Origin of the sequence: Alkalispirochaeta americana (assembly GCF_900156105.1) — a bacterium.
GTDB classification, from domain to species: Bacteria; Spirochaetota; Spirochaetia; order DSM-27196; family Alkalispirochaetaceae; genus Alkalispirochaeta; species Alkalispirochaeta americana.
The window spans coordinates 1-57225 of sequence record NZ_FTMS01000019.1; the positions used below are offsets into that span (position 1 = coordinate 1).

The 57225-nt window shown below is 55.2% G+C and carries 52 protein-coding genes, 4 tRNA genes and 2 pseudogenes; 32 read left to right on the top strand and 26 right to left on the bottom strand.

Going from position 1 to position 57225, the window contains the following annotated elements:
- Positions 1-908 (bottom strand): cache domain-containing protein (locus BW950_RS12910; RefSeq protein ID WP_200796834.1); only part of this gene is annotated, 908 nt, incomplete at its 3' end.
- Between the two features lie 219 nt (positions 909-1127).
- Between BW950_RS12910 and BW950_RS12915 the strand changes: the two genes are divergently transcribed.
- The 6 genes from BW950_RS12915 to BW950_RS12940 all read left to right on the top strand — a co-directional run bounded on the left by BW950_RS12915 (position 1128) and on the right by BW950_RS12940 (position 7021).
- Positions 1128-1448 (top strand): hypothetical protein, encoded by a 321-nt coding sequence (locus BW950_RS12915; RefSeq protein WP_076489727.1) that lies wholly within the window; start codon positions 1128-1130, stop codon positions 1446-1448.
- Between the two features lie 108 nt (positions 1449-1556).
- Positions 1557-1629 (top strand) — tRNA-Asn (locus BW950_RS12920).
- A gap of 265 nt (positions 1630-1894) precedes the next feature.
- Positions 1895-3007, top strand: a complete 1113-nt coding sequence (locus BW950_RS12925; RefSeq protein ID WP_076489728.1) for a DUF3798 domain-containing protein — start codon at positions 1895-1897, stop codon at positions 3005-3007.
- Between the two features lie 107 nt (positions 3008-3114).
- Positions 3115-4716 carry a sugar ABC transporter ATP-binding protein gene (locus BW950_RS12930; protein ID WP_499697569.1) on the top strand — a complete coding sequence of 534 codons (1602 nt, stop codon included), beginning with the start codon at positions 3115-3117 and terminating at the stop codon, positions 4714-4716.
- Positions 4713-5756: an ABC transporter permease subunit gene (locus BW950_RS12935; RefSeq protein ID WP_076489730.1), complete on the top strand. Its 1044-nt coding sequence runs from the start codon at positions 4713-4715 to the stop codon at positions 5754-5756. Before BW950_RS12930 ends, BW950_RS12935 begins: the two co-directional genes overlap by 4 nt.
- A 5-nt stretch (positions 5757-5761) precedes the next feature.
- Positions 5762-7021, top strand: coding sequence for an ABC transporter permease subunit (locus tag BW950_RS12940; protein ID WP_076489731.1), 1260 nt, complete (start codon positions 5762-5764; stop codon positions 7019-7021).
- 97 nt (positions 7022-7118) lie between these two features.
- Here BW950_RS12940 and BW950_RS12945 read toward each other — a convergent pair whose 3' ends face one another.
- Together BW950_RS12945 and BW950_RS12950 are read right to left on the bottom strand one after the other, a co-directional pair.
- Positions 7119-8234 (bottom strand): dihydroorotate dehydrogenase, encoded by a 1116-nt coding sequence (locus tag BW950_RS12945; RefSeq protein ID WP_234969113.1) that lies wholly within the window; start codon positions 8232-8234, stop codon positions 7119-7121.
- A gap of 23 nt (positions 8235-8257) precedes the next feature.
- On the bottom strand, positions 8258-9310 hold the full coding sequence (locus tag BW950_RS12950; protein WP_076489732.1) for a LacI family DNA-binding transcriptional regulator: 1053 nt from the start codon (positions 9308-9310) through the stop codon (positions 8258-8260).
- Between the two features lie 120 nt (positions 9311-9430).
- Between BW950_RS12950 and codB the strand changes: the two genes are divergently transcribed.
- From codB to BW950_RS12970, 4 genes are all read left to right on the top strand, one after another.
- On the top strand, positions 9431-10669 hold the full coding sequence (gene codB / locus BW950_RS12955) for a cytosine permease (RefSeq protein ID WP_076489733.1): 1239 nt from the start codon (positions 9431-9433) through the stop codon (positions 10667-10669).
- 31 nt (positions 10670-10700) lie between these two features.
- The gene (gene codA / locus BW950_RS12960; RefSeq protein WP_076489734.1) at positions 10701-11939 is read left to right on the top strand and encodes a cytosine deaminase; all 1239 of its coding nucleotides are present in this window, start codon (positions 10701-10703) and stop codon (positions 11937-11939) included.
- 83 nt (positions 11940-12022) lie between these two features.
- Entirely contained in the window at positions 12023-12559 is a 537-nt protein-coding gene (locus BW950_RS12965; protein ID WP_076489735.1) for a nitroreductase family protein, read from the top strand.
- Positions 12560-12636: 77 nt separating this feature from the next.
- Positions 12637-13455, top strand: coding sequence for a 4Fe-4S binding protein (locus BW950_RS12970; protein WP_083944017.1), 819 nt, complete (start codon positions 12637-12639; stop codon positions 13453-13455).
- On the opposite strand, the gene BW950_RS12975 is transcribed toward BW950_RS12970, so the two are convergent.
- Complete coding sequence (locus BW950_RS12975) at positions 13368-14804, bottom strand: MATE family efflux transporter (protein WP_076489736.1); 1437 nt, start codon at positions 14802-14804, stop codon at positions 13368-13370. The two genes, BW950_RS12970 and BW950_RS12975, sit on opposite strands and share 88 nt — an antisense overlap.
- Before the next feature lie 103 nt (positions 14805-14907).
- Between BW950_RS12975 and BW950_RS12980 the strand changes: the two genes are divergently transcribed.
- The gene (locus tag BW950_RS12980) at positions 14908-16074 is read left to right on the top strand and encodes a PQQ-dependent sugar dehydrogenase (protein WP_076489737.1); all 1167 of its coding nucleotides are present in this window, start codon (positions 14908-14910) and stop codon (positions 16072-16074) included.
- Here the strand turns inward: BW950_RS12980 and BW950_RS12985 are convergent.
- From BW950_RS12985 to BW950_RS13000, 4 genes are all read right to left on the bottom strand, one after another.
- Complete coding sequence (locus BW950_RS12985) at positions 16025-17230, bottom strand: sensor histidine kinase (RefSeq protein ID WP_083944018.1); 1206 nt, start codon at positions 17228-17230, stop codon at positions 16025-16027. The two genes, BW950_RS12980 and BW950_RS12985, sit on opposite strands and share 50 nt — an antisense overlap.
- Positions 17194-17871: a cobalamin B12-binding domain-containing protein gene (locus tag BW950_RS12990; protein ID WP_076489739.1), complete on the bottom strand. Its 678-nt coding sequence runs from the start codon at positions 17869-17871 to the stop codon at positions 17194-17196. Before BW950_RS12990 ends, BW950_RS12985 begins: the two co-directional genes overlap by 37 nt.
- The gene (locus BW950_RS12995) at positions 17858-18949 is read right to left on the bottom strand and encodes an HD domain-containing phosphohydrolase (RefSeq protein WP_076489740.1); all 1092 of its coding nucleotides are present in this window, start codon (positions 18947-18949) and stop codon (positions 17858-17860) included. Before BW950_RS12995 ends, BW950_RS12990 begins: the two co-directional genes overlap by 14 nt.
- A gap of 257 nt (positions 18950-19206) precedes the next feature.
- Complete coding sequence (locus BW950_RS13000; RefSeq protein ID WP_234969114.1) at positions 19207-20184, bottom strand: helix-turn-helix transcriptional regulator; 978 nt, start codon at positions 20182-20184, stop codon at positions 19207-19209.
- 83 nt (positions 20185-20267) lie between these two features.
- On the opposite strand from BW950_RS13000, the gene BW950_RS13005 reads away from it, so the two are divergent.
- The 7 genes from BW950_RS13005 to BW950_RS13035 all read left to right on the top strand — a co-directional run bounded on the left by BW950_RS13005 (position 20268) and on the right by BW950_RS13035 (position 25434).
- The gene (locus BW950_RS13005) at positions 20268-21401 is read left to right on the top strand and encodes a serine hydrolase domain-containing protein (RefSeq protein WP_076489741.1); all 1134 of its coding nucleotides are present in this window, start codon (positions 20268-20270) and stop codon (positions 21399-21401) included.
- Between the two features lie 85 nt (positions 21402-21486).
- Positions 21487-21741, top strand: coding sequence for a type II toxin-antitoxin system Phd/YefM family antitoxin (locus tag BW950_RS13010; protein ID WP_076489742.1), 255 nt, complete (start codon positions 21487-21489; stop codon positions 21739-21741).
- Positions 21734-21997, top strand: coding sequence for a Txe/YoeB family addiction module toxin (locus BW950_RS13015; RefSeq protein WP_076489743.1), 264 nt, complete (start codon positions 21734-21736; stop codon positions 21995-21997). The genes BW950_RS13010 and BW950_RS13015 overlap by 8 nt, the downstream gene beginning before the upstream one ends.
- Positions 21998-22061: 64 nt before the next feature.
- On the top strand, positions 22062-22757 hold the full coding sequence (locus BW950_RS13020) for an aspartate/glutamate racemase family protein (RefSeq protein WP_076489775.1): 696 nt from the start codon (positions 22062-22064) through the stop codon (positions 22755-22757).
- 717 nt (positions 22758-23474) lie between these two features.
- Positions 23475-24350: an SIR2 family protein gene (locus tag BW950_RS13025; protein ID WP_159438804.1), complete on the top strand. Its 876-nt coding sequence runs from the start codon at positions 23475-23477 to the stop codon at positions 24348-24350.
- Between the two features lie 56 nt (positions 24351-24406).
- Positions 24407-24907 carry a hypothetical protein gene (locus BW950_RS13030; protein ID WP_076489745.1) on the top strand — a complete coding sequence of 167 codons (501 nt, stop codon included), beginning with the start codon at positions 24407-24409 and terminating at the stop codon, positions 24905-24907.
- Positions 24908-24987: 80 nt separating this feature from the next.
- Positions 24988-25434, top strand: a complete 447-nt coding sequence (locus BW950_RS13035) for a C-GCAxxG-C-C family (seleno)protein (protein WP_076489746.1) — start codon at positions 24988-24990, stop codon at positions 25432-25434.
- A 45-nt stretch (positions 25435-25479) separates the two neighbouring features.
- Here BW950_RS13035 and BW950_RS15645 read toward each other — a convergent pair.
- The 6 genes and pseudogenes from BW950_RS15645 to BW950_RS13065 all read right to left on the bottom strand — a co-directional run.
- Positions 25480-25635, bottom strand: a pseudogene (locus tag BW950_RS15645) (transposase); the annotation flags it as partial.
- A 208-nt stretch (positions 25636-25843) separates the two neighbouring features.
- Positions 25844-26257 (bottom strand): PM1101 family membrane protein, encoded by a 414-nt coding sequence (locus BW950_RS13045; RefSeq protein WP_076489747.1) that lies wholly within the window; start codon positions 26255-26257, stop codon positions 25844-25846.
- 780 nt (positions 26258-27037) lie between these two features.
- On the bottom strand, positions 27038-27859 hold the full coding sequence (locus BW950_RS13050; protein ID WP_234969115.1) for a tyrosine-type recombinase/integrase: 822 nt from the start codon (positions 27857-27859) through the stop codon (positions 27038-27040).
- Between the two features lie 453 nt (positions 27860-28312).
- A tRNA-Arg gene (locus tag BW950_RS13055) sits at positions 28313-28386 on the bottom strand.
- A 13-nt stretch (positions 28387-28399) separates the two neighbouring features.
- Positions 28400-28472: transfer RNA gene (locus tag BW950_RS13060), tRNA-Pro, on the bottom strand.
- A 38-nt stretch (positions 28473-28510) separates the two neighbouring features.
- Entirely contained in the window at positions 28511-29455 is a 945-nt protein-coding gene (locus tag BW950_RS13065) for an ankyrin repeat domain-containing protein (RefSeq protein WP_083944020.1), read from the bottom strand.
- A 164-nt stretch (positions 29456-29619) separates the two neighbouring features.
- On the opposite strand from BW950_RS13065, the gene BW950_RS13070 reads away from it, so the two are divergent.
- The 3 genes from BW950_RS13070 (at position 29620) to BW950_RS13080 (ending at position 33550) form a co-directional block, all read left to right on the top strand.
- Entirely contained in the window at positions 29620-30438 is an 819-nt protein-coding gene (locus BW950_RS13070) for a Cof-type HAD-IIB family hydrolase (RefSeq protein WP_076489749.1), read from the top strand.
- A gap of 71 nt (positions 30439-30509) precedes the next feature.
- Complete coding sequence (locus BW950_RS13075) at positions 30510-32561, top strand: sensor histidine kinase (protein ID WP_076489750.1); 2052 nt, start codon at positions 30510-30512, stop codon at positions 32559-32561.
- Between the two features lie 248 nt (positions 32562-32809).
- Positions 32810-33550, top strand: a complete 741-nt coding sequence (locus tag BW950_RS13080) for a hypothetical protein (RefSeq protein WP_076489751.1) — start codon at positions 32810-32812, stop codon at positions 33548-33550.
- Between the two features lie 56 nt (positions 33551-33606).
- Here the strand turns inward: BW950_RS13080 and BW950_RS13085 are convergent, their stop codons facing one another.
- Positions 33607-34473, bottom strand: coding sequence for a M15 family metallopeptidase (locus BW950_RS13085; protein ID WP_234969116.1), 867 nt, complete (start codon positions 34471-34473; stop codon positions 33607-33609).
- Between the two features lie 248 nt (positions 34474-34721).
- On the opposite strand from BW950_RS13085, the gene BW950_RS13090 reads away from it, so the two are divergent.
- Positions 34722-36911: a cation:proton antiporter domain-containing protein gene (locus BW950_RS13090; protein WP_234969117.1), complete on the top strand. Its 2190-nt coding sequence runs from the start codon at positions 34722-34724 to the stop codon at positions 36909-36911.
- A gap of 5 nt (positions 36912-36916) precedes the next feature.
- Here the strand turns inward: BW950_RS13090 and BW950_RS13095 are convergent, their stop codons facing one another.
- Positions 36917-37927: a LacI family DNA-binding transcriptional regulator gene (locus BW950_RS13095; protein ID WP_076489753.1), complete on the bottom strand. Its 1011-nt coding sequence runs from the start codon at positions 37925-37927 to the stop codon at positions 36917-36919.
- A gap of 156 nt (positions 37928-38083) precedes the next feature.
- Here BW950_RS13095 and BW950_RS14960 point away from each other — a divergent pair, with 156 nt between their 5' ends.
- Together BW950_RS14960 and BW950_RS13110 are read left to right on the top strand one after the other, a co-directional pair.
- Positions 38084-38680, top strand: coding sequence for an META domain-containing protein (locus BW950_RS14960; protein ID WP_143559246.1), 597 nt, complete (start codon positions 38084-38086; stop codon positions 38678-38680).
- Positions 38677-39777, top strand: coding sequence for a hypothetical protein (locus tag BW950_RS13110; RefSeq protein ID WP_076489756.1), 1101 nt, complete (start codon positions 38677-38679; stop codon positions 39775-39777). Before BW950_RS14960 ends, BW950_RS13110 begins: the two co-directional genes overlap by 4 nt.
- Here the strand turns inward: BW950_RS13110 and kbl are convergent.
- Both kbl and BW950_RS13120 read right to left on the bottom strand, forming a co-directional pair.
- Positions 39769-40974: a glycine C-acetyltransferase gene (kbl, locus tag BW950_RS13115; RefSeq protein ID WP_076489757.1), complete on the bottom strand. Its 1206-nt coding sequence runs from the start codon at positions 40972-40974 to the stop codon at positions 39769-39771. The two genes, BW950_RS13110 and kbl, sit on opposite strands and share 9 nt — an antisense overlap.
- Positions 40952-41932: an NAD-dependent epimerase/dehydratase family protein gene (locus tag BW950_RS13120; RefSeq protein WP_076489758.1), complete on the bottom strand. Its 981-nt coding sequence runs from the start codon at positions 41930-41932 to the stop codon at positions 40952-40954. The genes kbl and BW950_RS13120 overlap by 23 nt, the downstream gene beginning before the upstream one ends.
- Positions 41933-42055: 123 nt before the next feature.
- On the opposite strand from BW950_RS13120, the gene BW950_RS13125 reads away from it, so the two are divergent.
- Complete coding sequence (locus BW950_RS13125; protein WP_076489759.1) at positions 42056-42652, top strand: helix-turn-helix domain-containing protein; 597 nt, start codon at positions 42056-42058, stop codon at positions 42650-42652.
- A 111-nt stretch (positions 42653-42763) separates the two neighbouring features.
- Complete coding sequence (locus BW950_RS13130) at positions 42764-43207, top strand: PTS sugar transporter subunit IIA (RefSeq protein WP_076489760.1); 444 nt, start codon at positions 42764-42766, stop codon at positions 43205-43207.
- 28 nt (positions 43208-43235) lie between these two features.
- On the opposite strand, the gene BW950_RS13135 is transcribed toward BW950_RS13130, so the two are convergent.
- Positions 43236-44840: a putative glycoside hydrolase gene (locus BW950_RS13135; protein ID WP_083944021.1), complete on the bottom strand. Its 1605-nt coding sequence runs from the start codon at positions 44838-44840 to the stop codon at positions 43236-43238.
- A gap of 60 nt (positions 44841-44900) precedes the next feature.
- A complete protein-coding gene (locus tag BW950_RS13140) occupies positions 44901-46178 on the bottom strand; it encodes a class I SAM-dependent rRNA methyltransferase (protein ID WP_159438805.1) in 1278 nt (425 codons plus the stop codon).
- 103 nt (positions 46179-46281) lie between these two features.
- Here BW950_RS13140 and BW950_RS13145 point away from each other — a divergent pair, with 103 nt between their 5' ends.
- The gene (locus tag BW950_RS13145) at positions 46282-46806 is read left to right on the top strand and encodes a YfcE family phosphodiesterase (RefSeq protein ID WP_076489762.1); all 525 of its coding nucleotides are present in this window, start codon (positions 46282-46284) and stop codon (positions 46804-46806) included.
- Positions 46803-48359 (top strand): DUF5312 family protein, encoded by a 1557-nt coding sequence (locus BW950_RS13150; RefSeq protein WP_076489763.1) that lies wholly within the window; start codon positions 46803-46805, stop codon positions 48357-48359. Before BW950_RS13145 ends, BW950_RS13150 begins: the two co-directional genes overlap by 4 nt.
- A 37-nt stretch (positions 48360-48396) precedes the next feature.
- On the opposite strand, the gene BW950_RS13155 is transcribed toward BW950_RS13150, so the two are convergent.
- A complete protein-coding gene (locus BW950_RS13155) occupies positions 48397-49041 on the bottom strand; it encodes a metal-dependent transcriptional regulator (RefSeq protein ID WP_076489764.1) in 645 nt (214 codons plus the stop codon).
- A gap of 236 nt (positions 49042-49277) precedes the next feature.
- Here BW950_RS13155 and BW950_RS13160 point away from each other — a divergent pair, with 236 nt between their 5' ends.
- The 4 genes from BW950_RS13160 to BW950_RS13175 all read left to right on the top strand — a co-directional run bounded on the left by BW950_RS13160 (position 49278) and on the right by BW950_RS13175 (position 51413).
- Positions 49278-49550, top strand: coding sequence for a DUF3783 domain-containing protein (locus tag BW950_RS13160; protein WP_076489779.1), 273 nt, complete (start codon positions 49278-49280; stop codon positions 49548-49550).
- Between the two features lie 55 nt (positions 49551-49605).
- Positions 49606-50712 carry a histidinol-phosphate transaminase gene (gene hisC, locus BW950_RS13165; RefSeq protein ID WP_076489765.1) on the top strand — a complete coding sequence of 369 codons (1107 nt, stop codon included), beginning with the start codon at positions 49606-49608 and terminating at the stop codon, positions 50710-50712.
- A gap of 4 nt (positions 50713-50716) precedes the next feature.
- The gene (locus BW950_RS13170) at positions 50717-51322 is read left to right on the top strand and encodes a PrsW family glutamic-type intramembrane protease (RefSeq protein WP_076489766.1); all 606 of its coding nucleotides are present in this window, start codon (positions 50717-50719) and stop codon (positions 51320-51322) included.
- 18 nt (positions 51323-51340) lie between these two features.
- Positions 51341-51413 (top strand) — tRNA-Met (locus BW950_RS13175).
- A gap of 261 nt (positions 51414-51674) precedes the next feature.
- Here BW950_RS13175 and BW950_RS13180 read toward each other — a convergent pair.
- The 5 genes and pseudogenes from BW950_RS13180 to BW950_RS15160 form a co-directional block, all read right to left on the bottom strand.
- Positions 51675-53033, bottom strand: coding sequence for a tetratricopeptide repeat protein (locus BW950_RS13180; protein ID WP_143559247.1), 1359 nt, complete (start codon positions 53031-53033; stop codon positions 51675-51677).
- Positions 53030-54031 carry an NADase-type glycan-binding domain-containing protein gene (locus tag BW950_RS13185; protein ID WP_076489768.1) on the bottom strand — a complete coding sequence of 334 codons (1002 nt, stop codon included), beginning with the start codon at positions 54029-54031 and terminating at the stop codon, positions 53030-53032. Before BW950_RS13185 ends, BW950_RS13180 begins: the two co-directional genes overlap by 4 nt.
- Positions 54032-54033: 2 nt before the next feature.
- On the bottom strand, positions 54034-55941 hold the full coding sequence (locus BW950_RS13190) for a hypothetical protein (protein ID WP_143559248.1): 1908 nt from the start codon (positions 55939-55941) through the stop codon (positions 54034-54036).
- Entirely contained in the window at positions 55938-56723 is a 786-nt protein-coding gene (locus BW950_RS13195) for an eCIS core domain-containing protein (RefSeq protein WP_076489770.1), read from the bottom strand. The genes BW950_RS13190 and BW950_RS13195 overlap by 4 nt, the downstream gene beginning before the upstream one ends.
- A gap of 3 nt (positions 56724-56726) precedes the next feature.
- A pseudogene (locus BW950_RS15160) lies at positions 56727-57225 on the bottom strand (hypothetical protein); the annotation flags it as partial.

A 57225-nucleotide genomic window follows, 5' to 3' on the forward strand; every position in this document is an offset into this window, starting at 1 on the left:
AGCAGAAAGATCGTGGTGATAATCCCCGTGAGCTCCTGGACGGGAGCGTTCAGGTCGGCTATGGGAAGGATGTAGACCACGCCCCACCGGGGGGACCCGATAATGGGGGAGTAGATTCCCAGGTGACGCAGCCCCCGGAGGTTGGTGAAATACTCTGCGCCCCGCTCGCCCCGGGTTACCCCCCGGCCGATCGCCTCCATGCCGGGCCAGTCCGGGGCGTTGGTGATATCCAGACTCATCACCACCGCTCGGTTGGGATGGCCTATCACCACACCGTCACCACCGATTACCGCCCCGTAGCCGCCCTCTCCGAAACTCATATCCTGGGTAAGTTCGCTCAAAACGTCGAGAGAAACGGCGGCGCCTACAGCCCCCACCAGATCTCCCCGGTCATTTTTTACAGCGTGGGCGACAGCCATAACGGCTTGTCCTGTGGAAGCGCTTTCCAGACCATTGCTTATGGCGTAATCGGTTCCCGCCAGAACCTCCCGAATGTAGCGTCGCTCCAGGAGGTTTCCCCGAAAACCATCGCTGGAGACTGTCTGACCCCGGGTATCAACAAAATAGACGTTCTCGTGCTCCGGATGGAGTGTATCCTGGCGACCCTTCAAATAATGAGCGATCTCTTCGAGATCACCAGTGCGAAGAATGTTCAGACTGCTCCACCCCCGCATCTCCTGAAGATGCCCTTCAAGCCAGCGTTGCACCTCAGCGCTGCGGGCCTCCACGATTTGATCAGCCATGGCCATAACGGTCCCGCGCTGGACGGTAGACACTCGCCAAATCAGATAGGACCCCATAGCCATCAACAGGAGCACAGCCGCCCCCCCGAAGAGTGTCACCATACGCAGTCTCAGCGACGAGAATCCCTTCCTGCCAGAGATTCCCGAGAATTCATTTCTGTTCATCTTTTTTCCCGATACGGTCTTCACGGATAGATCCCACCTTGCCAGAACTGTCTGTGAAGACGAACCTAAATCATAAGGAAGGGAATTCTCGTCCTGATTTGTCGGCACGGCCGCCTTTGGCACTGACAGGCCAAATCCTCGGAGTAATCTTTCCGGAAAAGGGCCGCCAAGATACGATCCGGCTTTGCAGATTTGCCCGGAATATCGTAGAATCGGGGTATGACACCGCAAGCCTATTTGACCACACAGGAACTCCACGAGATCGTCCGTTCCTCCGAGGCGGAACGGTATGCCGGCCCCACTGTTCCCTACGAGGGATCTGTACGAAAGCACCCCTACGACGAGACGAAGTTTCTCCTCATTACCTCGCCAGGTGAAAGCCCGTCCCACTTCTACGAGTTTCGCATCCGCGATCTGGTGAGAACCCGCAAGGTCTATCAACTTGTTACCGAGGAGGGCGACACCCTCCAGATCGTTCAGGTAGAGGTCCGGGCAGGAAGCCACGGGATCGAGATGATCCCCTTTGAGGCGCGGCCCTGATCGTTCAACCCTACCCTTTTCGGCACGGGAGAAAAACCGGAAAACCCGACGGAATGAGGGCTTGACACAAACAGGGATGGCCGATATATTCCCACCAACATCGTTTGATCCCCTGTAGCTCAGCTGGTAGAGCGGGTGACTGTTAATCACCTTGTCGTTGGTTCGAGTCCAGCCGGGGGAGCGTTCAAACCTGTCGGTACAGTGTATCGGCAGGTTTTTTTATTCCCTTCCACCTGGCACATGAAAAAAGATGTCGCCACGGCTCATCACCCCCGCAAAGCCCCATCGCCCCGGCCCCATGCGTAACTGATGAATAAAAGATGAATAAAAGATGAATAAAAGATGAATAATTTTCAGCGTATTACTATATCACGCCTACCCAAAAACACCGCCTTACAGTAAAATAGCGAATCAGCCCGTTTAAACGGGAACAAAAGGAGACCCCCATGAAAAGAATCTTTGGTTTTATGGTCCTCGCGGCCCTAGCAACCTCGACGGTTTTCGCCGGCGGCCGGCAGGAAGCATCGGCCGACGCCTGGAAGATCGGCATCCTCACTGGTACGGTAACGCAGAACGAAGAAGAATACCGCATGGCAGAGCAGATGCAGCAGGAGTTCGGAGCCGAGCACATCGAAATCCGGACCTATCCCGACCGCTTCATGCAGGAACAGGAGACCACAATCTCCCAGATGATGGCCCTGGCATCGGATCCGGCCATGAAAGCAATTGTGATGGTCCAGGCTGTTCCTGGCACCGCAGCAGCTGTCGACCGGGTCCGGGAAGTCCGTCCCGACATCCTGATCATTCTCGGCGCACCCCAGGAAGATCCCGACCTGATTGCCCGCCGGGGAGACATCGTCTTTGACACCAACAACATCGGCCGGGGATACCAGATCGCCGAACACGCCAACAACATGGGCGCAGAAACCCTGGTCCATTACAGCTTTCCCCGCCATATGTCCATCGAGTTTCTGGCCCAGCGCCGGGATCTGATGAAAGAGCGGGCAGAACAGCTGGGAATGCGTTTTGTCGAGGTGGACGCTCCGGACCCCACAGGCGACGCCGGTGTACCGGGAACGCAGCAGTTCATCAACGAGGATGTATCCCGCCAGGTAGCTCGTCTTGGAAAAGACACCGCCTTCTTTGGAACCAACTGCTCCATGATGGAGCCCCTGATCCGGCAGACCGTCTCCAACAAGGCGATCTTCCCGGTCCAGTGCTGCCCCTCGCCCTACCATGCCATGCCCGGTGCCCTGGGAATTTCCGTACCTTCAGACAAGCAGGGGAACCTGGAGTGGATCATGGGCGAAATCGGCAACGCCGTGGCCGAAGCAGACATGCAGGGCCGCGTAGCCACCTGGCCCGCTCCCATCAACATGGCCATGATCCAGGCTGGCACCTACTACGCGGTAGACTACATCCAGGGTCGCACATCGGGTAAGGTCGACGATGCAGCAATGCGCCAGAAGTTCATCGAGATAACCGGCGGCGCTGACCTCTCTACCTATGGTGATCATTCCAACTTTTATCTCGTACTGCTCGATCACCACATTTTCTGATATACTGATACCGTTTTTCAGCAACACGCGGCCCCACGGGGCCGCGTGTTCTGGATCTATATCCTTATCCCGGTGTGCCAAGAAGCACCGACCATTGGGAGTTTGCTTTGCAACGTCAACCTATACTCGAGATGAGCGGCGTCTCCAAGTCGTTCGCCAAAAACGAGGTATTGTCAAACATTGATCTATCGCTCGTTCCGGGCGAAATCCACGCCCTGCTCGGTGAGAACGGAGCCGGAAAATCGACCCTCATGAACATCCTCTTCGGGATGCCCGTGATCCATTCGACCGGCGGCTTCACCGGGAAGATACGGTTCGACGGCCAGGACGTGGCCTTCCAGAGCCCCTTCGAGGCTATGAAGAGGGGTATCGGCATGGTTCATCAGGAATTCATGCTTATTCCCAACTTCACGGTGTCGGAGAACATAAAACTGAATCGTGAAAAAACCCGCCCCAACGTTACAAGCCGATTTCTGGGACAGACCCTGGAAGTCCTCGATTACAAGACCATGAACGGTGATTCCCGCCGTTCTCTGGATCGCTTGAACATCGACATTGATGAAAAAGGCCCCGTCTCCCGCCTGCCCGTGGGCTACAAGCAATTCGTTGAGATCGCCCGAGAGATCGACAAGGACAACATCAAGCTCCTGGTCTTTGACGAACCCACGGCGGTCCTCACCGAGGGCGAAGCCGATACCTTGCTTCAGGCCATGCAGAAACTGGCCGACTCCGGTGTGGCGATCCTCTTCATCACCCACCGCCTTGAAGAAGTCATTCGAATCGCTGACAACATCACCGTTCTGCGGGACGGGAAACTGGCGGGAGCCAGAAAAACCTCCGAGACCAACCTCTATGAACTGGCAGAACTAATGGTGGGACACCGGGTTGGAAAGCAGTTCGATAAAACGATCACCGACCATTCCAGCCGGGCCAAGGCGCTCTCGGTGCAGAACCTCCGGGTCTTCATGCCGGGCGAAGAAGTCCGAAAGGTGAATCTCGACATCTACGAGGGTGAGATTTTTGGCATCGGGGGCCTGGCAGGCCAGGGAAAAATCGGAATCGCCAACGGTATCATGGGGCTCTATCCGGCCAAGGGCTCTGTCCAGGTCTTCGGTGACGACCTTCCCCTCAACGCCCCTCGAGACGCTCTGCAGAGAGACATGTTCTTTGTCTCCGAAGACAGAAAAGGGATCGGCCTGCTTCTGGACCTCTCGATCGAGCTCAATATTGCCATGCCCTCGATCGAAAGCAAGCTACGGTTTCTCCGGGGGATTCTCGGTATCAACCAGGTTCAGTATTCCCAGGTCCGTGAAAATGCACGAAAGATGATTAAGGAGCTGGACATTCGTTGCTACGGACCAAAGCAGGCTGTTCGCAATCTCAGCGGAGGAAACCAGCAGAAGGTTTGTCTTGCCAAGGCCCTGACCTTCGGGCCGCGGATTCTCTTTGTATCGGAGCCCACTCGGGGAATCGATATTGGCGCAAAAAAGCTGGTTCTTGACACCCTCGTAAAAATGAATAAAGAGCATAAGATCACGATCATCATGACTTCCTCGGAGCTTGCCGAGTTAAAAACCATCAGTGATCGGATTGCAATTATCGACAATGGAGAGGTAGCAGGAATCTTGCGCTCCGACGACGACGACGTAAAATTCGGCCTCCTCATGGGCGGAAAGCGTATTGAAACACTGAAGGGGAGTGCATCGTGAAAGACCGGATTCTAGACGCTCTAAAATCTTTCGGCATTCCGAGAATCATCATCGTGCTATTTCTGATCGGCCTCTGGGTCACCGCGACGGCGGTGGGCATCCCCTTCTCCGATCTTCTCTACGACTGCGTGGTTCGAACCGGCATGTGGGTTATCCTTGCCCTGGCAATGCTGCCGGGAATCCGCTGTGGCATCGGCCTCAATTTCGGCCTTTCAATCGGAATTCTGGCTGGACTGGTGGGAATGCTTGTAAGTATCGAGACCGATTTCAGCGGCTTTGCGGGCTTCCTCATGTCCATCATTTTTGCCATGCCTGTGGCAGTGCTCTTTGGCTTTCTCTACGGGATGCTCCTGAACCGTGTAAAGGGTTCGGAAATGATGGTCTCCACCTACACCGGTTTCGCCATGGTCTCCCTCATGTCGATCGGGTGGCTGGTGCTTCCTTTCAACGCCCCCGAGATGGCCTGGCCCATCGGCGTGGGTGTGCGTGTAACCATCAGCATCGAGCGACGGTTCTCCCAGATCCTCAATAATTTCTGGCAGTTCAACATCGGTGATCTGACAATTCCCACGGGCCTGCTTCTCTTTATTGGATTTGTCTGCTTCATCTACTGGTTTTATTTCCGCACCAAAAGCGGTTCGGCCATGCTTGCAGCAGGCGACAACCCCCGCTTTGCCGAGTCCTGTGGCATCTCGGTGGACCGCTACCGGATCATGGGAACCATCATGTCTACCGTGGCTGGTGCCGTTGGCATTGTGGTATACGCTCAAAGTTTTGGCTTTATCCAACTCTACCAGGCGCCTCTCATGATGGGATTCCCTGCCGTAGCCTGTATTCTCATAGGGGGAGCCACCATCAAGAAAGCGTCGATCTTTAACGTCATTCTTGGAACCTTTCTGTTCCAGAGCATTCTGGTGACAGCCCAACCTGTGGCAAACGAGATCGCCGGTAGTGTATCGAACGTAGCAGAGATCACCCGCCTGATCATCCAGAACGGGATCATCCTCTACGCACTGGCTCAGACCTCAACGCAAGGGTAACAACCATGGCAAGCAAGTTTCAAATCGGATCGACAATTAAAACGTTCGTAACCAATCACATGGTTATACTGGTCTTCTCTTTCCTCTGTATCGGGGGATTTTACCTCTCCAATCTGTCGTTGCCCTTCTTCGTGAACGACCTGATCAGCCGCATAGCACGGAATATGTTTATCGTCCTGGCACTCATTATCCCTGTAGTTGCAGGGATGGGGCTGAACTTTGCCGTCGTTCTTGGGGCAATGGGCGCTCAGTTCGCTCTGATCATGGCAACCCACTGGGGGTTTGCAGGTTTCGGCGGGGTAATGGGGGCAATGGTGCTCTCTCTCCCCATGAATGTACTCTTCGGGTACCTTACGGGAAAACTGTTTAACCGGTCCAAGGGAAAGGAGATGATCTCCGGACTGATCCTGGGGTTTTTTGCTCTGGGAATCTACCAGCTCATCCTTCTGGTCTTTATTGGCACCATCATCCCCATGGACAACCCCGATATGGTCTTGAGCTCCGGAGTGGGCCTGCGGGTCTCCATCGACGTGATGGGCCTGAAATACGGCCTTGATCATCTATGGCAAATGAAGCTCTCCCATTTCACAGTGCTCTGTGCGGCCGGGGTGATCGCCCTGAACCTCTTCCGGTATCTCCGCCGGGAACGGCTACAGAAGCACCTGGTCGTATCGGGAATCGCGGCTCTCTTTTTCCTCTGGGGCCTGACAGAAGTACTGAGCCCGACCATGACCGGAAACCAGAGAATTCCCATGGTGACCTTTGGCATGATCGGTCTTCTCTGCCTCTTTACGGCCTTTGTTCTGCGCACCAAACTTGGACAAGACTTCAAGGCTGTCGGCCAGGACCAGCACATCGCTCTTGTCTCGGGCATCAAGGTAGACCAGGTTCGCCTGATCGCGATCATTCTGTCCACAGTTTTTGCCGGGTTCGGGCAGATCATGTTCATTCAGAATATGGGCGTTTTCAGCACCTACGGCGCCCACGAGCAGACCGGTTTGTTCGCCGTTGCCTCGATTCTCATCGGGGGCGCCACGGTGGTAAAGGCAAATATCGGCCACGCTGTGCTGGGCACGATCCTCTTTCACTCGCTCTTTATCATTTCACCTCTGGCGGCGCAGACCCTCTTTGGCAACGCCCAGGTAGGTGAATACTTCCGGGTCTTTCTTGCCTACGGCGTCATCGGGGCAGCCCTGGCCATGTACGCCTGGAAGAAACTGATGGCAGAACGGGCCGCTTTCGAGGCAGCCGACTCAGCTTCCTGATTCACAACCGTCTGATCCTGCCAGAGGTACTCACCCCTGGCAGGTATCGCCGGAGACACACTGCAGAACGGGGAATATCTTCCTGCCCCCCGCCCCTTTACTCCCAGCACAGCTTGAGTTTGTTCAGGGGACAGCGCGCCACACACCACCCGCAGCCAGTACAAACCGACGGAACTATCCGGATATCCCCTCGCTCGTCCCGATTAATGGCATGATAGATGCACCCCCGGAGGCATACGTCACAGGACTCCCTGCACTCCTCAGTCAGCCGTGCCGTGAGAGGCGCCGGGCTGATATCCTCGAAGGGGCTCAGACTTGCCAGGGCCGATCCTCTCATCTCGGCATAATCGTCGATCCCTTGGGATGCAAGCCATCCTTCCAAATCACGAAGCACCTGCCCTATTACGTCGTATCCTTCGAGCTGAATAACCGAGGCGAGCTGGACAGCCTGAGCCCCCAGCATGAGAAACTCCAGAATATGTTCGTAGTTGACAATCCCCCCGACGCTGCAAATCTGGAACGAAGTATATTGCTTCAACGTTGCCGTGGTCGCAAGCGCAACGGGCCGAATCTGCCCACCGGTGTACCCTCCGTAGGTGGGCATCTCTGCTTTTCTGTCTGCGATTCTGACGCCCATCAGCCCCTTCAATGCGTCGATTGCGCTCACAGCTGTTACTCCAGCATCGGCAATAGAGCGGGTGAAGTCTGGTGAAATTGCCGCTTCGTAGGAAAGCTTCACCATAACCGGGATATCAACCACGTCAACCACGGCCTTTATACAGTCCTGTGTATAGGGTGAATGATTGTGAATTGCCTGGTTCCGCGTTCCTATCGGAGCGGAAATGCTGATCTCGATTGCATCGGCACCAAGGCACTCCACCTTTTTTGCCAGATAGGAGAGCTCCGACGCCGATGCCCCCCAGATGCTGAAAATTAGTTTCCCGTCTTTTTTGGACACTTTCTCCACCTCATCCTCCCACTGCTCCAAGTGAAGATGAGAATAGAGTTTTGTGTTGAATGTTCGGCCATCCTTGAAATATAACCGGGGACAAATGTTGTTATTTGCCTCAAGAGTGACCGTTTCGGTTATAACCGCACTGGCTCCTGCGTCAAGACACCGCTGAATCGACACGCCATCCCGTGCCCAGGGCCCTGCAGCAACGAGAATCGGGTTCTTGAGCTGAAGTCCCATGATCTCTACAGGCTTTGGCATACGCTATACGTCCCCTCGTTCATTTAATCGTGAATCTCATAAATATGTTTTGTGTTCCCACAGGATGCTCTAATCTTTAGAGTTGACTGCAAAATTACTTTTTGAGGGACATCGAGAGCAAACTCTTCGTTTTCGATCCTGTCGAAGAGCATTCTGGCTGCGACCATACCAAGACGCAAAGCCGGTTGTTCCAGGGATGTGAGGCCCGGCGAGACAATGGAACACATATCAGAATTGGTCATAGCCGAGAGAGCCAGTTTTCCGGGTATGGAGATGTCCAGATCGTGCGCTGCCTTGATGACGCCAAAGGCCTGGTCATGGCTTGCCGTGATCAGGGCGTCGGGCAATTCACCACGGGTCAGTATTTTTCGGGCAGCGATGTATCCGCCCTGGATAGTATTTTCTGCTTCATGGACCACTCCGGTGAAACCATATTTATCCCGGGCCTCGTGGAACCCCTCCTCCATGGAATCGGTCTCATAATTTCTGACGGTGTCACGCAAGAGATCGATCGAATGGTGCCCCAACCCTGTGAGATGATCCGCAAGACGCCCTACCCCTTCCTCATAATCCAGGTAGCAGATCGTCTCTCTCCCCCGGACAGGATATTTTCCGACGTACACTGATGGCACGGAGGGATCGGAAAGCATCTGTTCTGCCTCGGCCTTCAGCAAAGGGGTCACCAGTATAATCCCGTCAACCCGGCGGGATAGCATCATCTTCAGGTAGGAACACAGTGCCTCGGGATCGTTCCGGGTATTACAGAGAAAAACCGTACTCTGTTTGTTGTACGCCACCGTTTCGATCCCGGAGATGATCTTTTGGCAGGTGCTGTTCTCTATGTTGGGAACAACCAGAGCGATCGTATGAGTCCTGGCACGATTGAGGCCCCGAGCGAACCAGTTGGGGGTATAGTCCTGTTCCCGCATGATCTCAAGGACCCGTTGACGGGTCTCGGGAAGAACCTTTTCCGGGTGGTTCAGAACGCGTGATATTGTCGCCACGGAGACACCCGCCATTTCCGCGATGCCTTTGATATTCACACCCATATCGCCCTTGCCATATGCCTCAAGCATACCATCTCTAGCCGAAAAAGAAAGATCCCAGAAATACGTTGACAACAGGGACATTCACTTGTATATGTAAAAGAAGGGATGTAACTAGTTACATCCCAAATTCCTGAGGAGGTTCCGATCATGGACAATACCAGGCCGCAGCACGTAGATACCGATTATTCCCTCGAAATGGTTCCGACTACAGCCCGCAAGGGTTTTTGGCCAATGTTTGTAATCATGCTTGGCTTCACCTATTTCTCGGCAAGCATGAGTGTCGGTGCCAACCTCGGAAACGGCCTGGATCTCACGGGCTTTCTCTGGGCCATTCTTATCGGAGGGGTAATCCTTGGCGCGTACACCGGTATCCTGGCCTACATCGGAAGCACCACAGGGTTGAGTCTCGACCTGCTTGCACAGCGGTCGTTCGGGTCTCTTGGATCCTACCTGCCATCGGCACTCATCAGTTTTACCCAGATTGGCTGGTTTGGTGTGGGGGTGGCCATGTTTGCGCTCCCTGTGGCAGAACTTTCGGGAATCAGCCCCGTTCTCTTGCTGATCCTGGCAGGAATTCTCATGACCGCATCGGCCTACTTCGGGATCAAGGGGCTCGAGGTAGTCAGTTTCATTTCTGTCCCTCTCATCACCGTCCTTGGAATATACTCCATGGTGACGGCCACCGTGCACGGAGGTGGGCTGACGGCAATTTTTGCCCGCTCGGCGGGTGATCTTACCATCTTTGCTGCTGTCGGCATGGTTATCGGGTCCTTTGTAAGCGGGGGAACAGCCACTCCCAACTTTGTCCGTTTTGCCCGAACCCACAAGATTGCAGTCATTACGACGGTTATTGCCTTCTTTATCGGGAACACCCTGATGTTTGCCTTCGGAGCTGTTGGGGGAGCCTTCACCGGAATGGATGATATTTTCTACGTGATGATTGCCCAGGGTCTTGCCATACCGGCAATCCTGGTACTGGGAGCAAATATCTGGACCACCAACGATAACGCTCTCTATACATCAGGTTTGGGGCTCTCGAATATCACAAAGATCCGCAAACGACCGATGGTGCTGATCGCAGGCGCAATCGGTACGGCAACAGCAATGTGGCTCTATTTCAACTTCATCGGATGGCTCAGCTTTCTCAACGCAACACTCCCCCCTGTGGGAGCTATTATTTCCCTGGACTTCTTTATGCATCGCGATAAATACACTCAAGACACATCGCCTGACCAGACAGTCAACTGGGGAGCTATTATCGGAGTCATTGCAGGAGCCCTGGCGGGAAACTTTGTGAGTGCAGGGATCGCTGCTGTGAACGCCATGGCGGTTGCCCTTATCTGCTATTTCATTGCCGATACGTTTATCTATGGGAAGAAGGCCTGACTCCCCCTGCCGGCACTGAAAGGGAACGACGATGCTGATACGAAACCTGTATATTGAGAACGCAACGGAGCCGATGGACATACGAACCAGGGACGGTATCTTTGAGACGATTGCCCCCGACCTCACTCCGTTGCCCGGAGAAGAAGCAATTGATTGCGGAGGAAAGCTTGCCCTCCCTCCCTATGTGGAAGCACACATCCATCTGGATACCTGCCTCACGGCGGGAGACCCCGTGTGGAACCGTTCCGGGACCCTCTTTGAAGGAATCGAATGCTGGAGCAAGCGAAAAGAGAAGCTTTCGAAAAAAGATGTAAAAGACCGGGTGACGCGAGCCGTCCGAAAGCAGGCAGCCCGGGGTGTCCAGCATGTTCGAACCCACGTGGACGTGACAGATCCTTCACTGATAGCACTGGAGGCGATTCTGGAACTCAGAGACGATCTGAGAGACCTCATGGACATCCAGATTGTTGCCTTTCCCCAGGAAGGGATTCTGAGCTACCCCGGCGGAAAAGAGTTGTTGAAGAAAGCGGTTGAGCTGGGGGCTGACGCAGTGGGAGGGATACCACACTTTGAGTTTACCCGGGAGTACAGCGTGGAATCCCTCAATTTTGCCATGGAACTGGCTCAGAAACATGACAGACTCGTTGATATTCATTGCGATGAAATAGACGACGATGCGTCTCGGGGACTTGAGACGGTGGCCACACGAGCCCTGGAGATGGAACTGTTTGACAGGGTTACGGCAAGCCACACCACCGCCATGCACTCCTACAATAATGCCTATGTGGTACGGCTCATGCGCCTCCTGAAGATGAGCAAGATCAATTTCATCGCCAATCCCCTGGTGAACACCCACTTGCAGGGAAGAATGGACACCTACCCGAAGCGGCGAGGCATTACACGTGTGAAAGAACTGATGGCAGAGGGAATAAACGTGGCCTTTGGAAACGATGATCTCTTCGACCCCTGGTATCCCCTGGGAAACGGCAATATGCGGGATGTGGTGTTTCTGGGCCTCCATGTGTGTCAACTCATGGGGTACGACGATATCATGGAGGCCTACAAACTTGTCACAGAAAATGCCGCAAAAGCACTTCATCTTGGCGAAGATGAGTACGGAATAAAACCCGGAAATCCAGCGAGTTTCATCGTGGTTGACGCCGAAAACTACTACGATGCCCTGAACAATAATTCCACTCTTCTCTATTCGTGCAGAAAGGGGGCACTCATCTTCGCAGGATCATCACCTGCGGGAACACTCTACCTCTGAGCCTGTCGCCCCTTTGGCGGGGTGATAACCTTCGGGGAACGCCCACGGGAAGACGCGAAGATCTTCCCGTGGTATGCTCCGCTATGGACTATTTTCACTGGCTCAGAACACGACGAACGATCAGGAAATATACCGAAACTCCCATTTGCGAATCCCATCGGGCTATCCTGGAAGAAGCTGCTCTTCGGGCTCCCTCTTCGCGGTCCCTGCGCCCTTGGGAGTTCATCTCCGTCACCGACTCCCGGATTATACACAAACTTTCCCGGGTTAAGGTCCACGGCTCGGCTTTTCTGGCAGAAGCTCCCTACGCCATGGTTATCATCGCCGATCCCCGGACCTGTGATGTCTGGATTGAAGACTGTGCCATTGCCGCCTGGACTGTGCAGTCCGCCGCCGAGAATCTTGGTCTTGGCTCGTGCTGGATACAGCTCAGAAACCGAAGCGACTCTGCAGGAAGATCGTCCCGGGACGCCCTGGCCGAAGTCCTGGACATCCCTCCACATTACGACGCCCTGGCGATTATAGCGGTGGGGCATCCCGCAGAATCACCCCTCCCTCATCCCGAAACGTCTCTTCTCCGGGAGAAGATCCACCTGAACCGCTTCGGGAACCAGGGGTAGCGATCCCGTTAATAAATATTCAATATTCAATATTAGGGATTGACAATATTTAAAAACCGAAATACGCTTCGATCCATATGAAACTCATGAACCAACCCTCCCGAAGCAATCGATCCACGGGGGCTGGAAAGCCCCGATACTACATGAAGAAGAACCGGATTTTCTCGCGAACACGACGGATATCCTGGTTACTGGTGCCCCTTTTTGCCCTGGGCGCGCTCTATCTTCCGCTGCTTGGACTGGGAGTTCTTGGTATCATGATAATCATCACAGGTACCGGGTTTTTTCAGGGAAGGTTCTTTTGCGGCCGCCTGTGTCCCCACGGCAGCCTCTTTGACCGATTCATGTTGCCCCTATCGCTCAACAGGAAGATCCCCTCTTTCTTCACTTCGCCGGTGACAAAATGGGGGTTCTTTTCGCTCTACATGGTAATGTTCGCCCTGCGCATTGGCCAGGTCGTGCCCCTCTGGGGCGACCTGGAGTTTCTGCATCGCCTGGGAGACCTCATGGGTATCCAGTATCTGGCGATGCCCACCGTTGCAGGAATCACCTTGTCCTTTTTGAACCCCCGGACCTGGTGCACGGTTTGTCCGATGGGAACCTTTGGAGAAGTCCTTCACAATGCCGGGACAGCCCTGAAGGCCAACCGCTCCCGGGACAGGAAGCTTACTCTCTCGAACCCTGAAAAATGCATCTCCTGCGGCATTTGCGCGCGGGTCTGTCCCATGCAACTCAGCCCGTATACCTCCTTTGACGACAAAGGGCAGTTCAGCAATTCCGCCTGCCTGCGCTGTGGTGTCTGCGCGGCTCACTGTCCGCCAGGGATTCTTTCTTTCGCCAATGCCGACGAAGCGGAGCAGTTCACCCGATCGGAGGCCCCTTCGGGAAATTTTTGAAGCTGGAGGCGCCCTTTCAGGATCGATCTGGCCCAGACAAGGCTGAAACAGGCAGCACTCCAGTTAACCAGAACCAGCCCCCAGAAAACGCCCCGCTCTTCCATCCCCAGGGAAAAGGCCAGGAAAGGAAAAACCAGGAATGGTGCCAGAGCCTGCCGGTAGAGCGCAACCCAGACGATCATCCTGGGTTTCTTCAGTCCCTGAAGAAGCGAGTTGCACATGTTGATAAGGATGTAACTGAAAAAGGTGAGAACCTGAATATAGAGGTAGGTGCGGCCAATCTGGAGCACCCTCTCATTTTCTGTAAAGAGCCTCAGCAGAAATGGTGCCAGGGCAATCACCGGTGTGAGAACCGCCACAGTGACAACCAGGGCGCACCGCAGGGACCAGGAAAAGGATTCCTGCACACGATCGAGGCGTCCCGCTCCGTTGTTCTGGGCTACCACCGTGGCCAGAGCGACATTAATCCCCAAAAGGGGCAAGAGGGCAATCTGTTCGATCCGCAGGGCCGCTCCGTACGCCGCCAGAGGATCTCTTCCAAAACGGGAGATGAAAAAATTGATAACAAAAGACCCCAGCGTCATCACCAGAAAGTTTAGTGTCGCCGGCAAGGCCTGTCTGACAAGATCTCCCAGGATATCTCTGCGAGGAAAAAAGTCGCTTTGCCTGGCCCCCTCGAAGGCTCCTGCCTTCCGGGCTTCGCGAAGCACATAACATCCGCCGACACCAAAGAGAATCACCGTGGCCAGAGCTGTTCCCGCTTCCTCAAGGCGGGGAATCACCCTGATTCCCCGAAACTCCAGACCAAACATAAGCACCGGATCAAGAAGCAGATTGGCGAGGCTCATGACGATCAGGAGGTTTCTCCAGGAACGAGTATTACCCCGGGCTTGCAGACCAGCATTTATTGTATTGGCCAGAATGATGAGAACGGAACCTCCCACAATGACCCTCATATATCGAAGTCCACCCTCGAGAACCCGGCCTTGGGCACCAAAGAAGCGGAAGATCAGCGGCAGGGCAAAAAAAAGCGGAACAGCCACCAGGGCGGTACTCACCAGGGCCAGGATAATCGCCTGAGACTGGTATAAAACGGCCCGGGAGCGATTTCCCTCACCCAGGGAGTTGGCAATCAGGGCTGCGCCACCGCTTTGGATACCAATGGCAATGCTCAAGATGATGAAATATATCGGAAACGAGAGGGAGAGCGCTGCCAGAGAATCTGTGGACAACCGTCCTGCGTAGAAGGTGTCCACGACGTTAAAGAGAGTATTGAAGAAATACCCCAGGCTTGCCGGGACCGCGATGCGCCGGATCAAAGCCGGAATGGGGTCACGAGTGATGTCCAAGAACTCCTCCTCGGGGTAATCTAGCGATTTTTTTCAGTGCAAGCTACACATTCCGGGGATACCGAGCTGTACCTTTCCCCGACAGCGATAGTATCTTCTATTCATGAGAGTTTTTGTATTCTTTTCTGCGGCAATTATCGTTCTTTTTGGACAGGTCGATCTTCCCGGACAAACCCCTCGCAGGGAGATGCGCGGCGCGAGTCAGGAACATGGCTTCTATCTGGAGAGAGTCGTCACAGGTCTGGAACATCCCTGGGCCATTGCTTTCCTTCCTGATGGCACTGCCATTGTGACAGAACGAGCAGGGAGAGCTCACTTACTCGATGAAACCGGGCTTCGCCAGCTCTCGGGACTCCCCCCAGTGCAGGCGGGCGGCCAGGGAGGTCTTCTGGACGTGAAGCCCCACCCGAACTTTCACGAAAACAGTCTCCTCTACTTCTCCTACGTTACCACCGGTCCGGGAGGATCCGGAACCGCGATAGGCCGGGGACGGCTTGAGGGCCTGTCGATTCGGGAGTGGGAGGAGATCTTCCGAATGAACCGCTTCTCCCGGGGGACACGGCACTTCGGTTCGCGCCTCTCTTTTCTGCCCGATGGAACGCTTTTGGCAACTCTGGGAGACAGAGGCGAGAGCAATCGGGCCCAGGATAGAAAGGACCACGCCGGCAGCACCATCCGGATTCGGGATGATGGCTCGATACCTGATGATAACCCCTGGCCGAACACTCCGGGAGTTCAACCAGAGCTTTTCACCTGGGGGAACCGGAACTCCCAGGGGATGACCGTAGACAGAGAAACAGGGAGAATCTGGCAGACCGAACACGGCCCACGCGGGGGTGATGAGCTGAATCTGATCCAGCCTGGACGGAACTACGGCTGGCCCGTGATCAGCCATGGCGTGGACTACCGCACGGGGCAGCCCCCCCAAGAGGGAACCCATCACCCGGGAATGGAGCAGCCCGTACTTCACTGGACTCCTGCCCTGGCACCATCGGGACTGGTTCTTTACACCGGAGAGGCCTTTCCCGGCTGGCAGGGGAATTTGTTTGCCGGCGGTTTGGCAGGACAACAGATTCGCCGCATCGTTCTTGAAGGAGAGACGGTTATTCATGAGGAAGTTCTCCTGGACACTCACGTGGGCAGGATCCGCGACGTTGCCCAGGCACCTCAGGGCTTTCTATATCTGGTAACCGATCAGCGCGGAGGCGCGATATATCGCCTTACTCCAGCCCATGGGTCTTCTGGCCAGGAGAGTTTTTCGGAGGAATAACGGATTTGAGGGGAAGGGAAAAGCAGAAGGAGCTTCCTCCCCCGGGGCGAGGCTCGTACCAGATTGTTCCCAGATGGCCCAGGACAATTTTCTGGGCAATCGAGAGGCCCAAGCCTGTGCTGGTCTCGTTCTCTGGAAGTTTTACCGAAATCTTGGCAAAAGCCTTGAACAACTTGTGCTGGTCCTCCTCGGGAACCCCCGGACCACGATCACTCACGGTAAAAACTACCTGCTCCGCGCCGCGAAGCACGGCGATGTCCACGGACTCACCGGAGGGAGAAAACTTCACCGCATTTGATATGAGATTGTTCAAAACCTGTTCAATTTTGAGGGCATCAAACGCCAGGGGCGGCACCTCGTCACAGGCAACAAGGTGAAGGGTAATCTGCTTTCGATCAGCCAGGATTTGATTTACCCTGATGATCTTCCGCAGGAATGGCTGTATTTCAAGGAGTTCGATGTCAAGATTAAGTTTCCCCATCTCTATGCGAGCCAAGGTGAGAAGATCGTCCAGAAGGCGCAACATGAAATTACTTGATGCCTTGATCATGTCCAGCAACTCGGACTGATCATCACTCAGAGCCTCGCCGGAGTTATCCAGCAGAAAAGAACTCAAACTGAAGATAGCACTGATGGGGTTGCGGAGATCGTGAGCGGCCATTCCCACAAACTGGTTTTTCAGGTCATTCAGTTTTTTCAGCTCGGCATTCTTTTTATAGAGTTCCCTGTTCAGGTTCGAGGCTTCGGCGTTCAGGCTGGTCAGGGTTTGCTGCAAACCCACCAGCTCTTCCACTGGCAACTCCCCCAGAAACAACCACCCCTTGTCCCCAAGGGGCACTAATCGGACCTGCAAGGTCTGGGGGAGATGCTCTCCACAGGAAACGGTGATCATTTGCGGGGCTCGAGCAAGCTCCTCCAGGGCTGTTCTGTCATCGCCGTGGGAAAACCCGGGAGTCATCTCGGAAAAGGGCCTTCCCCGGGGATCCTCACCGAAAAGCTGCGCCGCGTATCGGTTGGCGTCCAGCACCGTGCCCTGGCTATCCAGAAGGAGGACGTAGAAGGACGCTTCTTCCAGGCAAAACCGGAAGAGCTCTTCCCTGACACCGGAATCGGCAAGTCTCATGGAAAGCTCCTGCCGGGCTGATGAAGGTCGCATAAATCGCCCCCCGTGATCATTTCTTCCAGTTTTTCCAGGGATTCCACATAGAACACGCCCGGAACATCGGGAAGAGATTCACCTCCTCCATTCTGAAAAGCCCTTCCGCCCAGAAGGACAGGCAGGGAGGGATAGCGCTCCCGGAGATGAGAAATCATGCCTCCGAGAACCGCCAGATGGGAGGCGACACTCACGGAAAGAGCCAGAATGTCGGGGTCTTTCTCCTCCACGATGGAGCAAAGCTGATCCAGCGGTGTATTGGCCCCCAAAAAATAGCCATCCCACCCGTGGAGTTCAAAGATATCAGCCACCATCTTTCCACCCAACTGGTGATATTCGTGGGCTATGCAGGATATAACAGCCTTGCATCCACAGTGATCGGCCCCGAAGATGCGGGGATACACCAGAGAGAGAAGATTTTCCGTGATGGCTGTAGCAATATGCTCCACTGCAACGGAGATCTGGTTTGTCTCCCACAAGTGGCCGACCTCGTAAAGCGATCGATGAAAAACAAGGCGATACAAATCCCGAATTGCAATGTCATCGGAGAGCCACGCCTCCACATGGCGATAGCACTCGCTCTTGCCACCAGCTAACAATGCCTCGAGATAGGCCTGGTAATCCTCCTCACGTACTTTCATAACGATGAACCTCGCTGTGGTTGTTCTGATCGGCGAATCTTTGCCGTATCTCGCAAATCTCCGGCAGGAGGCGATCAAACAAGGCTACCAGATCGGGGTCGAAGTGTCTGCCGGATTCATCACGGATCAGGCGGGTGGCGGCTTCCACGGACCAGGCATCTTTATACGGTCGAACCGATGTCAAGGCATCGAAAACATCGACCACTGCAACCAGACGTGCCGAGAGGGGGATTGATTCCCCCGCCAGCCCCCGGGGATAACCGCTTCCGTCCCATTTTTCATGGTGCGCCAGGGCAATCTCTCGGGCCAGATGAAACAACTCGTTGTCTTCACCGGAGAGCAGATCAGCACCAATAAGGGTGTGACGCTTCATGATCTTCCACTCCCCGGCGGTCAACGCTCCCGGTTTGAGCAGGATTTTGTCGGGGATGCCGATCTTGCCCACATCGTGCATCGGGGCAGCCTCCAGAAGCATTTCACAGTCCGTCTCGCCCCATCCTGCGTGACGGGCCAACAAGGCCGCCCCATGGCTCACCCGAAGTACATGCTGGCCTGTCTCATTGTCACGGTACTCGGCTGCCCTGCCCAGGCGATGAATAACCTGCATTCGGGTCCGCAGAAGATCGTCTGTTCTGGCCTGGACCATCCAGTCCAGAGTTTCCTTTTGGGCGTGGAGCATTTTATGCGCAAGATGTGCCTCAAGCGTGGTGCGAACCCGGGCAAACAACTCCGCCATATCGAGGGGCTTCATGATGTAATCGCGGGCACCGCACTGGAAGGCCTGCAACAAGGAATCCCGCCCCGCCCGGGCGGTCAGAACCACGATGGGGGCCCGAACCGCCACGTCCAGGGATTGTAGATCCTCCATAACACCGTAGCCATCACGATGGGGCATGTTCAGGTCAAGGAGCACCAGATCGGGCCGGATCTCCTGATACAGCTCGACAACCTGCCGCGAATCCTGTACTCCGGTCAGATTGAAGTAGCCCTGGGATTCCAGCATTTTGCGTAACACCTGCAGATTGGTAAATTCATCGTCCACCATCAGTATCCGGGCAGAACGAATCAAGGCATCCATGTCTTCTCTCCAAGCATGACAAGAAAAAAACACACAAGACCGATCCCTGGCACCTGCTCCCTGGGGCCGTTGCGCAGGGCATGACCGATATCCCCACAGGATCTGAGACGACTTACGTACATCACAGTGATATTTTTATACACTCCCGAAGAATCTTCAAGACGAAAATCGGGAGCATTCCTGTGGAAACTACCTGGAACAAGAAGCCAGAGTCTCAAAACGCGGAGTGACCTGCGATAGATCCGAGACTCTGGAGGCTAGCCGTACCGGGCTGCCACTTTCTCCGCCGATTCCCGGATAATAGTGCGGATATGCTCCGGTTCCAGAACTTCCAGGTGGGGACCAAAGGAGAGAAGATACCCGTAGAGCCAGGTATCTTCCGGCATTCGAAGCGTCACCAGGGAGGAGCCATCGGCCAAGGTCTTTACCTGCCCTGCGTCATAGCATTCCTCCACGATCGGCCGCAGGAGAGGAGAAAACTTGAGGGATAGTTCCACCGCACCCGGAGGTGAATCGCCTTGGGCCTCTCCAAGGAACTCAGAGAGGGTCTTCTTTTTCCGGACAAAGCGAGGCGAGAGAATCTCCGGATCAACGATACGGGAAATCCTGAACAGGCGATAATCCTCCCTGAGGCGGCAATAGCCGTAGAGATACCACGACCGCCATCGAAAGGCGATGGTCAGGGGCTCCACTACCCGGAGCGAGGACTCAAGCTTGTTGCTGGTGTAGGAGAACCTCAGAGGACGCTCCTCTTCCACAGCCTGCCGAACACAGCGAAATACTCCTCCCCGTCGAGGGTCTCCACCGAGCATCGTGAAATCCATAGAGAGTTTCTCATTTTGCGCAGCCAGAAGATCCATGCTGCGGTCGGGCACGAGAGCCCTGATTTTCTCGAGGGTTTCACCAAAGGACTGGTCCGACATTGAAGCTCCCACGCTTTCGAGGGAGGTAATGATCCGACAGAAATCATCGGCCGTGATCAACTGTCGATCCAGCTTGTAGGAGTCCATGATCCCATAGCCGCCACCGGAGCCCTGGACCGCGTAGATCGGTATTCCTGCCAGTTCGAGGGTCTGCATATCACGCTGGATCGTTCTGACGGTGACTCCGAAGCGCTGAGCGAGCTCCCGGGCGCAGAGACGGTCATGATTCAGGAGGCACATGATAATCGCAAGAAGCCGGTCTATCTTCACGGGAACAAGTGTAGCACCGAAGTCGGAGCTCAACAATTTCACGTGCTGGTTATCGGGGATTATGTCGGGAGCTTCATGTTTTTCCTCTTTGGATCTATGGTGGTTCAGGAGGCTCGATTACTCACATGAAGATTGTTGTTATATCCATGGCCCTGGTCGTGTTTGCGGTCTCATTGGCCGTACTGTATCTGAAGCATCGGATGAGAAATCCCGACGATAGCAAAAACCTTGAGGCCGCAGTTGATGCAAAACTGATTCAGTTCATGCGCAAAAAATTGCATCTTGCCGTAGTAGTTGGCGTGTACAGGGATGGGCGCTCCTTCGTACGCGGATATGGAACTGTCCGCACAGAGGCCCCGGTACTCCCCGATGCCACGACGGCATTCCAAATCGGATCGGTCAGCAAAATCTTTACCGCGACGCTATTGCAGACCCTTTGCGACGAGGGGGTTGTTTCCATGGAAACAACGCTGAATGAACTGCTTGGCGGTTCGATACCTTTGTCACCAGCGGCCCAAGGTGTCACCCTAAAGCAACTCGTCACCCATACCTCCGGTTTTCCGAGCGTCCCCAAGTCGCTCGAGCTCAAGGCAACTGAACTGGCTGGAAAAGAGGAGCTGATGGGCAACCCCTATAGCTATCTCGGCCCGGAATTTGTCTTCGACTATCTGGCAACCACAGAGGGCACGCGCAAACCTGGTCGATTCGAGTATTCCAATCTCGGCATGGGGTTGTTGGGTCATGTTCTTGAGCATGTCACCGGAAGAGACTACGAATCCCTGGTCAGGGAAAAGGTCCTGGCACCCCTTGGTATGAACGAAACCGTGATAACCTTGACCCCGGATATTGAAGATCGCCTGACCCGGGGATACACGGCAAAAGGTGAACCTGCAGGGATATGGACCTTTGCGGCGCTGGCCGGCGCGGGCGCCTACATTTCCAGCGCCAAAGATATGCTTCGGTTCATTGAGGCCTGCCTTGGAGAACAAGGGTCAGCGTCACAGCAATTTGATGCGATGCGCAGGCCACAATCGGAGGGGGTCACCGGCATCGGCTGGATGCAACCAACATTTTTAGACCGGTTTCTCGGCAATCGAAAGGTGGTATGGCACAACGGGATGGTCGGCGGATATGCCTCGTATCTCTCTATTGATGCAGAAACCAGGACGGGTGTCGTGATTCTGACAAACCAGGCCCGTGCCACGAGACTGCTCATGCTGGGGATTGGGCTTATGCGTCAGGTGCGCACCCAATCATGAGCACCGAAGCCTTATGTTCCATTGGCTGTACAAGTTGGTTTTTTAGTTGTATACTTGTCTCATTAAGCGGACATGTGGAGGTTTTATGAGAATTGTGTCTTTTACCGAAGCCCGAAATAGTTTAAAGAGCGTTTTGGATACCGTTGTTAATGACGCAGATACAACCGTGATTACACGTCGAGATTCTGAAGATGCTGTTGTTATGTCATTGGATTATTATAACAGCTTAATGGAAACGGTTCATTTGCTTCGTTCTCCAGCAAATGCTGAGCACTTACATCGTTCAATTGCTCAATTTAAAGCGGGTAAAGTGAGTCAAAGAGATGTAATCGATGAGTAGTCGCTTAGTATCTTGGACGGATGAATCTTGGAGCGATTATGTGTATTGGCAGACGCAAGACAAGAAAACCCTTAAACGTATAAATAAGCTCATCACGGATGTTAAGCGTTCTCCATTTGAGGGCATAGGTAAGCCTGAGCAACTAAAGGAAAATTTGTCCGGTTTCTGGTCGCGACGAATGGACGATACGAATAGGTTAGTTTATACGGTTGATGATAGTGCGATCACAATAATTTCGTGCCGCTATCACTATTAATTTAGGTCTTATCGTCAGGTACCTATCAAAGCGTTAACTCGAGATGATCACACGGAGGTTTCCCTTGAAAACCATAGGTCTAATTGGCGGAATGAGCTGGGAGTCAACTCAGACTTATTACCGGCTGATAAACCAGAAAATAAGAGACGAACTAGGCGGGCTCCATTCGGCAAGGCTGGTTCTCTACAGCGTGGATTTTGCAGAAATTGAGGCGTTACAACACCGGGGAGATTGGCAGGGAACAGCGGAAATACTTGTCTCAGTTGGTGGAGCAGTTGAATCGGCAGGGGCAGAGTTCCTGGTTCTCTGTACGAATACGATGCATAAAGTCGCCTCCGAAATTGAGCACTCATTAAGCATCCCCCTTCTTCACATCGCAGATGCCACGGCCAACGTACTCAAAACAGATGGGGTAACATGCGTAGGGCTGCTGGGGACAAAGTTTACTATGGAGCAGACCTTTTACCTGGGTCGCCTTCAAGATCATGGCGTACAGGTTGTTGTACCAGATGAGAACCAGAGACAGCGTATTCATTCGGTGATTTATAATGAGCTGTGCCGAGGGGTGGTCAAACCCGATTCAAAAACCTTCTATCTTGATGTAGTAGCATCATTGGCTGAGCGCGGTGCTCAAGGGGTGATCTTAGGGTGCACGGAAATAGGTCTTTTGATCCAGGGTCCGGACACGAAGGTCAGACTCTACGATACTACAGAAATACATGCTGAGCAGGCGGTTCAGCATGCCTTGGGAAAGATTTGAAGAAGCCCAGCAGCGCGGAACATTTCAACACAAATGACATCTGATCTTTGAGATTGATCATGCCGACATTTTACCATTCGGTGGAGACGGTCCGCCCCCAGCCCCCGCCAGGCAGGGCGAGACCCAACCTGGCTACGCCCTCCCCCATCGTCACGGATACCGCAGGGGCAGGCATCCCAGGGGGGTCTCCCCGCGCAGGCCCTTCTCGCTCTCCTGGATCGCCCCAGGATCAGGAGTGCCGGGCAGCGGAATGCTGTCCTGCTAATAGATGACCAGCGGCTCAAGATTGACAAGATACCGGCCCGGCTTCACCACGATTCCCAGTTCCAACAACTCTGTCTCGTTGTAGTGTTTCATACCCCTCAAGAGGGGCCGGTGGGTTCTGCTGCTTGTCTGGGGAGGAAAGTTTTTCAAAAGTTTTCGTGGTGGGCGGCTGGGGGATATCCGCCATCTGCCAGAATCGAGATGAGAGAAGATATACCGGATACAGCGGTCTCAACGGTACAGGGGGAGATAGCTTCTTTTTGGTAGCCCGAGGGCGGTTTCCGTGGTAGAGTTTTGGCATTGTTTTTCGGGGGAAGTGTTGGGAGTTGGGGGGACGGATTTACGGGGCTAATGGATTATCAGGGGCTGCCTAATTGTTGTTAGATTGACCCTTCGGGCAAATTGAGAACTTGATAATGTGTTATTAGGAGAATAAGTATTAAACCAATATTAGTGATAGGAAATGACGTAAACAATCAATCTTCCAATATTAATTGGAATAACATTTTAAATGATATTATTACATATTGTAATTATAATAATGATATAGATTTTAATAACGTTCCTTTTCCACTCATATATGAGCAAATTTATTTATATTCAAAAAAATTTAATTATGATAAAGAATCACTAAATGAATACCAATTAAAAGAATTTATCGGCAATATTGTAGATTCAGGAAAAATTAATGAGATCCATAAACTAATTGTGGATTTCGGAAGCAATAATGTTATAACAACAAATTATGATTACAATTTAGAACTTGCTATTTCTGGCAAAGAATTCTCTAGAAAAAATCAAGGCATAGTTAATGAAAAGAAATATAGTGTTTTCAGGCATACTAAAAACAATGATATTAACATTTGGCATATTCACGGAGAATCTGCTTTACCTGATACAATCACACTTGGATTTGAACACTATGGTGGACAATTACAACATTTGAGGAATTACATAACAGGTGCTTTAAATTATAAAAATACAAATATTCAAAAGTTTGATATCGAAAAAATTATTAAGAATAAAAATCAGTATACATCGTGGGTTGATATATTTTTTAGCAATGACATTCATATATTAGGTTTAGGATTAAATTATCAAGAAATTGATATTTGGTGGCTCATTTCAAATAGGGCACGGCTATTAAATAAAATGAACATGGATATTCACACTATTTATTATCATTGTCCGGAAAAGCATTTTAGTAAATCTAAGTCGGACATTATGATGTCACTTGGAATTGTAACTAAAGTAATGAATTATGAAGGAACAGAGTACTACAAAAGGGTTTTGGGCGAAATTGATAATCTAACAACTGCTTCAACTTGACGTTGCTACGCAACGCAAGTTAAGCAAATGTTGTGCTACAGATACCAGAATAGGCAATGGATAAAGAGTATTATCTTAAATTAAGGAACAAGTACTTACCGGAAATCTTGAGGATTATTTTCATTTTGGAATCACCTCCAGCATCAGGTAAATATTTCTATGATGAGACGGGATCAACGACTGAGCCTTTGTACAATGAGATAATGAAGGCCCTTCATTATAAACCAATCGATAAGAAAGATGGTCTTGAACACTTTAAGAATCAAGGGTTTTTCTTAGTTGATTCGACCTACAAACCAATCAATAAAATGAAGTATAAAGAACGAGAGTCTACAATCCTTTCAGACTTTAACAATTTAATTGATGATCTTGAGAGCATTAATGGAATCGAATCTCAGTTGATTTTGATTAAAGCAAATATTTGCCGGTTACTTGAAGAAAAATTGAAATTAAAGGGATTTCGTGTTTTAAACGAAGAAATCGTAGTTCCATTCCCTTCAAGCGGTCAACAAAAACGATTTCATATCGAAATAAGTAAAATATTGGAATTAAGATAAAAGCACAACAATTGGTCGCAGGTGACGCTTTCCGCTGCGCTCCAAGCGCCCCTGAGACATGCGTTATAAGAAAGGAAAAAATGACTAACCAAATATCACAGAAAGAAATAATTTCTGAAAAAGTAAAAGAATATTATTGGAAGTATGATCTAAATTGCGCGACTACCAAAATAAAACTATTATCTGAAATGTTTTCTATAAATTTATCAGAACAAGTCATTAGTGCTGCGATAGGTATGCATGGTGCTGGAAAATATGGTGCCCAATGCGGATTAGTAGAAGGAACATTAATGTTTCTTGGCATAATCGGAAAAGAATATAGCTTCCAAGAAAAAACAATTGTTGATCATTGCAGAGAGTACGCAAAGCAATTTGAAAACAAATTTCAATCCTTATTATGCAGCGCACTTCGACCGGAAGGTTTTAAAAAAAATAATCCACAACACTTGTGTGAAAACCTTACTTGTAGAGCAATCGAATTCAACATTGACTTTGTCTTGCAATTTATAAATACTAAGAGATACTAAAAAGCTCAAAACGCACTCGACAAAACCATCTCGCTTTTAATTGCTTCATCGTCGAATTCCGGGGAATGCGTGACGGATGCGAAGAAAGAAATATTCGTCGTCCCGGAAGCCATAGGCGACCCGTTTGATCACCTTGATCTTGTTGTTCATACCTTCGAGAACACCGGTATTCAGCCGGTATCTTGTGTGTGCCAACAAGCCCTCCACTACTATGTGCTGAGCAAGCTTCCCGAGCTCCGTGTTTCTGGTGAGTGGGAGAGTCTCATGCCAGCCAGTCTCAATCCTGAAGAGGTCAACTATGGGCCATGAGCCTTTTCGACGCCCGTGGGAATAATATAGGCCCGTTCTTTCCCAAACAACCGTAAGATGCGGTCCGCCAAGGTCTCCGGCTGTTTTTGGATGTGGATCGTCATGACCTTCTCGTGAGTCTGATTCCCTCGATAGGTCCGATCCTCTCGATGCTGACATCGTAGTCCTTCCAAAGGGCGTACAAGGCAGCAACACCCACAATGGCGAGCGCTCCAATTGCGATGGCAACGCCGCTGGACATCCCTCCGCCCACCGCGGCAGCACCCATTGAAAGGCCGGCTGCGGCCCCGCCGACGCCTGCAGATACCCCGCCTGTTGCAGGCGCGAGCGCAAGCCCTGCGCCGCCTACAGTAGCGCCTGCCACTGCGAGACCAATCGCCCACTTAGACAGTCTCTTCGCGCCCTTGACCTTTCTGATCTTGGCAGCAAGATCAGGGTCCGCCACGATGATTGATGGTTCCCTTCGCTCAACTGCCGCCTTGAGTTCCTGTTTTGTCCTAACCGTCACGTCCATTTTGGTTCCTCCTTCGCTAACGCTGGCCTAACCTGCGAGCCGTCAATTGGCGCGGTTTATGCTATCGGGTAGGGGATCGCAATCCGTGCCAATAGGCGAGTCAGGTTTAAGCTGTTGTTCGCTTGCTTCAAACCCCCGATAGCATCAACGAACACCTGGGGCCATCAGGCACGTCCTTCTTCCTTCATGATCATTGCGTTCCTGGAAGAGAATCCCTCTATTCCAGATCCACCAAAAAAATCCGGGTCCATTATCCGCCGACAATTCAGATCTGACCAGCAGAAAAGATTCTCTGCGCAGTCCAGGATTCTTTCGCCGATCGAACCCCACAAATCGGGTTCCCCAATCCCGGGAAATCATATCTTTCCAAAATAGGGTGTGCCGTCCTCGGGAGCCCAATGCCCCCCGTCGAGACGAACATACATTACATGATTACTCGATATTTCATTATCACGGAAAACCCTCAACCTGATCCCTGAGAACTCCCCCAGTTCCGCCCAAAAGCTTCCCTGCCCAATATTTTACGCACGAAATAAACAGCCGAAATCGTACCACAGGTTCCTCATCAGGGCCAGAAAAATCCCGCCCTGAAGCCCCCCTGCCCTACCACCTCGACAGGCCTCACCAAGGCCCTGTTGCCCAAGCATATAAGCATAGCAAAGGGGATGCGACACAAACTGTCGTCTCCTGCAAAAGAATCATCCGCCGGACGAACCCCGCACCACAAAAAGCCCAGGAAACCGGACGGCTCCTGGGCTCGATACTCGTGCGGACCACTCCCTACCAGTCATCCTGGGCGGCGACAATTCGGGCGAGATCCTGGGCATGGTAATAGTTCATGGTCATTGCCTGACTCTGGTGGCCGATCATCGCGCGCACCGTGGCCTCGGGGATTCCAGCTTCGATCATCTGGGAGTTCGCGAAATGCCGCCAGGAATGGAAGGTCAAGCTCGCAGCCTGGCGCTCCTCCTCTGAGATCCCGATGTACTCCATGGCGTGATAGAGCCCGCGCGTAATCTCCCGTCCGTCGTAGGGCGCTCGCGGGTTGGTTTCGTGGTAGAAGACGTATTGCTGGTCCGCCGGAAGGATCCACCGGTGGGGACTCCTGCGAAGAAGCTGGATTATCAAGGTCCTCACCCGCCGGGAAATCGGGACGATCCGGGACTCCCCGCTCTTTGTCGCGTCCTTCAGCTTCCACGACACAGGCTCCCAGACATGACTGACATCGATATGATCGCGGTGGCACCGGTTCGCCGTGAGCCCCAGGAGCTCCGATCTCCGGAGCCCCGTGCGCGCAGCGACCTCGGAGGCAATCCGCTCCAGATCGTTCCGCCACGCTTCTGGGCTCCCAAGCAGGCTCTGGGCTTCCTCTCTGGTGAGGGCCCCCCTCTTCTTGCTTCCGCCACCAGCACGGTAGACTCGGGGAATCGCCTGGATGATCTCGTCTTCCTCAGCTGCCTGGAGAATGACCGAAAGGGTGTTAATCACATGGTTGATCGTTGCCGGCGCCTTCCCTTCCTGGAAGAGCCTATCCCGCAGACGGCGGGTCTCTCGACGAGTGATCTCCGTGAGAAGAGTTTTCTCACCCAGGATGCGTAGCACGTGGTTCTTGCAGTCGACTCGGTGGCTTTGCGCTGATCGGTATGATACCCGGTGGCCCCCGGCTTGTCGGTCTGTGACATAGCGGCCGTCTGGCCAGTCAAAAAAACCCGCAGTGTATTTGCCGAGGGGGACATCATTTTTCTTTTTTACTTTTTTCACCTCTTGCTCGTCTTGCGATTCTTTAAGCTGGGCATCACACCAAGCTATCGCGTCGGCCTTGTTACCACAATTTGTTGATCGCAGAGGAGTCCATTTCCCATCCGGAAGCTTCCACCGCACGTACCATGTCCCGATCCATTTCTGGCCGGATTTCTTTTTTTTGAGTTCATTTTTGTTTCGCGGTTGGCGTGTAAGGGAGTATCGAAGATTTTTCATTGTCGGATTCCTGTCGGATTTTCTCCGACCGGCTATTGCCGGTATTTTCCAACTCATTGCATGAAAAGCATTTACAAGCGCGCCCAACAGGACTCGAACCTGTGACCCTCGGCTTAGAAGGCCGATGCTCTATCCAGCTGAGCTATGGGCGCAGAGGGGAGAACTTCGGGGTGGCCGGACTCGAACCGGCGGTCTCCTGCTCCCAAAGCAGGCGCCTTAGCCACTAGGCTACACCCCGTGTGCGGAAGCCGATTATAGAAAGCATTTGAAGGTCCGTCAACCATCCTCTTCGTCAGGGAGATCGCTTTCTCTCGCCCTGACCTCGGTCATGGCCTCGCTTTCGCGGGCATCGATGAGCTCGAGGACCAGCTCCAGGCGGAAGAGCTCGGCGTATTTGCGAGCCGACATTCCCAGCTGATCCTTTATGTGCGGATCAGCACCACCCATGAGAAGGAGCTGGGCTGTCTTCTCTGCGCCCTGCCCCACGGCAAGCACCAGCGCCGTCTGACCATTCTTGCTCTGACCGTCCAGGGCCGCGCCGGCATGGAGAAGAAGACCGGTAAGTTCCGAGTTTCCATCGGCGGCGGCATCCATGATGGGAGTATTTCCACGGTCCTCGCTCGTAGCGTTGACATCGGCTCCATGACTGAGGAGAAACTGCACCATTCCTGTATGGCGGTTCCGTACGGCCAGACAGAGAAGAGGCACCCCCTTGTTGTCCCTCGCATCGGGAGAAAAACCTCCCTGCATGTACCGCTCCACCGCAACCAGGACGCCTTCGGACACGCAATCCGCCAAGGCCTGATCGGTGAGGGCGTAGCCGAGGTTTGTCAGCTCTTCCCTGGCGCGCTGGCGATCCCGCAGAGCAGTCCAGCGCAGCCGCTCTTCCTTGAGAAGTTCTACTAGTTCCGGCAAAGCAGAAACAGCGGGCTGTTCTTTCAGATAATCGGGAAGTTCCAGAGAATCAGGAACATAGATCATCCAGGGAATAGCCCGGCCATGAAAGAACCCCAGGGCGTAATAATAGTCCTTTGAGAGAAGACACTCCTGTTGCAGAAGGACAACAGCGTGAGTAGCCTTCTCAAGACTTGCCGTGAGCGAAAGAAGCCCCTCCTTCCCCAGGAGAGCAATTTCTGTCTCAAACGACTCCTGCGCCAGTTCTGCACAGAGCGCTTCTGCCGAAGACTCTTCCGATGGGGAGGCAAGCATGACTAGCTTCATAGTGATCCTTTGTACACAATCTCACTCCGACTCGTCATTAATCATCGGCTCAAAATATTTCTTCTTGACATTCTGCGCTTGACGGTCCGAAGGATCACCAGAGTACCCCCCGGAGTTCCCAACGTCTGGAGCTTCGAAGGGAAATATCGTACAGTCCTGGCGCCATGTTCAAACTTTTTGCTTCAGACATTGATTACACACTCCTCCCCCACCAGGGGGACATTGCTGCTGACGACATAGCCGCCCTGCGACGGCTCCACGAAGAGGGGATCATGGTGGTCCTGGCCAGTGGTCGGGCCACGGGAAGCACCAAAAAGATCCTGGAACACATTTTTCCGGAAACACCACCGGAATACTTTATCTCCTACAACGGCGCCCGCGTTACATCCCTTCGAAGGGGAACGCCTCTGGTGGCGCGCAACATCGCTCCGGATCTGGTTACCGAAATTCGCCGCTGGTGTCTCCAGGAGGGGGTAACTCTTCAGGGCTATGAGGATTCAACCATCCTTGTAGAGGAAGACAATCCCTACGTGGGCCGCTACGCTACGGCGGCAGGTATGGGATACCGGATTGTTGCGGACATAGCCCAAGCGATCCACCCCCACGGGGGAACCCCAAAACTTGTCTGTCACGATCGACAGGAACGTCTCCCGGGACATATCCAGAGCCTTCGGGACCTCGGTCGGGGACGCTGGACCGTAGTAACGTCAATGCCCCATTTCATCGAGATCGTGGCGGATAATACCAACAAGGCCACGGCTCTCCAGGCGCTTGTTGCCCACAGGGGATTCACCATGAATGAGGTAATCGCCATTGGAGACAACCTGAATGACCTGGAAATGATCCAGGAGGCAGGAACGGGCGTGGCCGTGGCAAACGCCGTGGAGGAACTCAAGGCAGTAGCCGATTGGGTCACCCGGCGAAGCGTCTCGGAGGGTGCCGTGGCCGAGACCGCACGCAAGGCTTTCCCGGATCTGTTCTAGACTTTGAAACCTTTCGGTAAATTCTGCATTATATTTGCCCCAACACCTGGAGGGGACTACACTGGTGTTGGATGGAACGGCAAGAACAGCAGAAAGAGCCCCGGGAGGCCGTAATTCTCCTGGTGGCACAGGATACTCTCCTAATCTCTTTTGTGAGCCAGGTGGCAGATTCCCTGGGGTACCTGCTCTCCGTGGCCGACACTACACAGACAGTGGAGGAGCTTCTGGCCTCCCTGTCCGCCCCCCCTCTGGTCCTGATCGATCAGGTATCCTGCCTTGAAAGCGAGGAGATGGCTCGAACCGTTTTAGCCACAGGGGATCTTCCCCTGGTTTTTCTCTCTTCCCGGGAACACGCCCCCCCCCGGCTCGATACCATCCAGAGCGAGGCATCCTCCTGGGCATCTCTTCTCCCGGGACTTTTTCCCCGCACCTCGATTCCCAGAAAAAGCGATCACCAGACCTATGCAACAACCATTACCCTGGCCTTGCACCTCTTCAGGACCCAAGAGGAACTTCTCCACTCCCGGCAGGCTCTGAGCCGAAGCGAGCACCAGTATCGATTACTCTTCCAGCACCTTCCCCTGGCTTTTGCCGTTCACGAGATGATCTACGGCTCTGACCAGGAACCCCTGGACTACCGCTTCATCGAGATAAACCCCGCCTTTGAAAAGATCACAGGCCTCCGCAGAGAACATCTTCTGGGAAAAACGGTTCTGGCGGTCCTGCCAGGGACAGAGCGTTCCTGGATAGAAACCTACGCCGAGGTGGTCCGGACGGGTGAGGACGCCCTGATCGAATCCTATTCCCGGGAACTCAAAAAATATTTCGCTGTCCGGGCTTTCCGTATCCATCCCGGACATTTTGCTGTGATCTTCACCGATGTAACAGAGGAGACACACAAGCGAAAAACCCTTCAAGAACAGGCTCGGGTGCTGGGCATCCTGGCAGAGGCGTCGGAACGCTTCCTGGATCTTGATCTTGGCGATCTGGACTTCCAGGAGATTGTCGAGACGGTTCGTTCAATCTCGGGTGCCATCTTTGTCATGTACAATGCCTTTTCCCGGGATGGATCCCGCACAATAACAAGGGCCGTGGCAGGCCCTCCCGACCTCATTGCTGATATCCATGAGACCCTGGGTCAGATCCTGCAGGGACACACCTGGAAGTTCGACGAGATCCGCCGGGATCTCTTTCGGGAATCGCCCTTTCACGTATTCAGCCGCGTCTCGGAGTGGAGCGCCGATCTGGCCCCTGTCGAGCTGGTTATATCCCTGGAAAACCGATGGAATCTGGGAGAGACGATGTGCCTCCTTCTCCGCCACGAGGATGAGTTTTTGGGAGACATCAGCATGGTCATGCCTGCAGGATTATCTCTGAAAAACCGCCCTCAACTGGAAATCTACGCCCGAAACGTGGCCCTGGTTATCATGCGCAGGCGTTCCGAAGAACGAATCCAGCGGCTCCTCCAGGAAAAGGAGCTTCTGCTTCAGGAGACACAGCATCGCATCAAGAACAACCTGAACGTGACAGCCAGCCTTCTGAGCATGCAGGCCCTGGCGACAAACCAACCCGAGGCAGTTAAGACACTCCTGGACGCAAGTTCCCGGGTCAAGACGATCCGCCGGCTCTATGAAGAACTTCACCTCTCGGAGAACTTCCGCCACCTGGCGGTCCAAACCTATCTGCGGCCTCTCATTGACGAAATTATTGCGATCTTTCCCGATGCCGGAAACCTTCAGGTCGAGACCGATCTGACCGATTTCAAGATCAGCACGAAGCTCCTTTCGTCGATCGGCTTGATCGTGAACGAGCTGATCACCAACGCCATGAAGCACGCCTTTCCTCCGGACTATCTCTCGCAGAGGGGCCTCACTCCCACTCTCAGAATCAGCGCCCGGGAAGAGAAAGGATGTCTCTATCTCTCCGTGGCCGACAACGGCATAGGGCTCTCCACGAGCGCTCGGGAATGGCTGCGAACCAGGGAAGATCAACGGTCCTTCTCGGGCAGTAACTTTGGCATGCTGGTTATTCACTCCCTGGTGGAACAGGTGGATGGAACCCTGGATATCCAGAGCGGAGAGGGCACCACCTACAGCATCACCATTCCACTGGTGGTTTTCTAGGCGCAATGATCCGCCCCCCCCCTCAGACGTTGAGGCAGTTTTCACTCCACCCTACCCTTGGAAGCCGTCTCTGTTGGCTGGTGAAATCCTTCAGGAAGATTCCGATGGGATGGAGCGGGATCGTTTTTCGTCGTGCTTGGGCGCTCGCAATGCTCTATTACCATTATTAAATTCACTTGTGCTACAGCAGAAATCATACTATTCTATAGATAATAGAATTATGGTTATTTTTAAAAAGGAGTCTATTCATGAATATCCTCACGGTTTTCAAGGAAAGCATCACAGCCTCACGGGACAATCCGTTACTCTTTGTCCCAATGCTGGCATCCCTCGTCTTTTCAATGATTGTCAATCTGGTTTTTGCCGGATCAGCTATGCCCATGCTGGGCAATCTCTCCGGAGAGCAGATTGCTGCCAACCCGGAACGGGCCCTGGCAGGAGCCGGAGCAGCTATCGGCGGTATCATGATTGTGAGTACAATCAGCAGCTTTGTCAGTTTTCTGGCCCATGGCATGACTGTCGGGATGGCCGATATGGCCCTGAAGGGCGAATCGGTGACACTACAAACCGGGTGGGATCGCCTGGTCTCACGTATCATCCCTCTTGTCATAACCTCCGTTATGGTGATTGTCATTGTAATGTTCGGGTTTATCCTGCTGATTCTTCCCGGCCTGATTGCAGCTTTTTTCCTCATGTTTGCGCTGGTTGCGGTCATGCTGGAGAATTTCTCAGCAGGAAAAGCCTTAGGCCACAGCATTAAAACTGTTAAAAAAAACATGGGAGCCGCGTTGATTACGCTGCTGCTGATTCTGGGGCTGACATTCCCCGTCCTGGTTTTGAACTTCGCTATTGTCTTCATCCCGATATTAGGGGTGATTCTCTCCACCATACTCTTTTCAATCTACACGGCCTTTATTACGATTTTACTGGTGCGGGTCTATCACAGTCTGGATGTGCAGAGCGACAGGTCTCCGGAAGTTGAGGCCTGATACCCTCAGGAAGAAACCTCCTGCCGGCACAGCACGAGAGGAGCCAGGCAATCGGATCACTCCTTCGTTGTCTCTTCGGGCTGGGCCATCAGGAGAATCTCAGGTCGGTACTCAAAGTGTATTGCGTCAAAATAGAGCCATTTTCCTCCCCAGACAAACCCCTCGGCCTCAAACGCCTTGATCACCTCCCGGGGAACGGTCCATCTCTGGTGAGGAGCCAGATTCCACCATTCTTCTACTCCGCTGTTTACTGCCCAGCGCCAGTAGGCGTGGCGCCCCCGGAAGGATCGTGGCATAAGGTCCAGGGCGACGCCGTAACTGTGATAACTCCTGCGTGGTGTTCCTGCAATCGGGCGCCAGCTGAAGCCGTGGACCTGGGCAAGGTCGCGCACAAACGCCCGGGTCTCGCCATCTGCCAGCATCACCAGGCGCAGTCGCTGATCGACACGCCCGAGAGGGTCCTGAAGCAAGGGGTGAAGCTGCACCGGTCTGTCCAGAAAGGTGAGCCACACCATGGCTCGCTCAGCCTCCTGTTGTGATGCGATCCCATAGAGGCGGTCAAGAAAAGCATTGAATCGCACCTCCCCGTCGTTGTCAAAGCTCACCATTCTCTGACGGAGGCGTTCCTCCACCTCAGGGGTAATCTTCCGAGGGGTAAAGGGGCCAGGCTCGTAGCGATAGAACCGTATTGGCACGAATTCCTGCCACCGATCCCGCTTTGCCTCCGGCAAAAGCCGGCCCTGAGCCCAGGAGAACCATTCACCGTCCATGGAGAGGGCCCACTCACCCCGGCGATATTCCACCGATTCTATTCGATCGGGATAGGCCCGGGCGAGAGCCTTCATCACGACCTCTCCCGAGGCGAAGGATGCCAGGGATGGTACCAGAAGAAAGAAAAACACCGTCCAGATCTTCATACTCATACGAGAATACTCATCTTTTCCTCTTCGAAGCCAGTCCTCGGCATCAAAGATTTCTGGCTGGAGATCTTGGGAGTATGTCGCTCACTTGCCATCCCCCGGGTTTTGCCTCATAGTCATACAATATGGATAATGCAACAGGAAGATCGTTTTGCCCGACACGCTCTGGGGAACGGGACAGGTCTGCTCCGATAGCCAGCCGGGACAGATATCTGTTGCAGCAAAAAATAAAGGTGTGACGAAGAAAATATATGCAAACGAAGAAGTTCTCCCCCCGGCCCCTGATTATCCCGCTCCTGTTTCTTGTCTTTTCTCTATCCCCCGTCCTGGCTGGATCAGGCAGCTCCAGCTATGCCCATACCCTGGAGCACCGAATGATGGTCCTGGCCCTTCAGATCGGGATCATCCTCTTTGCGGGCCACTGGGGAAGCAATCTGGCCCGCCGCGTGGGGATTCCGGCGATCATGGGAGAACTCCTGGCGGGAATACTCATCGGGCCTTATCTGCTGGGAGCCTTACCCCTGCCCGGGTATCCCTCGGGGCTCTTCCCCGTGGCCGATACAACCCTGGCAATCACACCGGAACTCTACGGGTTTGCCGTGGTCGCCTCGATTGTCCTGCTCTTTCTCACGGGTCTCCAAACGGACCTGCGGCTTTTTCTGCGCTTTGCCTTCAAGGGAAGCGTCGTGGGGCTGGGGGGCGCAACTCTCTCGCTTCTGGCGGGAATTACCGTGGCAACGATCATGACCGGCAATCCCCCCCTGGCACCGGGAAATATCTTCCTGGGAGTCGTCGCTACGGCAACATCAGTGGATATTTCTGCCCGTATCCTGAGCAGCCGCAAGAAGATGGCGAGTCCCGAGGGGGTAACTATTCTCTCGGCATCGGTAATCGAAGATGTGGTGGGCATCACCCTTTTGGCAGTTATTCTCAGCGTGGATGCCATGGAGGGAACCCTGGGCAACGGCGGGGGAACCTGGCGGTTTATGGTGCCCATCGCGGCCAGGGCGCTGACTGTCTGGCTGGGATGTACTGCTTTGGGAATTCTTTTCTCCCGCCGGATCGGCAATCTTCTCAAGGGGGTGCGCAACCAGTCCCAGATAGCTGTTCTTGCCTTGGGTCTGGCCCTGATTCTGGCCGGCCTCTTCGAGAGTGCCGGACTGGCCATGATCATCGGCGCCTATGTGATGGGCCTCTCTCTGGCAAACACCGATATCTCCTATGTGGTACAGGAAAAGATCGAGGTTATTCACCATTTTTTCGACCCCATTTTCTTTACTGTCATCGGGATGCTGGTGAACCTTTTTGTGATTACCTCCCTGGAGGTGCTGTTTTTCGGTGTGTTCTTTGCCCTCCTTGCAACGGCAGCAAAACTGATTGGCTGCGGGGGAGCATCACTTGTGCTGGGCTTTAACAGGGCGGGAGCAATCAGAATCGGCATGGGTATGGTTCCACGTGGAGAAGTGGCTCTGATAATGCTTGCCATCGGTTTGAGTTCAGGAGTCCTGGAGGATCGACTCTTCGGCGTGGCCATTGTGATGACCCTGATCACAACGCTTGTGGCACCGCCTTTTTTCAACAGGCTCCTCTCGCGAACCCTCCAGACCACCCGCCAGGCTCTAACGGACCACGAGACAACAGCTGCAGACTTTCACTTCGGTTCGGAGGATCTCACAAAATTTCTCCTCTCCGATGTAATACAGACCATGCGCAACGAGGGCTTCTTTGTCACAGGCTCGGAAACAGAACACAAGGTCTTCCATATGCGGAAGGATTCGGTTTTCATTGCCCTCATGGCCACCCCTGTAAGCCTCCATTTCACCTGCCGCAAGGAAGATGTAACTTTAGTGAATAACCTGGTCTACGAATCGGTTCTGAGTCTGCAGCAGCAGGTGGGGCACATAAAAACCGTTGCCAAACCCCAGGAGTTGCGCAAAGGCCTGGTGGAGAAGACCAACCGCGCCGTGGTGGACTGGCCCAAATATCTTCCTGTAGAGTGCATTCACCTCCGTATGGAGGTGGAAAACAAGGAACTGGCAATTCGCGAACTGGTGGAATCCCTCACGCACGGGGGGAAACTCAAAGATCCCGAGGCTGTGCTGGAGGCAATCCTGGAGCGCGAGAGGACGATGAGCACCGGCATGGAGCACGGGATTGCGATCCCCCACGGCCGTTCCGAGGGGGTCAAGGAATTGACCATCGCCGTGGGCATCGTTCCCAAGGGGGTCGATTTTCAGTCCCTCGACGGAGAGCCGACGCGAATTATCTTTCTGGTAGCTTCTCCCCGGGATAACCCCGGACCACACCTGCAGATTCTGGCGGGGATCGCTGGAATTGTGAACAGCTCCGAGGCCAGGGAAGAGATGCTCCGTATCTCCTCCCGATCCGATCTGATCCGCTACATGGTGGAAAATTCCCGCCCAAAAAAGCGAACACCCTGACGGCCCTAACGGGTTGTCTCGCGCACCATAATGCGGGGAGTCACCGAAAGCTCGTCTGTTCCCAAATGATCGTCCCTCCCGGAGATTCGCCGCTCCAGGTAGGTCCGGGCCAGCCGGGCCTTCTCGTGAAAAAACTGTTGCATCGTGGTAAGGCCCACCACAGGAGCGATGGAAATATCATCGAACCCAACAACTCCCACTGCCTCGGGAATAGCGATCCGTCGCTCCCGGAAGAACCGGAGCCCCCCCACAGCCATGGTATCGCAGGCGTAAAACACTGCATCGGGCACGGGTCGCCCCGATTCCCGGGGCTCGAAGATCCGCAGTGTTGCAGCGTGGCCTCCTGCTTCGGAGAGGCTGTCGCGCTCAATGATTTCCTGGGACCCGCTTCCCCGGCACCCGGCAATAGCGCTTCGATAACCGGCGAGGCGCGCCTGGACACGTTCGTCGTCCTCGTCCCAGCCGACAAAGGCGATGTGGTGATACCCCCGGCTCAGGAGGTACTCCGTTGCGTCCCGGCCTCCCAGATAGTTATTGGTGCTGATTGAACGCACCGAGGGGCACCTGGACTGCATAAGGACGATCGGCAGGTCCAGGGAATGGAAGAAGGATGCGCCTTCCTCATCAAGCTTCATGGAAAAAGCAATGAGGCCGTCTATCGTTCGCCGGTAGGAGCTGTGATCCCGGAAGAATCGTGCCACGTTCCGCTCGCCGCAGGTGTTTATGAGCATCAGGTTGAAGCCATGCTCGGTGAACTCCGTGCTCAAGGCACGAATCACCTCAGCTGCTACGGCCAGACGCACATCGTGCAATGCCAGACCGATTACACCCTGCTTCTCTGCGGGGGGCCGCGCCGCCGCAGGAGGCACATAATTATTCTCTGCCATGGCAGCGTACACGGCGTCCCGTGTTTCCGGCTTCACCAGGTTGGGTTGATTCAAAACCCGGCTCACCGTGGCTTGACTAACACCCGCATCACGGGCAACCATCTTGATCGTGGATCGTTCTCGTTCCATATTTCTCTATGGTACGGACCAACCTCGATCTGGTCAACTTTTTTCTGAAAAAACATCTTTATTCGAAAACCTTTTCAGAAAAATTTCTTTTTTACGCCCTTTCCTGCCGCCCTTCCCCTGTTTCCCCTTCCCAGGTCGTGATACACTCTCATGATCATGGGAAGACGAATAACGCCTTTTCTGACGGCTCTCGCGGCGTCAGCACTGCTGGCGGTGCTTTTTTCGTGTCGCACCGCCCCCGAAGAGGAACTCCTGCCGGAGCCGCCTGTGGCCCCGGCGGAAACGCCTGCACCTGAACCTCCTGAACCGCCCCAACCACCTCCGCCTCAGGCTCCCCTGGAAGGCCCCCGGTGGATACTGCACAGCCAATACGGAACCTCCCGGATGCCCAACCCACCCGAGGGAATGCTCTGGGTCGAGTTTGATCTCCAGGAGCGGGTTCTTCGCGGCTTCGGCGGAAGCGCCGATCTTACGGGTCACTACCAGAAGAACGCACCGTCGAGGATCACCATAACGCCGGGTCAACCGGCGACCCCACCCCAGCGTTTTGCCCGCTACTACAATCAGACCCTGGAGAACCTCTCCCTGGTGAAGGGCTATTACATTCAGGGAGAAACCTATTACGAGAGCACCCTCACCCTCTACGGGGGGCTGGGCAGGGAAGAGATCATCCTGGCAGAGTTCTTCGTGGATCCCGAGAGCCCTCTGGTTCTTCCCCCCGAAAAAACCACCCCCGAGGAGCCCCCCCGGTGAAGCACCCTGCAAAGCACCCGGGAAGCATTCTTGGAGGAGCCGCTCTCCTGCTGGCGGCGCTGATCCTCACCTTGATAACCCTTGCAGCTATTTTGGAGTTTTCCTGGTCCAGCCGGGTGGAGCGCCAGCTGACTCATCTCCTGAAAGATCAGGGTGCCCAGGGGACGATAACCTTCCGCCCCCGGGAGGGGGTTCTGCGAATCACTGATCTCTCCTGGCCCCTGCAGGAGCGGACTATTCGACTCAGAGCGCGCTCGGTGGAGTTCCACATGCAGCGGGGAGAACTCCTGCGGAAGCTTATCATCGACAAATCGCATCCCCTTTCCGGGATTTCCCTCCATCTGAAAGATGGACAGGTCCTGAGGGACCGGGGATTCCCGAAAGAAGGAACGGCCCTCCAGGAAGGGCATCCGCCACGGGACCGCCCCTTGATGGAACTGAAGGAAGCCCGGGTCACTCTGGAGGGAAGCCTTCCCGGTTCAGAGGGGTTTCCCGGGGAGCTGGTACAGCTTCTCCAGGGGACACCTTCAACACGCACCGTGGAAGAGCTCTCCGTGGAAGGGAACCTGCAGGAATTCACGGCACACTACCTGCCTGGCGGGCTGGGCGAACTCGCGCTGGAGAGCTTCCGCTTCTCCGCCCAAGGAAGCCAGGTTACTACCCAGCCCTTTCTCTCGCTTCGCAACCGGGGGGAGTTGCACATCCATCTTGAAGGGAGCCAGGGGAATTTTCACCCGGGCCAGGGATTTCACGACCTCCTGAATTCCCGGTGGGCAGGGCTCTCGGACCTGCTGCCCCGAAGGGAGATTGTCTTTTCCCGGACCGAGGTAAAGGCCCGCAGGGAGGATCAGACAGTCACCCTCGAGAAAGGCTATCTCCAGGCAGACCGCGTTCAGGGAACTCTCTCGGGCAGTGCAGCGCTTACCGGGAAAGACAAATTGGATAACCTCCAGGGAAGTCTCACGATCGAGGACCTGGCAGACGATCTGCGCCGCCTGGCAGCCCCGGTGATTTTTGTCTTCACCCGGGGAGGGCTCATTCCCCGAAGAGGACCCTTTACCCTCTCTTTCAATTCCCGGGGTCTTTCCCTACACTAGCTTCATCTTCCGGGCCATCTCGATAAAGGCCCGGGAAGCCTGGTCAACCTGTTCTTCCCTGTGAGCCGCCGAGAGTTGCACCCGGATTCGCGCACGCCCCCGGGGGACCACGGGATGAGCAAAGCCGATTACGTAGATGCCCTCCTCAAAAAGCTTTTCTGCCAGCGCAAGAGCACGCCCCTCGTCGTACATCATTACCGGAACGATTGCGGTCTCGCCCGGAAGGAGATCCAGCCCCGCCCCGGTAAGGGCCGTGCGAAATCGCCGTGCCAACTCCAGGGGCCGCTGACACCATTGGGGATTTTCACCTACCATCCGGACGGCTCGCAAGGTTGCCCCGGCGATCGCAGGGGCCAGGGTATTAGAAAACAGGTAGGGGCGGGAACGCTGACGAAGGATCTCGATAATCTCCCGATGCCCCGAGACACACCCGCCCGAAGCTCCTCCCAAGGCCTTTCCAAAGGTGGTGGTGATGATGTCTATCTCCCCTTCCAGCCCGAAATACTCGGCAGTTCCGCGGCCACTCTTCCCCAGATATCCGGTAGCGTGGCAGTCGTCGACCATCACCAGGGCATCGTAGCGGCGGGCGAGCTCAACGATCTCCGGGAGGGGTGCAATATCTCCGTCCATGGAAAAGACGCCATCCGTAACAATCAGGCAAAACCGGCATCCCTCGCTGCGGGCCTTCCGAAGTTGCGTCTCCAGATCGCCTGTGTCGGCGTGGGCATAGCGGTAGCGCCTGGCCCGGCAGAGCCGCACACCGTCGATGATGGAGGCGTGGTTCAACTCATCGGAAATGATGGCATCCTGCTCGCCCAGAAGAGGTTCAAAAACCCCGCCGTTGGCATCGAAGGCTGCCGCATAGAGGATCGTATCCTCAGTACCCAGGAAGGAGCTCATCTCCTCCTCAAGTTCCTTGTGAAGCTCGCTGGTCCCGCAAATGAAGCGCACCGAGGAATAGCCGAAACCATAGCGATCCATAGCCTGGCGGGCAGCCCGGATGATCTCGGGATGGTTTGAGAGGCCCAGGTAGTTGTTGGCGCAGAAATTGATGACCTCACGGGTAATTCCATCGATTCCCCGGGCGTGGATCACCCCGCCTTGAGGGCCCAGGAGAACCCTCTCCTCTTTGTAAAGCCCCTGGCCGCGCAGTGAGGCAGCCAAAGCTGTCAATTCATCCTTCATCGCTCCATACATACCGGGCATCCTCCAGTCGTTGTGAGAGAACCCGCAACATATCGCGGGTCGTGGCTTCCAAATCATACTCCGGTTTCCATCCCCACTCCACCCGGGCCGCATAATCTTCCATATTGTTGGGCCAGGAATTGGCGATGGCCTGACGAACAGGGTCTACATCGTAGTCGATCTCAAACTGAGGGAGGCAGGCCCGGATGTAGGCGGCCTGCTCCTCGGGACAAAAACTCATGGCGGTCACGTTGAAGGCATTCCGGTGACGCAATCGGGATGGATCGGCCTCCATCAGGGAAATAGCGGCCCGAACCGCATCAGGCATATACATCATGTCCAGGTAGGTGTCCCCCTTCAGGAAACAACGATAGCGCCCTGTTTGCAACGCCTGGTAATAGATATCCACAGCGTAATCGGTGGTCCCTCCTCCGGGGGGGGTCTTGCTGGAAATAAGCCCGGGGTATCGCAACCCCCGGGTATCTACACCGTACTTGAAATGATAATAGTCGCACAGCAGTTCCCCCGCCACTTTGGTCACGCCGTACATGGAGGTGGGACGCTGAAGCGTATCCTGGGGTGTCCAGTCCCGGGGAGTGGTAGGCCCAAAGGCCCCGATCGAACTGGGAGTAAACACGGCTGCCCCCCTTTCCCGGGCCACCTCCAGAACCGTCAGAAGACCGTTCAGATTCAGATCCCAAGCCTCCTGGGGGCGATCTTCGGCGGTGGCCGAGAGAAGTGCCGCCAAATGGTATATTGTGCCAATCCGGTGTTTCTCCACGATTTCGGCCAGCGTCTTTCCGTCACGGACGTCAAACTTGTAGAAAGGCCCTTCCTCAACAAGATCCCGGTTGATGTGATCGCGCACATCGGTAAGGACCACCCGATCGGAGCCGTGCTGCCGCCGGAGTTCCGTGGCGATCTCGCTTCCTAACTGTCCCAAGGCGCCGGTTATCAGAATACCCTTCACGATCCCTCCAATCTTGACATTTCGTCACCACGATAATACACTATAATAAACTTTCGTTCAACATAGTGTACTTCACGAAATGAGCGTTTGTCAAAACAAGATATCAGGAGTATGGTTAGGATCATGACAGGCACCCAGCATCACTCCCAGGAGCCTCCCTTGATCGGGGGAAACATCAGGCGGATCAGAAAAGAGGCGGGCCTCACCATGGACGTCCTGGCAGAACGGAGCGGCGTTTCCAAGGCGATGCTCTCCCAGATTGAGGCCGAAAAGGTAAACCCCACGGTGGCTACCGTGTGGAAAATATCCCAGGGCCTCCAGGTGGAGATCAACCGCCTTCTTGAGGGCAGCGAGGAGCCCGTCAGGAAGTTTCACGTCACCACCCGGGACGATATCATCGCCCTGGATACCGATGAGGAAGGGCTTCACATTGATGTGCTGACTCCAATCCAGATGGTGGAGGATCTGGAGATGTACCTTCTCTCTTTTGCTCCGGGGGGCGCACTGCGATCGGCTCCTCATTTTCCCAACACCGAGGAGTTTCTCACGGTTATACGGGGGAGCATTCATGTTCGGGCCGGAGACCGCGACGCCCGCCTGGGCGAAGGAGATTTCATCCGCTATCAATGCGACGTGGAGCACGATATCGAGAACACCAGCGAGGAATCTTCCCTGGTCCACATGGTGGTGCGGTTCCACAAGCGTTCTCTGGGTCATTAGCTTCCGGATTGGCCCCACGGCATCTCCGCGCCCTCCCGGGGGATCAACTCGAGGGCTCACCGAGTGGGCCTAACCTTGACAGGCCCCTCGAGAGAGCCTATTTTTCTCTCCATGCTCAAAGAAACGCTCACGGTCGATCTTGTAACGACCGACCTTCCCGGATCGGACAAGGATCAAATTATCCGGGCCCTGCTGGACCTCATCTGTACAACGGGGAAAGTGAAAGACCCGGCCCTGGCCCTGGAGGACGTCCTGGCTCACGAGACGGGAATGTCCACGGGAATGGAACACGGGATCGCAATACCTCACGCAAAGACCGACGCTGTAGATTCTCTGGTGGCGTGTGTGGGGATATCGCCAAAGAAGATCGACTTCGAGAGCCTGGACCGGAAACCGGCCCAGATCTTCATCATGACCCTCTCTCCTCGTGACGGGACGGGGCCGCATGTACAGTTTTTGGCGGAGATTAGCAGGCTTCTCAAGGATGCAAAGATGAGGAAGCAACTCCTCAAGGCCAAAAGCGACGAGGAGTTACTGCACCTCCTGATCAGCTAACCTTGCACCAGGAGCACCGGGGCGATCCCTAGGGACCGTCCCGCTCCTCATCGTCGAACCAGAGTCCTCGCGACACCATGTAGTACCGCCCCGAAAAGTTCCAGAGGGTAAACCCGCTTGCCCCGGCCGAGAGGCTTCCCCGGATCTGGCGTTTCAGATAGTCCGTATAGGTATCTTCATCAAAACGCAACTCGCCGCCAATCAGAAACGATTGGATATAGGGGCGAATCAGCACGGTATCACCGGTGATCCGCCTCCCCCGGGCAGTGCCTTCCTCATAGAGATATTCAGCCCACTCCAAATAGGGCAAATCACCCATGAAGGCCCTGGGAAAATGCGAGGGGTAGAGCATGGGCGAGATCACGTCCACGTACTGAGCCAGGGCCGCGATATCCTGTCCCAGATAACTCATGCGGTACCAGCCGTTGAAACCGAAGACATCAATACTGATTGGAATCGAGATCTCTTCCCGGGCACGCCGGGCAAACTCCGTAAGAGCCTGGACCCGGGGATCGCCGTAATCGATACCGCGGTTCAGGGCGGGGCTGTCCTCTTTGTAGCGATAGACAATATCCTGACGCCGACCGTCAGCAGGAGTCCTGATGTAATCGAACTGTATCTCGTCTACACCCATCTCCTGAAGTTCCCGGGCAATAGCGATATTGTAGTCCCAGACAAACTCCGAGAACGGATCTACCCAGTACTCTACCTGGCGTGAGCGGGTTTCTCCATCGTCAGTTGTCTCCTGGCGGAACACACCCCAGGGAGCGTTCCGGCGACTGTCCCAGAGAGCGTAGCGGTTGTTCTGATATCGGTAGAGTTGCTCATCCTTGAAAACCACAATCCGGGCGATCAGGTAGAGATCGCTCTCGTGAACGGTACGGATTACCCGCTGGGCATCGAAAAAACGACGGACGGCTCCTACCTGGCGAGGCAACTCAAGAGATGTTTCGTAGGCAATGCGACCGTTGTCATCCTTGAAGTCGATTACCACGGCGTTGAACCCCTGTTCCCGGGCAAACTCCATGTGCCCGGGAAGAGAATCAGGCCCCACATGCCAGGGAGCAAGGAAGAAGGATACTTTGTCGGCAGCCTTCTCCATGCGCTGCTCCCGGGCAGGATACATTCGGGCCTGAGGATGGTCCCGGGCTGGAACGGCCGCAGCCAGGGCGCGTTGGCCCCGGGAGTCAGGCAGGTTCACCACGGCCCCACGGCGGCGATCAATCGCCAGAAGCTCTCCCGACTGGGCACGACGCAGCCAGAGGACATCCCGATCCGATGGGTCGTAGGCTGCCTGGGCGATATCATCGTAGAAACCGTTGCCTTTATAAATTGTGCGCAGACCGTTGCCCCGACCCAAGGCGCTCCAGGTCTCCCCGTTATCCTCACTCTCGAAGATGCCGTGGAAGGTGGTTGCCACCAGAAGCCGCCGTTCATCCCAGGGAGAACGGGCAGCGCTGGTAAGATAGGTATTGCTTCCCGTTGCCTGACGAAGCGATCGGGCGACACGGACCTCATCGGAACCGTTCTGTGAGAACCGGAGCTCGCTGGAGGTCAGCTCGAGAAGCTCGGCGGGAGCCGCCCCCAGGGCCATGGAAAAAACGCAGAAAAAAACTACTGTTATGCCTTTCATCACCGGCGGAGACTACCACAGCACGGCACCGTTGGAAAACACCCGGAACGAGGCAGAGCGCTAGTCCACCCGAAGAACAAAGCCCTTGAGGTATTCCGCCTCGGGGAAGTGCAGTGGCACAGGGTGATCCGCTCCCTGGGAGAGAACCCCCTCGACTCGCACCGCCCTTCCCGCATCGGCAGCGGCCCAGGCCAGGGCGGTCCGAAAATCGTCGCGGCTTATGGCACCCGAGCAGGAGAACGTCACCAACCGGGAACCACTGCGCATCCCCTGAAGAGCTGCCAAGTTCAGATCCTTGTACGCCCGAAGCCCCGCATCACGGTGTTGCCGGGCGGGGACAAGCTTGGGTGGATCAAGGACCACCAGATCGAACGATTCCAGGCCCTGAGGCACCGCGTTCGTTCTCAAAAGTTCGAAGAGATCCCCCTTCACCACGTGGAGGCGATCGGCGGGAGCCTGCTGAAGAACCCGGTTGGCCTCAACCAGTCTCAGGGCAGCAGCAGAGCTGTCGGCGCAAACCACCGACGAGGCTCCTCCCGCCAGGGCGGTGAGCCCGAACCCTCCATGATAGCAAAAGGCATCCAGAACGCGCGCGCCCCGGGCATGATCGCCAACCCAGCGACGGTTCTCTCGCTGATCGCAATAAAACCCCGTTTTCTGGCCGGCCTCGGGCAGGGCGTGCCAGAGAAGCCCGTTCTCTTCGACCAGAATATCCGGATTCTCCGGATTCTCCGGGTTCTCCCTGTTCCCGCCGGGGCAGATCCATTGGCCCTGAAATGGCCCTGAAACACCCTCGCGCCCAAGAAGATCCCGGTCTGGAGAAAGATATACCCCTTGGGGGTTCACAAGGCGGGTCAGCTCCTCCTGAATCCATTGGCGATTATCCCAGGCGAAGGCTCCGGAAAGTTCCAGAACCAGGGTACGACCCAGAAGATCCGCCACAAGACCGGGAAAACCGTCGGCCTCACCAAAAACAAGCCGCACCGCCCCGTCGGGACGATCCCGCCGCAATTCGCTGCGACGCTCCACGGCTTCACGAAGAAGCTGAAAAAATGTTTCTCCCCGTATCGGTATCTCGGGGTTTCGGGTTATTATGCGAAGAGCCAATCGGGAAGAACCGTTATAGAGGCCCCATCCCAGAGGGCGTCCCGAGGGGTCACAGGCAAAAGCAGGCTGGGTATGGTCCCACACCAGGGGATGTTCCTGCACCGCCTGATGTACCGATGCAGGCAGGGTTGCCGGGCGGGGAGGCGCCCCCAAGGCGTTGCGAAACACCCAGGGATGGCCGTTGCGAACAGGCTTGATCCCCTTGGGCGAGAGCCGAATTTCCTGAATCACCCTGGCGCTCTGGTCCTTGGGACCGGTTTTTTGTACCCTTTGGTTGTTCCCGTGTGTATTCACGAGAGGAAGCTTACTACACCTTCGCATCAAGGAGGAACCGATGAAGATTGCAATCATGAGCGACATCCACGACAACATCTGGAACCTGGAACGAGCTCTGCAGCAGGTCCAGGACCAGGAAGCCCGGACCTTGCTCTTTCTGGGTGATTTCTGTGCCCCCTTCACCCTGGACCAGCTGGCCCGGGGATTTTCCGGGCCGATCCACGCAATCCTGGGCAACAACGACGGAGACCCCCTGCTCCTGAGCAGAATCGCGGGAGAGCACCCCCACGTGACCCTCCACGGGCACGTTGCAGAACTTACATTCGAGGGTGTAAAAATCGCCATGAACCACTATCCGGAGATCGCCCGGGGCCTGGCACATTCCCGACTCTACGACGCAGTCTTCAGCGGCCATGATCATCAGCGGTATCATCAGAAAGTGGAGAACACGCTCTGGGCAAACCCCGGCGAGGTGATGGGCCGCTTCGGCAAGCCCTCGTTCGGGATCTTTCTCACCGGAGACCTTTCCTTTGTTCATGTGGACATCGATCTCTCCCGCAGGGTTGCCGGGCACAGCCAGTGAGAAAGAGCGAGCGTTACACCGTCCCCTACCCGCCGGCAGAACCGGCCCCGGAGACGGTCTACCGGCAGCGCTTTCACGAGTTCCCCCTCTGGTACCGCTGGTATCTTCGAGTTCTGGCTCTGCTGCACGGTACTTCGGTGGAAAAAACGGTACGGCGGCACGAGTTACAGGAACTTCGACGAAAACTTGCCCCCCTTGCCCGAGACATTCTGGACCTTTCGGTACCGGCCCTTCTGCCCGGATTTCACCTTCGCCTGCGTAGCCTGGAGATAAAACGGCGCCGACTTATCCCGCTCCTCCGGGAGGTCCAGAGCAGTAACCGGGGCCGGTTTCTGGTCGAAACCCTGGCGCGGCAAGATCCCAAAACCCACCAGGCCCTGGAAGACGCAGCAGGCATACCGGAAACCCTTCTGGAGAGCACCGAGACAACCCTGGCCGTGGCTCGCGAGGCAGTTCAGAATCACCTGAAGGAAGAGCTGGAGATCCGGCGACATCGAATCGAAGAAACCCTGACCCCTCTGTGGACGACCATCACCGCCCTGAGCATTCTGGTCCGGGCCGATCTGGAGTCACTCCTGCCTCCAGCTGAACAGGGCCTGGTCCGCACGCCCCTGCGAGTGGTACAGACCCCACTCCAGGAGCTGCACCAGACCATGGAACTTCTCCGACGCGAGCGAAACCATACCGCGACGGAGGAACTCTGCGATTTTGCCCGTCGCCGGGCCCGCCTCCCCTCACCTCCGCCCCGGGAGATATGGCAGGAACTGGAAGAGTTCCGGGTAGCAGTGCCCCTCCTGGAGATCACAAAACTTGCCTGGGAGGACCCCTATCTGGAGATACGGCCCCTGCTGATCCGCAACGAATGGTGGCAGACCTTTCACCAGACCTGGACTGCCAGGGCAACGGAACGAACGGGGGCACTGCTGCTCACCCACCGGACCGAACAACTCAGGGAACGGCTCTCACAGATCTTTCAGGTCAGCGGCCCCCCTCCGTCATGGCTTCCTTCTGAGCTTTACCCCACCACGATGGGCTTTGTCCTGCTTCTGGGGGAAAGCGAGTTTTTCCACGACACGCGGCGGGTGGTAACGCAAGTGGTGATCGATGCGGTTTTTCAGCACCTGGACGTCCGCAACGCCCTGCATCAGGCGGCACTTCAGATAGACCAATCCCTGGAACGACTCTCGTCGCTCATGGGTAAGGGGGAAAAACGGGGAACTCTGGGGGAAGAGCTTTTGAGAATACGTCGCAGATCGGGCACTTCCTCCCTGGCCCGTCGGCAGCTTTCGGAACTCTACGAGCAACATCGACACCGTGTTCGAACCGCCCTGGAGGAGTTCATGGAGGCCCTTATTGCAGGAAGCGTCCTTATTGACCGAACCCTCTCGGGGACCGCGCCTGCCTTCGACTACCAGACAGTCCAGGCCCAGAGTTTCAGCGGAGATTTTCCGGCTCGGGAACTGCTGCAGACCGTGGCAACCCAGTGGGCCCCCTTGGGAAGAGAACTGCGGGCTCTCTATACCCTGGAGTCCACCGCCGGACCATCACCCTGACAGCTTCCTGGCGCGGCCCTGCGCCAGGAGGGGATGATCAGTCTATACCGTTGGGAAGCCTCGAGACAGGCGAGATGGGCGAGCCAGGGGGCTCTTCCAGGGGATTATCCCCCCGCCGGCCCGGGGAATCGGCTTTCACCGGGACAGGCTCCCTGAAGGCCTCGTTGTTGTCGACGCTGCCGGGAGCGGGCCCTCCGGGAGAGTCATCGTCGGCGCAACGCCCACCTGGACCATGCATGCCATAGAGATGCTCGCAGAGGTGACGACACCCGGGGTCCCAGTCAAAACGCTTTCCGGGGTTGTTGCGATAGAAATTGTTGAACTGCACAAGCCTGCAAAGCACGTCGGCAGGCAAACTTTGTTCGATCTGAGCCGACACCTCCTGAGCCCGCTCGTGGGGCAACCCCAGGGCAAGCTGGAGAAAATCCTGGGTAGCCCGATGCTTCAGAAGGAGCTTGCGGGCAAGACCATCCCCCGCGTCGGTGAGGCTCACATAGCCGTAAGGCTCATAGTTGATCATGCCCGTCTTTTCCAGCTTCTGGAGCGCCCCCGTTACGGAGGGTCTGCTCACCCCCACCACTTCGGCGATATCCTTGGAACGAGCCACCTTGTTCTCGGCAGCCAAATGGTAGATCGCCAGCAGGTACCGCCCGAGGCTTTCGGTAATCTGTTCTATCAACATGAAAACTCCTTTTCAGCGCCTGCTACGCGAAAATTTCCCGCGCCCTGGTACACCCGGCATAGTCTCAGCATAGTATATCACGAGTGGAACAAAATTTGTTAGCCTAACTCCGCCCTGAACCGGGCACCGAGAAATTAAGAACTTTTCCGAACAAAGTCAAGGCAGAGATTATTGAGACGCTGCAAGCCGGCAAACCACTCTTGGCGAAGCCCCTTTCTTCCGTTTACACTTCCTTCATGAGTGAACGAGTTATCATTATGCACGGCTTTGAGTATCAGGAAATAGACCTGATCATGCGAGCCGTGAAGAAGACTGTGGAATCACCCCGGGATGTGATCTTCGCAAAAACCACAGAAAACTCCCTGACCATGAAACTGTCTGATCTGATTGAAGACCTTAGTCAGGATCACGCCTACCTGCGAGACAATCCGCCGCCCGTCGCCAACCATTCTTCCGGAAAAGATTCGGAGACTGAAAGCAGGGAGCCGGAGCAAAGTGGCACGACCTGACAGATGAGATTCTCTATCTGGCGTTGACCGGGAAGGTTCCAGGACCTACTATAGGATGGTGAAAAACAGAACGGTGAAAACACGACAGATTCTTTCCGACATGCCCCCCTACGTTCCCGGCGCACGCCGTCCCGGGGCAATCAAGCTCTCGTCCAACGAGAACCCTCTGGGGTGCTCACCAGCCGCGCTCGAGGCGATCCGCCAAGCCGCAACGGAAGCTCACATCTATCCCGACGGAACAGCCCTGGCCCTGAAGCAGGCTCTGGCGGAGCAGGCGGGCCTCACTCCCGAAGAAATAATCCTGGGCAACGGCTCCGACGAGGTTCTCACCCTGATCGCAGCAGCCTATATCAACCCCGGAGACTGTGTCCTGGTGGGAGCCCACACCTTCTCGCAATACGCCTTTGCAGCAAAACTCTTCGACGGCCGGGTGGAAACGGTCGATATGCCCGACCTGGCCTTCGATCTGGAGCGGATCGCCGACCGTCTGGAAGAACCAGGTGGACGGCAGGTCCGGATCGTCTTTCTCTGCAGCCCCAACAACCCCACGGGGCTAACCATCTCCCAGGATGATCTAAAGCGGTTCCTGGAGCGGATATCGTCTCAGATACTTGTTGTGGTTGATCACGCGTACCTGGAGTTCCAGGAGGATCCTGCCAGCTGCGATGCCCGGCAATACCTGAAAGACCATTCCAATCTTATTGTCCTTCAGACCTTCTCGAAACTTCATGGCCTGGCAGCCCTCCGCGTGGGCTACGGTCTGGCCGATCCCGGGGTTATCGAGGCCCTGAACCGGGTTCGCTCGCCTTTTAATGTGAATAGCCTGGGTCAAGCCGCCGCTATCGCCGCACTGAACGATCAGGATTTTATCAGAACCTCCCTGGAGACAAACCGTCAGGGAAAAGCCCTCATGAACGCCCTCTTTGAACGGCACAAGTTGGCCCATACCTCGTCGGAGGGGAATTTTGTCACGGCGCGCTTCCCCGGCGAGGCCAGATTCTACGCGAATCTTCTGGCCGAGGGAGGAGTCACCGTGCGCCCCCTGGCCAGTTTTGGCCTGCCCCAATGGCTGCGGATCACCATCGGCACACCCGAGCAGATTGCTACACTGGAAGCTCTGCTGAAACCCCTTCTGACAGATACTCCGGGAGTCCCTGGATAACGCCGTGAGCGGAGCTTTTCTGGGGGTAAACATCCCGATGCTCCTGTTCTCGACCATCCTGGTGGTGCAACTCGTCCCGGGAAGCCACTGGGGCGACCTGCTTCCCGGAGCCTGCGCCGCAGCGGGGGCACTCCTTATCTTTCTGGGTGTGCGCCAGTTCTTTCCTGGAACTTCCCTCTGGCTTCCTCGCGGAGAAACCCTGATACGGCTCTTTCTGATCGCTCTGGTGGAGGAACTGGCCAAATATTGTGCCGTGGCACCCTGGCGCCGTCTTCACCCTCCGGGACGAGCAGCATTGCGAGGCTTCGGCTTTGCTTCGGCAGAGAACCTTCTTTTCCTGTTCCTTTCCCCGGGCATTTTCCTGCGTCGCATCTTCCTGGCGGGGGCACTCCATAGCACCACCGCCCTCCTCTATGGCCGTCCCTGGGCCTATGTTCGGGATCGTCGGAATGCCCGCAGCCGCCCCCGGGCAGGGGCCCGAGGCGAGAAGACCCATCCCTACCAGGGCCCGGCCCCCCTGCTGGATTCGCTGATTCTTCTGGCCGGAACGGGGCTCCACTTTTCCTACAATCTTCTCGTCCTGGGGGTTGACGCATATCCGCCGATTTGATATCTTCTGCACACACGACGCAGGGTAGAGCAGTTGGCAGCTCGTCGGGCTCATAACCCGGAGGTCGCAGGTTCGAGTCCTGTCCCTGCTATGTAAAAGCGCGTTCCTTCAGGGAGCGCGCTTTTTTTGTGTTGTTGTTCAAGAATTCTGGCCGCCTTGCGGCACCAGGCTGCCGCAACCGGGTGCTCCACTGCAATTCCTCGGGCCGGCACGCACTCCGTCCAAAGCACCACCTGACCCACCCCCGACTCACTCTTCCTGCGGGAGCCGCTTCCGGCTCACTGCCCCTCGCCGGCGGCCCCCGCCCGGCCCTGCGGGATTTCCGCTCCGCCCCCTGGCGGGGGAGAAGGTCTCACGGGATTGTCGGGAGGATACCTGCAAGAATCCGCTGTGTATCCGGTGAGTAGTGCGTGCTTCGTGTGCGAAAGTACCCGACATACGCTGGGTGGCTGCACATCTCCCACACCGCCTGCACTGCATGAGGGGTGTACACCGTCGCTGGAAGATCAAGGCAGTCCAGAACTGCATCAGCAGCCCTTTCATTTACTTCAGACCCTGTCGTTGTCACAAGCTGTTCCATCTCATGTGCTGTCAACAACCGTTCGGCACATGATGCATCCAGCCCCACCAGACGGCACAGTTCTTCCTTGGTGCGGGTGCCATACGTACTACTGCCGGTTATGGCTATTGTCTTTTCCAGAAGCTGCTGCGCGGTACGGAAGCAGTATGACGGGTCGCCGTCCCTCAGTGCGTGCCACAGATGATAATAATAGCCGGGAAAACGGGAAAACAGCGGCTCCAGTTCGAGGTAGCGGCGACGCACCTCAACATCAGCAGGGGTGCCTCGAAGGTTGCACACCTGCGTGAGGTATCGCCAGTACAACAGATCAACACCATTGGCACCGGAAACACATTCCGCGCCGGCTGCAAAACTACCGGAAAAGTAGCGATCAACTCCTGCCAGTACAGCTTCCAGCATATCTTGATTTGCTTCATCTACAAGGTCCCGGGCTGCCGCCTGCATTCGCTGCTGGTTCTCGGCTACCTGCTGATCTGTTATGCTGCCGGTCAAACGAGACCAGTCCATGTCCTGCACCGCTGCAAGATAGCTTTCGATATACCGACCCAGGGCTTCGTAGGAGGGCGAGCTCAGCAACCCTGCCGAATAGCTCAGCCCATGTCGAGCTTCAAGATACGATACCCGTTCAACAACCGCCGCATGGTTTCCCTTAGCTCGCAGCGCGCGACAGGAATGCAGCAGATCAGATGCTGAGAGTGCTTCGCTATCCGATTCCCACAGATGATCATAGACCGAACATGCTTCCGCAGTACGGTCGCATCGCAACAGCATCAATGCATATGCTGAGGCAATCTTCCGGTCTTCCGGCATGTATTCGTGGGCGTATGCAAGCTCGCTCACAGCTGCTGCATGTTCCCCGTCGTCACCGTACAGCTGTGATAGGGTCAGAAACACACGGGAAGATATCGATTCGTCACACCCGGTGCGGTCGCTTCCACGCAGCCGCTCAGCAGCCTGGCTCAGCACCCGAACTGCCTCTCCTGTCGCGCCCGAGCGTGCGTAGCTATCACCCAGATGATACAGAAGCTCGACCTCCTCGGGATATTCCGCGGCAAGTTGCTCAAGCGCCACTATACGTCGCGGTAGCTCAGGGATAGTGAGTGCTTGCTGTAATGTGGGGGACGAAATCATTCACTACTCTCCCAGTAGTTCTCCCACCAGCGTCCGAATATTTCTGCACGCTCCGACGTATTCAGCGTATCATGGGGCGGCATGATGGCGGAAATTGCCGTATCCTGCCAGCGTGACCCAGGGTAGGCACTGTCGATAACCAGCCGCATGGAGACTACCGGTTCGGGAAACTGAATGGTTTTGAAGTACACAAAATCCAGAAACCGCACCTGCTGCTCCAGACTGCGCCCGTCCTCGGTGGTGCCGATCACAGTCGCAGCCTTCACCCGGCTGTTCATTTTGTACAGATGCGGGCGATAAGGATCCACAAACCCGTTGAGCACGTAGAACCGGTCGCGACCCTCGCTGATGTCAATCTGAATCCACTCGCCGATACCGGGGCCTTCGACATCCTCAACCCAGGGGTAGATAAGGGGGTTGTGCCCTCCGCCATAGGGTCCCCGCAAGCTTATGTGATATAGATAATCACTGAGATACTCTCCGCTATATTCAACCCTTTTTCCCCGAACCATCTCGATCATATAGTTGCTACTGGTAATCGAGACATCCAGCGCGGAATAGGGAATCCCAAACGACCGAATAAACTCACGTGGATTCTGCTCTGCGCTCTGGCGGTGTTCGAAAAAATGTGGGCTTGTTACCCCGAGGGGTTGCCCGTCTATCTCTGATACGGCCTGATGTTCAAGCGGATCCACATCAGCAACCAGGATGTATTCGTCCCCTAGTATTACGTGCATCGTAGATCCGAGAATCTTTACTTCAAGAAACCCGGAATCAGTGTTGAGCTCCATCTCGGAAATTGGAATATCATCAAAATCACGGTGAACAAGCACCATGTTTTCTCGCCAGTAAAGGTTCCCCTCTGAATGCCCCACCTTAACCGATTCTTCCCGCCCAAATGAATCGCGAAGCTCGTCGTACCAGTCCATTCCGTACACGATGGCTCCAATCAGAAACAAACTCACCACAACCCCGAGTTTACGAATTACAGCTTTCATTGTTACTCCTCCCGGATTACGGTTCGCACATCATAGGGGTAGTCCACTCCCCAATCGGTTATCTGATCATCCAACTCGGCCAACACGGTTGGGGTGTTGATAAAACAACCGGCTGAGATAAGCCCGTCAGACCAAGTATTGCTATTTGTTCTGTCACTATGCCCCAACCAACGAGGATCATCGTTACCATTTCGTCCGGCATCAGCACCTATCTCTGTCCCACCTATCGTTTTTGCCCGGTTTATCTCGAAATACGGACCGTCCCATTGAGATGAATTGAAACCCCCGAAGCGCATGTAAAAGGGATGATTGGTTGCTATGGTACTCTTGCGATAGACCTCTGTATTAATGTAAGCACGGGCGCCTTCCGGCAGAGATGCATTGTAGCCATTCGCCACCGTCTGCCAGCCATCGGTCCTGTATCTGCCTATCTCGTTCCCGTCAAGATCGTGCTTGGTCAGAATGATAGAGTCGAGTCCCTGCAAATGCTCATCCGCCTCACGTGCTTCTCTATTTGGATCACCTCTTCTTGCTGTGTGTGTTCTCAACGAGTCATGACTGCTGCGATCCCGCATCACCAGTCCCTGTATGGCAAAGCGCGCAATGTTGCCGTTCTCATCCTCATTGATCACTATCTGCCCGAGATCTTCAACATCGCTCATAGGAAGTGATATCTCATCATGATCGATCCAGGCGTTGCCGTTCCACTCCATCCCGTGGTGCTTCATCATGGCCTCGCCGGCCAGTTTCTCCCGCTGGTCTTCCGTAAAAGATGCCCACATAAACGGGTGAGGGAGAACTCTCTGATCCCACAGCACGCGATGGGAATTAACACCGGCCTCATCCGCAAGTTCCAACACATCAATCAGGGTCTGGTCATCATATATCCGCAGATCATGCAAACTACGGCCTAGTAGTTCCTCTGCCCGCTGCAGGCCGACATACCGTGCCAAAGCCTGGCTGATCGATCCTGTTTCATCCTCAATATGTGCCCTGCGAATACTGCGCGCCCCTTCATTGGTATCCGGCAAATAATGCTGCACATGCAGATCCCGTTTACTTCCTGTGTCATCACCCCACTCGATGTTTCCGTCGGTAGTCAGCAGCCAGTACTCTGCCTGGCTGGAGAACAGCTTGTCGACAATTGCATGGAGTGAGCGTTTCCCGCGTATCTTCTCGACACCCTGCAGAAACTCCATCAAGCGGTGATTTCTTCCCGGCAAACGACGATAGCTATTGCGCACCTTCCCGGCCATGGCGATGTCCGATTCCACAGCCTCGCGGGTTTTCTGCTTGCGGTTCTCGCCGGTTCCGGTGCGGTGCAGCTCGTGTGAGAGAATCAAGGCGGCTTCGTAGATACCGGCGTCGCTGTGGGCGGTGGCAAAATCCCGGTGCAGATGAAAGATTCGCACCCCCTGCTCGCGGGTGGTTTTCCCCAGCGCGCCCTCGGTGGGATCAAGGTCAAAGCGTATCTCGGCCTTCCCGTCGTAGTAGTCCATGATCCCCCGTCGGGCGGTTTGATCACCATGCACCCACACCACCTGCAGTATCCGCCGCAATGCCTCGTGCGCTTCGGCGGCGATCATGTCCCCAATCATCCGGCGCGGTCGGTTCAAGGCGGTGCCGGAACTCAGCCCAAGTTCAGTATAGTGTCCGAGGTAGGTTTCCTTCAGCTGCTCCAGCTCGCTACGATCAAGCTTGGCGAGTTCCTGTTCAAACTCTTCCAGCGCCCGGCTGGACATTGCCTCACAATGTACCCGTTCATACCCGGCGACCTCTCGCGCTATGTCCTCACGCCGGATGCTCTTCATCCGCCCATACAACCTGTGATCCATTTCCTTCAAGAAGGTATAATACAACCGCCGTACATCCTCCCGTAGCTCATCGATCACCATTGGTACGTGCTTCATACAAGCCCCCTGTGGCTCCAGGCATAGACCTTCATCATCTCCCGTTCACCGGCTTCTCTGGTCATGGCTGCCAGCCGCTCGGCAAGCTCTTCTTCAAACTGCTTGCGCGATGCCTCGATAACCCGTTCATACTCGCGTTTGCTCAAGCGCACGACCTCTCCACTTCTTAAGCACAGCTCGATTACCACCCCGTTGTTGGCAGCAGAAAACTGCGCGAGCTCTCCACCGCCAGTACCCCGCGATAACCCCTCCGGTGTTGCCTCGTCGGTGTGGCCGAAGGCCCCCGGGGTGTCACCCTGTAGTTTATCACGTTCGATCGCCTCCAACGGACGGCCTTGCAACAGGGTAGACACCAGCTCAGCCTCAAGCTCAAGATCCAGCAGCTCCTCGCTGTAGACCATTCGCTCCCCGCGCAAAACCTGCACTACGTGTTGCAGTTCATGCACCAAAAGCTGCCGGCCTTCATCGCTGTGCGGGGCGTACATACCCCGGGCAAAGTAGATGTCATTCCCGATCGTCACTGCAACCGCGCCGGCCTGGCGAGTGAGCTCTTCGGCATGCTCGCCGATGTGAATTCGCACATTCGAGAGGTCTACACCAAACAGGTGCTCCAGCTGGTCTTTCAGTCCGGCCTCCAGCGGAAATGTCCGGTCGGTCGCCCCAAACCAACTCATGCGCCCATGAGGATCTTCATCCGGAGCATCACTGTGCTTGCACACAAGCTTCCAGGTCCGGATGGCATGTTGCATCACGGCATCGCGTGTACGTCTGCGCTGCTGCATGGCCTATCCCTCCTGCCTGATGTCATCCTGCAATGCACTGACCACATCATCAACGCTCTTCCGGATACGCTGAGCACCACTGCCTCCCGCTCCTCCCCCACTCCCCCCGGCCCCGCCAGCATCGTGGCTGGCACTGCGGGCCAGGGCCGGCTGGGGCTCTCTCTCCCCGGCGAGGGCGGCCTTGTCGGTCTCGTAGTTGCGCCGGATTCGTTCCATTCGCTCCTCTTCGGGATCTCTCGTTCCGGCTCCGCCAGAGCCACCTCCGGCCACACCTCCGGCTGCACCTCCGGCCACAGCTCTGGCTGCAGGTCCGGCTGCACCTCCGGCTGCAGGTCCTTCAGCAGGAACAGCCCCGGCCCTTCCTGCCAAACCACGCACCCCGCCGCCCGGCAAGCCACCCTGCATCATCCCGGCCATCGCCACAGCTCCGGCAGGGCCTCGGGGAACAGTTCCGCTCCCCGGAACATCGCCTCTGCCACTGCCCCCGCCCGAGACCTTCACT

Bases quoted from the DNA above. Each gene is read 5' to 3' on its own strand.
- BW950_RS12950 (WP_076489732.1), bottom strand. From the start codon at position 9,310: ATGCTTGAGGCATATGGCAAGGGCGATATGGGTGTGAATATCAAAGGC.
- BW950_RS12915 (WP_076489727.1), top strand. From the start codon at position 1,128: ATGACACCGCAAGCCTATTTGACCACACAGGAACTCCACGAGATCGTC.
- BW950_RS13015 (WP_076489743.1), top strand. From the start codon at position 21,734: ATGAGTAGTCGCTTAGTATCTTGGACGGATGAATCTTGGAGCGATTAT.
- BW950_RS12995 (WP_076489740.1), bottom strand. From the start codon at position 18,949: ATGGATGCCTTGATTCGTTCTGCCCGGATACTGATGGTGGACGATGAA.
- BW950_RS13085 (WP_234969116.1), bottom strand. From the start codon at position 34,473: ATGAGTATGAAGATCTGGACGGTGTTTTTCTTTCTTCTGGTACCATCC.
- BW950_RS13135 (WP_083944021.1), bottom strand. From the start codon at position 44,840: ATGAAAGGCATAACAGTAGTTTTTTTCTGCGTTTTTTCCATGGCCCTG.
- BW950_RS13145 (WP_076489762.1), top strand. From the start codon at position 46,282: ATGAAGATTGCAATCATGAGCGACATCCACGACAACATCTGGAACCTG.
- BW950_RS13045 (WP_076489747.1), bottom strand. From the start codon at position 26,257: ATGGACGTGACGGTTAGGACAAAACAGGAACTCAAGGCGGCAGTTGAG.
- BW950_RS13005 (WP_076489741.1), top strand. From the start codon at position 20,268: ATGAAGATTGTTGTTATATCCATGGCCCTGGTCGTGTTTGCGGTCTCA.
- BW950_RS13075 (WP_076489750.1), top strand. From the start codon at position 30,510: ATGGAACGGCAAGAACAGCAGAAAGAGCCCCGGGAGGCCGTAATTCTC.
- codA (WP_076489734.1), top strand. From the start codon at position 10,701: ATGCTGATACGAAACCTGTATATTGAGAACGCAACGGAGCCGATGGAC.
- BW950_RS13180 (WP_143559247.1), bottom strand. From the start codon at position 53,033: ATGATTTCGTCCCCCACATTACAGCAAGCACTCACTATCCCTGAGCTA.
- BW950_RS13185 (WP_076489768.1), bottom strand. From the start codon at position 54,031: ATGAAAGCTGTAATTCGTAAACTCGGGGTTGTGGTGAGTTTGTTTCTG.
- BW950_RS13030 (WP_076489745.1), top strand. From the start codon at position 24,407: ATGGATAAAGAGTATTATCTTAAATTAAGGAACAAGTACTTACCGGAA.
- BW950_RS13190 (WP_143559248.1), bottom strand. From the start codon at position 55,941: ATGAAGCACGTACCAATGGTGATCGATGAGCTACGGGAGGATGTACGG.
- BW950_RS12925 (WP_076489728.1), top strand. From the start codon at position 1,895: ATGAAAAGAATCTTTGGTTTTATGGTCCTCGCGGCCCTAGCAACCTCG.
- BW950_RS13160 (WP_076489779.1), top strand. From the start codon at position 49,278: ATGAGTGAACGAGTTATCATTATGCACGGCTTTGAGTATCAGGAAATA.
- BW950_RS13095 (WP_076489753.1), bottom strand. From the start codon at position 37,927: ATGGAACGAGAACGATCCACGATCAAGATGGTTGCCCGTGATGCGGGT.
- kbl (WP_076489757.1), bottom strand. From the start codon at position 40,974: ATGTATGGAGCGATGAAGGATGAATTGACAGCTTTGGCTGCCTCACTG.
- BW950_RS12945 (WP_234969113.1), bottom strand. From the start codon at position 8,234: ATGCCAAAGCCTGTAGAGATCATGGGACTTCAGCTCAAGAACCCGATT.
- BW950_RS13195 (WP_076489770.1), bottom strand. From the start codon at position 56,723: ATGCAGCAGCGCAGACGTACACGCGATGCCGTGATGCAACATGCCATC.
- BW950_RS13070 (WP_076489749.1), top strand. From the start codon at position 29,620: ATGTTCAAACTTTTTGCTTCAGACATTGATTACACACTCCTCCCCCAC.
- BW950_RS13065 (WP_083944020.1), bottom strand. From the start codon at position 29,455: ATGAAGCTAGTCATGCTTGCCTCCCCATCGGAAGAGTCTTCGGCAGAA.
- BW950_RS13090 (WP_234969117.1), top strand. From the start codon at position 34,722: ATGCAAACGAAGAAGTTCTCCCCCCGGCCCCTGATTATCCCGCTCCTG.
- BW950_RS13010 (WP_076489742.1), top strand. From the start codon at position 21,487: ATGAGAATTGTGTCTTTTACCGAAGCCCGAAATAGTTTAAAGAGCGTT.
- BW950_RS12990 (WP_076489739.1), bottom strand. From the start codon at position 17,871: ATGAAAGTACGTGAGGAGGATTACCAGGCCTATCTCGAGGCATTGTTA.
- BW950_RS12970 (WP_083944017.1), top strand. From the start codon at position 12,637: ATGAAACTCATGAACCAACCCTCCCGAAGCAATCGATCCACGGGGGCT.
- BW950_RS13080 (WP_076489751.1), top strand. From the start codon at position 32,810: ATGAATATCCTCACGGTTTTCAAGGAAAGCATCACAGCCTCACGGGAC.
- BW950_RS12965 (WP_076489735.1), top strand. From the start codon at position 12,023: ATGGACTATTTTCACTGGCTCAGAACACGACGAACGATCAGGAAATAT.
- BW950_RS12940 (WP_076489731.1), top strand. From the start codon at position 5,762: ATGGCAAGCAAGTTTCAAATCGGATCGACAATTAAAACGTTCGTAACC.
- codB (WP_076489733.1), top strand. From the start codon at position 9,431: ATGGACAATACCAGGCCGCAGCACGTAGATACCGATTATTCCCTCGAA.
- BW950_RS13155 (WP_076489764.1), bottom strand. From the start codon at position 49,041: ATGTTGATAGAACAGATTACCGAAAGCCTCGGGCGGTACCTGCTGGCG.
- BW950_RS12980 (WP_076489737.1), top strand. From the start codon at position 14,908: ATGAGAGTTTTTGTATTCTTTTCTGCGGCAATTATCGTTCTTTTTGGA.
- BW950_RS13125 (WP_076489759.1), top strand. From the start codon at position 42,056: ATGACAGGCACCCAGCATCACTCCCAGGAGCCTCCCTTGATCGGGGGA.
- hisC (WP_076489765.1), top strand. From the start codon at position 49,606: ATGGTGAAAAACAGAACGGTGAAAACACGACAGATTCTTTCCGACATG.
- BW950_RS12985 (WP_083944018.1), bottom strand. From the start codon at position 17,230: ATGCGACCTTCATCAGCCCGGCAGGAGCTTTCCATGAGACTTGCCGAT.
- BW950_RS13130 (WP_076489760.1), top strand. From the start codon at position 42,764: ATGCTCAAAGAAACGCTCACGGTCGATCTTGTAACGACCGACCTTCCC.
- BW950_RS14960 (WP_143559246.1), top strand. From the start codon at position 38,084: ATGGGAAGACGAATAACGCCTTTTCTGACGGCTCTCGCGGCGTCAGCA.
- BW950_RS13035 (WP_076489746.1), top strand. From the start codon at position 24,988: ATGACTAACCAAATATCACAGAAAGAAATAATTTCTGAAAAAGTAAAA.